The sequence below is a fragment of the Rothia sp. HMSC068E02 genome, assembly GCF_001813565.1.
Taxonomy (GTDB): Bacteria; Actinomycetota; Actinomycetes; order Actinomycetales; family Micrococcaceae; genus Rothia.
Map to the genome: position 1 here is coordinate 59,092 of NZ_KV812882.1, position 42,083 is coordinate 101,174.

Here is a 42,083-nt window from a genome sequence, read left to right on the forward strand (position 1 = left end):
TACGAAAACCCGCTCTACATGGCTGAACTTGCCGCCATGGCAGACCTCATTGCGGCGGGCCGACTGCAGCTCGGTGTCTCCCGCGGCTCGCCCGAATCCGTTATCCGCGGCTTTGAGAGCTTCGGCTACTACCCGGCAGAAGGCGAAAACGAGAGCGATATGGCGCGCCGCCACCTCGATATTTTCCTCAAGGCAATTGAGGGTGAGGGCATGGCGCCCAGCGCTCGCGTGGCGGGCAAGTACGCCCCGATTCAGCCGCAGTCGCCGGGTCTGCGCGACCGCATCTGGTGGGGCGCGGGCACCGATAGCACCGCCGTGTGGACCGCGCAGAAGGGTCTGAACCTCATGTCCTCAACCCTGATGCTGGAAGATAAGGGTATTCCCTTCGATCAGCAGCAGGCGCAGCAGATTCGCCTCTTCCGCTCCGAGTGGGTGAAGGCGGGTAATTCGGGTGTTCCGCGTGTTTCGGTGTCCCGCTCGGTGTTGCCCGTTATCGACGAAACCTCGGCGCGCTACTTCGGTCGCCGCGCTTCGGAGGACTCGCAGGATTACACCGGCATTATTGACAACAGCTTCTCCCGTTTTGGTCGCAGCTACATTGGTGATCCGGCGGATATCGCCGAAGAGCTCGCTCGTGATGAGGCGGTTCAGGCGGCAGACACCGTGCTGCTGACGATCCCGAACCAGCTGGGTGTGGACTTCAATCTGAAGATGCTCGACGCAATCGTGAAGGAGATCAAGCCCGCGCTGACCACTAAGTAAAGCCCCTGAGGTGAAGATTCCGCAGAACCTTCTGCGCTAGCAGAGTTTCGCGCCAGCGTGCCGCCGTCGCTTCCGTGATGGGCGGTGGTCGCTGATGAGCGCGAACTCTGCCGCCTCCCGAGGGCAAGGGCGCGGAGCACGTGCGGCAGTCCGCGCAAGTGGACAATTGGTCAGTTATCACTGTATAGTCATCGTATGCTGACTATTGCTTCACACCTCGACGTTATGAACCGGCTCGGCCGCGCCATGGCCGACCCGACACGTTCCCGGATTCTGATGACCCTCCTCAGCGGCCCGAGCTATCCAGCCGTGCTCTCGCGCGAGCTGGAACTGACCCGCTCGAACGTGTCCAACCACCTGACCTGCCTGCGCGATTGCGGAATCGTCGTCGCCGAGCCCGAGGGCCGCCAGACGCGCTACGAGATCGCCGACCCGCACCTCGCCGCGGCACTGACGTCCCTGATTGACGTCACGCTCGCGGTGGACGAGGCCGCGCCGTGCATCGACTCGGAATGCTCGGTGTCGGGCTGCTGTGGAACGGCGGCGGGAGCATGAGCGAGACCCTGACCACCGCGCGCCGCGCGATGCTGCACCGGCGCGTCCGCTTCATCGTTGGCTTCACGATCACGTACAACGTAATCGAGGCAATCGTCGCAGTCTGGGCAGGCGTCCTCGCCTCGTCCGCGGCTCTCATTGGCTTCGGGCTCGACTCGGTTGTTGAGGTACTCTCGGCCGCGGCCGTCACCTGGCAGTTCACCCGCAAGGACCCTGAGCGGTGGGAAACGGTCACCGTCAAGGCCATCGGCATCGCGTTCTTCGCGCTGGCGGCCTACGTCTCAATCGACGCGGTGCTGGCCCTGGTCGGCCAGGAGGGCCCCGACCGCAGCCCGCTGGGTCTCGGTATCACCGCGCTGAGCCTGGTCGTCATGCCTCTGCTGGCGTGGATTGAGGTCCGCACCGGGCGGGAGCTGGGCTCCAAGAGCGTGATGGCCGACGCCAAGCAGCTCATCCTGTGCATCTATCTCTCCGGTGCGGTGTTCATCGGCCTCGTCCTCGACAGCCTGTTCGGCTGGTGGTGGGCTGACTCGGTCGCGGCGCTGGTCGTGGCGGTGCTCGCGGTGCGCGAAGGCCTGGAGGCCTGGCGCGGCGACGTCGAGTCGCCGTTCGAAGTGCTAGAGGACCTCGAAGACGAGGACGACTGACCCGTCACCCGACGATGAAGAGCCAGTGCTGCAACCCAGACATGCGCTACGAAAACCCGCTCTACATGGCTGAACTTGCCGACATGGCCGATCTCATTGCGGCGGGTCGACTGCAGTTGGGTGTGGACTTCAACCTGAAGATGCTTGAGGCAATCGTGAAGGAAATTAAGCCCGCGCTGACCACCAAGTAAAGCCCCTGAGGTAAAGACCCCGTGCCAAGCTGTTTCCAGCGCTCTGTAATGCGCTGAGATGAGCTTGAGCCATACATACAGCGATGCCCCGGCAGGCACCCGCAAGGGTTCCGCCGGGGCATTACTATGCTCACGTTCTTAGAAATCCTTCTGTCTAAAAGTCTTTCGTCTTTTCCCAAGGCTCAATAGCCCCCGGAACCACCTCAAACAGCGGATGCGCACACGCCGCCAGCTCGCCGCGCGCCGCCAGGCGCTCGCTCAACTGGTGCTCCCACTCGGGGTCGCGCCCAGCCACCTTGTGCTGTAGGAAAGCAAGCTCGTACTCCAACTGACCCAAAGAAACGGGAATACGCGCGACCGAAGCGTACGGGTTTTCTGCCTTGTCAGCGCAGTTTTTATCGGTACCGTTTTTGCCTGCGCTATTTTCGTTTGTGCTATCTTTGCCCGCATCGTCTTCGCCCGCGCCAATCAGTGCGCGGTTGAACGAGTAGCCGCGGGCATCCGCCTCATCCGCCAGCCCGGACAGGTAAGCGGCAACCGCCTCCAGCGGCTGCGGGTGCGCGCGAAAACGAATCAGCTGCGGATGGTTCGTGTACCCGCGAGTCAGGCCCCGCAGAACCTTCTGCGCCAGCAGAGTTTCACGCCAGCAGGCGACCAGGGCGCGCCGATCGAGCAGACAGGGGTGAAGAGACCAAATACGCACGCCTAGCCCTGCGCTTCTGCAGTGCTCTCGTCAGCCGATGCTGCGCCCGCGTGCTCGTCGCTAAAGTGCAGGAAGCTCTTGAGCACCAGCTCGCGCACCGCGTGCAGCAGGGTGTCGCGCGGATGCTGCTCCTGCGTACCGCGTGCCGCGGCGGCAGCCTCGTCGTATTCGGGCCAGGACAGCAGCATGGCAAGAGCCGCCACAATCTGCCCCACGGCAAGCTCACCATCGCTTGCCGAGGCAAAACCAGCCGTCTCGGTGGAGAGCAACTGGGTGCGGCACAGACCCGAACCGGCACGCAACAAAATGACGCTGGGATGCTCGGCGCCGGGGCGGCCGTGGCGTTCCTCGGTGACGTCCTCGGCGACCTCCAGGTGCGAGGTAAGGAGCGCCTCATCGTCCATGGCGGCGAGGCGGTCGTAGCGGCGCACGGACTCGGTGAGGGCGCGGGCGATGGGTTGCTGAATCGGGTAGGTGATTTCCTCGAAACGCTGCAGGGGCTCGGTCACACCTGCCGCGGTCGCCTCGGTCGGGCGGCGCAGCCATATCATGCCGAAACCAATAGAATGAACGTTCCGGGAAGCGAAGTCGTTCAGGTACGCCACGTAGGTCTGCTCGTAGTGGCTGCGGTCGCGGTTCTCGCTCGCATCCTTCAACCAGGTCTCCGCGTAGGAGGCGGGGGTCAGCGCCTCACGCTGAATAAACCACGCCTCCGCGCCGCCGTCGGCAACCCAGGTGCGCGGGCGCTCATCCCACGGGCGCGGTGCATCCGGATTCTCAGAATCGCGAATAATTTCCCAGTTGCCCAGCATCTGCGCGCGGCCACCGGGCACCAGCACCGACGGCAGCTGACGCACCATCGTGCTCACAATTTCGTCACCGGGCAGGCCGCCGTCGCGGTAGGTGAACTGTTCCTCGGCGCTCTCACCGGCAACGCGCGGGGTAATCACGAACGGCGGGTTCGAAACCACCAGGTCGAAAAGCTCACCGGCGACCGGCTCCAGCAGGGAACCTTCACGCAGGCTCACGCGCGCCTGCGGGTTCTGCGGGTCAATATTGAGTGCCTGCGCGTTCAGCAGCAGGTTAAAACGGGTGAACGCCAGGGCACGCTCCGAAATATCAGTGGCGGTCACGTGCTCGGCGTGAGCGAGCAGGTGGAAGGTCTGAATACCGCAGCCGGTGCCCACATCCAGGGCACGCTTGACGGGGGTGCGCTCGGTAATCTGCGCCAGAGTCAGGGAGGCGTGACCAATGCCGAGCACGTGATCCTTGCGCAGCACGCCGGGGCGCTGATGCGCACCCAGGTCGGCGGCAACAAAGATTTCGGTGCCGTCATCGGCGGCGTGCGGGCGCAGGTCAACGCTCGCGGACCAGCGGGTAGAATCCGCAGCGTCGCGCTCAATCAGCGCGGCATTCTCGAAGTCAACCAGGGTATCGCCGAAAACCTCGGCTGCCTCAGCCTCGGTGAGCGGGCGAGCCAGCAGGAAAAACGCCAGCAGATGCGCCAGGTTCTTCTCACTCGCGCTGTAATCGCCGCGCAGAATGTGCTCCACACGCCACAGGCCCGGAACTACTTGGTCGCGAGCCATCGCCTCAGCCGCCTCAACACCGAGCAGCTCCTGCACAGCGTCATAGCTGTAGTTCAACGCCAGCAGGCGTTCACGGATGCGGGTCAGGCGGGCGTAATCATCGCTGCGGGGAGCATCCGCAACGGCGGCGTACTCGGGAGCGAAAGAGGCGGCAGAAATAGTCATGCACACCATTCTACGCACCCGCCGCATCTGCCCGGGCGCGCCCACAGCGTATAGGCGGCAGCGCAATGACACAGCCCCGACCCACCCACTGACCAAAACCGTCATCTGCGCAAGAGCACCCACCCCATCGCATACACTGAAACCATGAGTAACCTGTACCCCGATGAAAGTATCAGCGTCGACAAGTGCTGGGAGCGTCTGCACGCGAACACTCTCGGCCGCCTCATCCTCACTGACGGACAGCACGTCGATGTGCTGCCCGTGCTCTACGCCGTCGCCAGCCAAGACGACAAGCAGGAAATCTACATCCGCACCACCCGCGGTAACAAGTTCTCCTCCGTGGTGGTTAGCCGCCGCGTCGCCTTCGAAATCGACGAAACCCTCGAAGACGGCATCCGCTCCGTCATCGTGGTCGGTATCGCCCACTGGCTGCCGCCGGAAATGACCCCGCAGATCGTGCGCACCTTCGACCTGCCCGACTCCGAAACCCACGAAATGCAGTGGGTGCGCATCGCGCCGCAGACCGTGTACGGCCGCGAATACCCGCTATTGCCCGCATACCTGGACGGCACCCACCCCGACTCGGACACCCTCACCAGCTAGAAAACGCAGGTGCGCGGGTGCGGTGCGCCCCAGTGCTATACCCTGCATGAGTTCCGTACACCCGCCCTGCGCACACACCACCACTCCGGTACCGTATGATGTACCGAGTACCCTGCGCACTCGTGCAAGCTCAACACGCCCGGTTCACATCAACTAGAACCGTGCCAGCTCGCCTCGCGCCGGGCCGCCGCGCGCTCGCCGCATGAAACGCACCGAGCGCACCACATCAACCCAACATAAACTACACCCCTACCGATCACCTCACCCCGCGTACACCACACCCCGCCGGCGCCCACAAGCGCCAGCGTAGGTTATGGTTGAATACGTAGCTTTTCAACACACAGATAGAGGAGTGCCGTGCCCGCTCAGGCAAAGACCGGAAAAGCCCTGCTGATTGTGGAGTCTCCCTCCAAGGTCAAAACCATTAGCAGCTACCTCGGCGAGGACTACCTCGTCGACTCGTCCATGGGCCATATCCGCGACCTTCCGCAGCCCTCCGAACTGCCCGAAAACCTCAAAAAGAGCCCCGTCGGCAAGTTCGCTGTCAACGTTGAAGAGAACTTCGAACCCTACTACGTGGTCAACCCCGACAAAAAGAAAAAGGTCGCCGAACTCAAGCGCAAGCTCAAAGAAGTAGACGCGCTCTACCTGGCAACCGATGGTGACCGCGAAGGTGAAGCCATCGCATGGCACCTGAAGGAAGTCCTCAAGCCCAAGGTACCCGTCTACCGCATGACCTTCCCCGAAATCACCCGGGAAGCCATTCAGCGCGCCTTCGGCGAACTGCGCGACATCGACCTGCACCTGGTCGACGCGCAGGAAACCCGCCGCATCCTCGACCGCATCTACGGTTACGAAATTTCCCCCGTACTCTGGCGCAAGGTAGGCCGCGGCCTCTCCGCAGGTCGTGTGCAGTCCGTCGCAACCCGCCTCGTGGTTGAGCGCGAACGCGAACGCATGGCATTCGTCGCCGCCAACTACTGGGACCTGACCGGACGCTTCCTGACCGCAGCCTCCGAAGGCTTTGACGCCAAGCTGGTCGCCGTAGACGGCAACCGCATCGCCACCGGCAAGGACTTCGCCGACAACGGCACCCTCAACACCTCCAAGGTCACCCACCTGACCGAGGAAGCCGCCCGCGCGCTCGCCGCAGCCCTGCAGTCCGCCGCGTTCTCGGTACGCTCCGTTGAGACCAAGCCGTACAAGCGCCGCCCGGCAGCGCCGTTCACTACCTCCACCCTGCAGCAGGAAGCCGCACGTAAGCTGCGTTTCTCCTCCCGCGTGACCATGCAGGTGGCGCAGCGCCTCTACGAAAACGGTTACATCACCTACATGCGTACCGACTCGGTGGCACTGAGCGAGCAGGCAATCTCCGCTGCACGCCGCCAGGCATCCGAGCTGTACGGCGCAGAATTCGTGCCCTCCGCACCGCGCGTGTACACCTCCAAGAGCAAGAACGCGCAGGAAGCCCACGAAGCAATCCGCCCCGCCGGTGACACTTTCCGCACCCCGGACGCCGTGCGCGGCTCCCTGTCCAACGACGAGTTCCGCCTCTACGAGCTGATCTGGAAGCGTACCGTCGCCTCCCAGATGGCTGACGCGACCGGTTCCACTGCCTCCGTGCGCCTGGGCGCCGTGGCATCTAATGGCCAGGACGCCGAGTTCGCAGCATCCGGTACCGTCATCACCTTCCGTGGCTTCCTCGCCGCCTACGAGGAGGGCGTTGATGCATCCCGCGTGGCTGAGCGTGAGGCGAAGGACGCTGAGAAGCGCCTGCCGAACCTGACCACCGGCGAGGCACTGACCGCCGAGGCGATTGAACCCGCCGGCCACGAGACCCTGCCGCCTCCGCGCTACACCGAAGCGTCCCTCGTGAAGACCCTGGACGAGCTGGGCATTGGCCGCCCGTCCACCTACGCGGCGGTTATTTCGACCATCATGGACCGCGGATACGTGAACGTTCGTTCTGGTTCGCTGATCCCGTCCTGGATCGCGTTCTCCGTGGTGCGCCTGCTCGAATCCAGCTTCGGCCCCTACGTGAACTACGAGTTCACCGCACAGATGGAAGAAGACCTCGACCGCATCGCACGCGGCGAAGAATCCCGCGTCGAATGGCTGGGCGAGTTCTACTTCGGCGGCGGCTCCAAGCGCGGCCTGAAGCCCATCGTCGACAACCTCGGCGAGATTGACGCCCGCAGCATCAACTCCATCCCGATCGCGGACGGCATTGTGCTGCGCGTGGGCAAGTTCGGCCCCTACCTGGAAGCCGAAGGCACCCTCGACACCGAGACCGGCGAACTGACCGAACCGATCCGAGCGAACGTACCCGCAGACCTGGCACCGGACGAACTGACCGAAGCGAAGGCACGCGAACTGCTCGAACAGGGCAAGTCCGACGGCCGCGTGCTCGGCGTTGATCCGGTCTCCGGCAACCAGATTGTGGCACGCGACGGCCGCTACGGCCCCTACGTCACCGAAGTTATCGAAGAGATGACCGAGGAGCAGATCCAGGCGTACCTGGACGCGCAGCCGACCGAATACTACAAGAACGGCAAGCCCAAGCCGAAGAAGAAGCCGAAGCCCGCCAAGCCGCGCACCGCGTCCCTGTTCAAGTCCATGGACTTGGCGACCGTGACCCTGGAGCAGGCGCTGCAGCTGATGAGCCTGCCGCGCGTGCTCGGTACCGACGCTGAGGGGGTGGAAATCACCGTGCAGAATGGCCGCTTTGGCCCGTACCTGAAGAAGGGCACGGACTCCCGCTCGATTGGCAGCGAGGACGAAATCTTCACGATTACGCTGGAGCAGGCGCTGGAGATTTACTCCCAGCCGAAGCAGCGCGGTCGTGCGGCGGCTAAGCCTCCGCTGGCTGAGCTGGGCGTGGACCCGGTCAGTGAGAAGAAGATCGTGGTGAAGGACGGCCGCTTTGGCCCGTACATCACCGACGGCATTACGAACATTACGGTTCCGCGTGCGGAGTCGGTCGAGTCGCTGACCCACGAGCGTGCGGTGCAGCTGCTTGCGGACAAGCGCGCGAAGGGCCCGGTCAAGCGTAAGACCGCCGCGAAGAAGACCACCACGGCTAAGAAGACGACTGCTAAGAAGACGACCGCAAAGTCTACTACCGCGAAGAAGACGACCACTCGTAAGACCGCGGCGAAGAAGACCGCCGAGTAGCTCTTCTACCTGAAGGCGCAGGATGCGTCCCGAAACCCCCGCGTGGGGGAGGGGCGCCTCCTGCGCCTTTCGCATGCCCGAGGAAGGTTTTTATACCCGTGCCGTGCTGATGTTGGGCATCCGCCCGGATTGTTTGCGGAGCGAGCCGCGCCTCTGACAGACTGGAAGAGGCGCCGCACCTGCGGTACTGCACACAGACAATATCCCGCCGCGGGGCGGGGGAGGGGAGCGCATCGTGCGCCTGGGAGTTCTGGATGTCGGGTCGAATACGGTCCACCTGCTACTGATTGACGGCAGCCCTGGAGCGCGCCCCGAACCGTACGCGTCGCACAAGATTCCGCTGCAGCTCGTGCAGTACCTCGACGCTGAGGGCAATATTTCGCAGGAGGGCGCGGACGCGCTGACCCGCTTCGTGACTAGCGCCCGCGACTTCGCGATCGAGAATGAGGCGGAGGACCTGCTGGCGTTCTCCACGAGCGCTATCCGTGAGGCGGGTAATGGTGCGGCGGTGCTGCATCAGGTGCGTGAGCAGACCGGCGTGAGCCTGAACGGTATTTCGGGTGATCAGGAGGCGGCGATTACGTACTTTGCGGTGCGCCGCTGGCAGGGCTGGGGTGCGGGCCGCATCCTTGATTTTGATATTGGTGGCGGCTCGTTTGAGTTTTCGACGGGTACGAATGCGTTGCCGGATGCGGCTATGAGCGTGCCGTTGGGTGCGGGCCGTCTGACGCGTGAGTTTTTTGATGAGCAGCCGCCGAAGCCGAAGCAGGTGAAGCGTCTGCGTAAGTATGTGCGTGAGCAGATCGCCCCGGTGGCGGAGAATTTGCTGCGTTATGGCGCGCCGGATATGACGGTGGGTACGTCGAAGACGTTCCGTTCGTTGGCGCGTATTTGTGGTGCGGCGCCGTATTCGGCGGGCCCGCATGTGAAGCGTGAGATGCATTTGCAGGATTTGCGCCTGTGGACTCGTCGCATGGAGGCGATGACGGTGTCTGAGCGTAGCGATTTGCCGGGTGTTTCGAAGGCGCGTGCGGAGCAGATGCTGGCGGGCGCTATCGCTGCGGAGGCGGCGATGGAGGCGTTTGGGATTGAGACGATGCGCGTGTGCCCGTGGGCGCTGCGTGAGGGCCTGATCTTGAAGCGTATTGAGCATCTGGCGGAGGGTACGGGTACTCCGGTCAACCCGAAGACCCTCCTGGGTGCTTAGTCGATGCGTGACGTGGCCGAATAGCCGCAACGAACCCCGCAGGCTGGTGCGTAATGGGCACAGCCTGCGGGGTCACAGCTTTTCTTATACATAACCCGCCGATAAAGATGTAGGAAAGGAACATTCACCGATGAAAATTCAAGAAGTTATTGACGAAGTCAACAACACATGGGGCGAAGAGCACGAAGAAAAAAGTAGAAAAATATTTTGGGATAATGTTGTCCGGAATCCATTTTTTATATTTATTGGAACAACTTTAATGTATTTATCGACTTTGATATTTGCTTTTTTGTTTTTGTTGTTTGGAAAAGTTAATGAGTTTTGGATTAGCGTGTCTAATGTTTTCTTTAATTTACCCTATTATTTGCTTGATTTAAGGGTCGGGATTATTCCATCATTTGCAGCCCTTTTGTTGAGTCTTTATTTGGGTATTGGAAAATCTGCAGATGTTCATGATGGGATTTCCGGTGATGCGCGCCGAGTGGCATATCAAAAATTTGCTCGAATGTTTGGGCGTATTATATTTGTTATATTTATAGTGAATTTTTGGTATGGATTGCTCGCTGGATATATTCAAGGCACCGCATATTCTTTTAGTTTTTTAGATAATCTGAAATTAAACCCTGGTTGGGGATCCGCGATTGTATCCGGCGATATTGATCTTTCGCGCTATAGGGATATTCCTTTATGGACGCTACTTTTGTTTGCGTGGTTTACACTGTCCGCGGCTTTATTGTTGACCCATAACGAGAAAGATGTCTTAATTCAAAATATAGTTTATACGCGCAGAATTAATTGTATGCGTCAGATATACGAAAATACTACACCTAATATCTACAAAATCGCTCGAAAAATCTTTGATGATCAATGGCGCGATCGTGTACTGCATGCTAAGGGTTGTAAAAATGAAGCTGAAGATTATGCGTATGGAGATAGGTTTACTCTAGATAGTGGCTACCCAGGGTTTAAATTTGGCATTCCTTCCTGGCTGTATTTATTAAATAAAAATATTTTATTCGTGGCGTTTTCTTGGCTCTTGATTTTAGTGGTGTCGATAACTGTTCTATATTGGAACTTTGGAATATCTGAACTATGTGTTTGTGGGATTGTACTTCTGGTTTTTGTTTCGCTTTTTGAGGTGCTCTTTCGGGTGTCGAACCATCATTATTTGTATAGGGATGTGTATAAAGAGAATCTTCGGCTTGTCAGTGGGGTGGGTAAACTCTTTGAGGCTGTTAAATTCTCCTACACTGAGATTCTTGGATTCTATATGAGGGTTCTCGTATTTATTATATTTCTTTTGCCTGAGTTATATTATCTGGTAACTTATATGAGTGACCTTGATGGGAAAATTAGCGCGGTAGATTTCTTCGTTGTTTTGGGACTCCTTATGGTTCCAGTAGTTTTTGTATATATTCTTTCTTTTGCTCTGAAGATTGCAATATTTAAGATTTTTAGAACTGAACTTAGGGTGCACTCTAGTAGGTGTTTTATTTTGCGTTTTGATGGAGAGTTGGTTTCGCCTGAAGGTTTGAATGATAGGGATTATATTCTAATTGCTTATGTCTACTGCTTAATGCTTAGGATTAATAAATTCTATTTGAGCTATAAAAATGAGGGTAGGAAAGTAGAAATATTATCTAGTCCTTTAAAGTATTCTCCTATCCGTTATAAGTATTCTAGAGTAGTTAATTATAGGAGTCCAAAAGCTCTCCGTCGTAAGTAGTCTCCAGTTTTCGCAAGGGTAAAGGTCGAGAAACCACCTGCGACATCAAGTTTTCTAAGGTTTTTGGAGGGTGAGAATTTATATAGTTTAGAAAATGTTTCTACGGGGAGAAGCTCAGTAAATTTAATATGGGAGCTATGGGAAGTTTAAAATTTTTGTCATAGTAATTAACTGACAATACTAGGAAAGGAGTAATCATCGATGATGAAGCAAATGCTATTAGCGCAGATGATAACCGAAGGAGCTGAAGCTACACAGAGTTCTAGCGCGTTGCCGTGGGGAACATGGATACCTTCTGTAATTGGTCTTCTTGGGTCACTTATCGTTGCATGGTGGAGTGGTCGAAAGATTGATAAGCAGATGGAGCTGTCAAAACAAGCTACTCCCCCTGAACTGACTCGTTATAAGACTTGGCTTGAAGTATCAGAGGTATTTAAAAAACTAGAAGGTGTCAAGGACACGGGTACACTAGCCGATTCGAAAGAGTATCAGGAAATTGAAGCTTCTCGGAAAGTTGCTCTTGAGCGTGCTGTGTGGGAGCGGAAGGTGATTTCTGAATGTTCTAATATTCAGGCTCAAAAGCTTGTAATGGAAATCCCGGAATCAAAAATATATGAAATTCATAACCCGGATATTTATCGAGGAATTGAACTTTCTGTAGATTCTTATATAAAGCCAAAAGCTTCTGGTATCCTGTGGCTTATTCCCCTATCGATGCTTTCTTTATTCCCAATCTTGACGGTGATAATTTCGGGTGGTAGTTCAGGAGATAGGAAATTTGCTGTTATCTTTTTGTTAGTTATGCCCATCCTTCTTTTTCCTATGTTTCGTCATCTTGCCCCAAATCAATATAGTGGAATCTTTGAAGCTAACTATTTCCTTAGGAAAACGAGGGTTGAGGTTTTATTGGATAGGCGTAAATCTAATGATGTCAATAATTGTGAACCTATCTTTCATAAGGTTGATAAGTATTGGGAAAAATGGTATCGAAGGGAGGGGCTTCGGTATGCATCGTTTTATGATACCTGGGCTGAAAATATCCACTGCCCGTGGGAAGGGAAGTGCTGGGCAGGAAGGGTGTGGCATAAGGTCTGGTGCTACTTTTTCCCCGGAATTTATGTAAGAACGATTTTTAAACCTAATATTCTTAAAGCTTGGGGTTCTTATAAAGAGGAAAGTCTGAACGTTGATTTGGGGCAGAAGAATAAAGATTCCTCCTCTGAGCTTCATGGAAATAAAGACGCTCAATCACTGAAGTCTGATGCCCTAGAAGAATCCGATCCTACGCCTCCTCAAGGGTAAGCACTGAGAAACCACATGTGTTTCGAGCAGCCACATCATAAGTGGCTTCTGGAAACACATGTAGCTTCTCGCTATGGGGCTGTAACTTGTGCAGAATTTGTGCCATGGTTTTTAACTACCACTAAAGACACTAACCTATGGCACAAATCCGGAACTCATGACCGAATCTCCGGCTGCGCCAGGTAGGTGAGAGTCGGTTATAGGCTATGACTTAGCCTTTTTGTCGATAGGTTAGTGACTTTAATGCGGGTTAAAGACCCACGGCAAAGACACTAACCTATCGAAAACCTCGGTCTAAAAAGCAGGCGGCCCCGGATGCATGCACGCATCCGGGGCTGTCTCTTTTGCTTTTTTGACGAATTCTCTATTGCTATTTTGATATAATCATAGGAGATGTAATTAATAGTCAGAAGGGCTGGGTTATATTGATATATTGCAGAATTTTTTCATATTAAAATTTAGTGAAGTAATAAGAGAAGTGACTCTACGAGATGCTATTGGAGGTATCGATGACTTTTCTAAACTATAACAAAGATGAAAAGCTAGAATTTAACTATAAGAGGGCATGCGGTCTGTGGTTAATTGTGGTGGCGGCGGTTATAGCAATAGCCACCATGGCCGGAGGAAAGCAAATAATAAATATGCAAGTATTCAGCATTGGCTATGTTATTAGCTTTTTCTCGATCAACATGAACAAAAAGGTGTTGAATAAACTATCCGATGGTCCTTCAAGTGAATTTCAAAAGAAAGTATCTTCACGTGCCGTTATTCTATTATTTGTCTTGATGATTTTGCTGGGCGGCCCATTCTTTGCGACTGAAAATTGGAGATTGATTTGGCTGGGGGCACTGATGGCAACCGCACTGCATTTCTTCCCTTATTATTTTGTGCATGGAAAGTCAATGATCTATCTGGGTCTAGCCTGTGCCATTAACGTGTTTGCAGGATATATTTTTACCAGCATCCCGTTAGAGGTAATTGCATATATCGATGCGGCGATTAAGCTCCTCTTCGGAATCTATCTGCTATTCCTTTCAAAGCCGTCAAAACAAAAGTAAGGCAAATCTTCGGCACAGCAAAACAGGGCGGCCCCGGACGCATACACGCATCCGGGGCCGCCCCTATTTCTGAAAGCTACTTCTTAGCGCCGAACGCCCGCGTCCACGCCCAGCGGGTCAGCACCGCCGTACCCACCGCAACCGCCATCGGCAGCCACGCACTCGCACCCTGACCCGTAAAACCAATCAACAACGTCAACGCAGACAACGGCGCATTCATCGACACACCCAAAAACGCCGCCGTACCCGTCAACGCCGCCGCATACAACACCATCGACGCGCCACCCGGCACCCCGCCCAAACCCGGGAACGCCCACAGCACCAGCGCCGCCACACAAAACGCAACCGCCGCACCCAACGCCAAACCCGGCGTCAACGTACCGCCATAAGAACCGAAACGCAGACTCAACACCACCACGGCAGCCTTCGCAACAGCCAACGCCAACACATACACTGCCGCCGATGCGGTCAAACCGCCCGCCGCCGCATCCAGCGACACATTAAACGTGTGCTGAGTCAGCAGACGACCATTACCCAGAATCTCCGGAAGCCACAGCGAAACCACCGCGACCAGCGCAAACGCTACAGGAATACGCCACAGAAGAGAACGATCCTTCGCCTTCAACTTCTCCGCACGCTGCGACAACGCCCTAAAACCCAACGCCAACGGAGTCAACACCACACCCGTCAGCGCCGCCACTGTCAGCGTCGTCGCATCCAACGGAAGCTGCGGCACCGGGTACGTCGGCTCATTGACGATCACCAGATTCGCCGTGACCGTCGCCGTCCACACCGTCACCGCACCCACATATAGCGACCGCAGGCTCAAACCAACAGCCATCGCCTCCACAAGGTACACCACGCCACCAATCGGCACCTGATACACCGCCGCCAAACCAGACGCCGCACCCGCCGCCACCAGCAGACTACGCTCACGAACACCCAACATCGCGGCACCATCAACACCCACAAAACCAAGACGCTCCAGCAGATTCGAGGTACGGCCAGCCGCCAAAGCACCCAGCTCACGAGGAGCGACCTCCTTACCCACAGGAGAGCCCGCACCCACCGCAACAATCTGAATCAGCGAATGCGAAATCTGCCGCCACAGCGACGGGGTACGGTCCTCCTCGGTAGCACCGGCAATCTGCGACTTCACGCCAACCACACGCCGCCCACCGGACTGCAGGTAGTACCACACCAGCGCCACAAACGGGCCCAGCGCCGCCAAAACCAGGGCACGACGCGCCGGATCGGCACCGTCAGTGACCATCGGGTGGTGGCCCTCAGAATGGCCGAAAGTTAGCTCCTGCATAAAGTCCAGAACATAATGCAGAGCAATCGCACCCAAGCCGCTGAACACGCCCGTGACCAGCGCGGCAAGGGTCAGCCCCAGCAGGAGGCGAAATGAAAAAGAACGGAAACCCGCAGAATTCTGCGGGCTATTCGGGAAAGAATTCGAGGAAGAACCAGTATGAGAAGACATAGAAAAAGGGGTTTGTGTGTTGCGTGCTGTGTGGTGTTGGAGGCTTCATGCCCGGCACAAACTGCCGCGGGTGAAGCTGTTTTCATTCTACGCCCGCAGAATTACGCTCTCCCCGGCATGCCAGAACGTGAGAAGCGGAACCCTGCGCATTGGGTCGCGGAGCCTGAGGTGAAGCTGCCGCCCCAGAAAACGCGGAAGAAACAGAGCCAGGTCACATGCCCGTAGCCGCACCCGCTATGCTGGAAGGGTACGCCTCCACGCGCCCGCCGCGCACCGAACAGTAGCCCCCGGAATACACCGGCGGCACGCCTGCCGGCACCCGGCGCAGGCACCCCATTAGGAAGGATCAACGATGACCGCAACTATCGCTTTTCTCGGCACCGGCTCCATGAACGGCTCCATCGCCGCAGGTCTGCTCGCTGCAGGCCACGACCCCGCCCACATCCGCGCTACCGTGCGTAGCGAAGAATCTCGCGCCGCCCTCGCCCAGCGCCTCGGCGACAAGGTAGAAATCATCACCACCGGCGGCGAAGCTGACGGCAACCACAAGGCAACCGCCCACGCAGACGTCGTTCTGCTCGGCGTGAAGCCCTACGGCATCGTTGAGCTTGCCCGCGATATCGCACCCGCACTCGCACCGAACGCTGTTGTGGTGTCCGTTGCTGCTGGCGTGACCCTCGAAACCCTCGCCGAGTGCCTTCCCGCAGGTCAGCCCATTGTTCGCTGCATGCCGAACACCCCCTCCTCCGTGGGCAAGGGCGTGCTCGCCATCTCCACCACCGACACCGTGAAGGACGAGCAGAAGAAGCTCGTCGAAGAGGTCCTGGGCACCGTCGGCTTGGTTGTTGAGATCCGCGAAGACCAGATGGATGCGGTCACCGCCGTCTCCGGTTCCGGCCCGGCATACGCGTTCCTGCTTGCGGAGGCGATGGCAACCGCCGGTGAGAAGCTCGGCCTGGACGCAGACACCGCCCTCAAGCTTGCCAGCGCAACCGTTGCCGGTGCGGGCTTCCTGCTCGACACCAACCCGGATGCGCCCGCCCTGCGCCGCGCCGTGACCAGCCCGAACGGCACCACCGAGCGTGCACTGAACACCTTCGTGGACGGTGGCCTCTTCCAGCTGACCGAGGACGCGATGCGCGCCTGTGCGGCACGTTCGGCGGAAATGAGCCAGCTGTACACCGCTGACGAGGACTAATCAGCGGGAATTACTAGCGGGGACTAACACCGTCCGGTACCATTCCTCTGACTGGGTAAAACTACAGAAAAACAGCCTCCTCCCGGCAGAACGGGAAGAGGCTGTTTTTCTATGTCTCATCGCGGGTTGCTCAAACGCGGGCTCCTCAAAACCAGCAGAGCTGGGGAAGATAACCGCCGCAGCGAGGAAAAACGCGCTTAGGGTCGCGCCGCAAAACGCTCGATCAAATCCACCTGACCGGACACAATCAGAATGTCGCGCGAATGAATGCGGGTGGTCGCGTCCGCGTAGGTGAAGTCCTCACCGGGGGACTTAATACCGACCACGGACACGCCGTACTTGGAGCGGATATCCGACTCGGCGAGGGTGAATCCGTGGGTTTCCTTCGGCGGGCGCATCTTCGCAATCGCGAAGTCGTCATCAAATTCAATGTAGTCCAGCAATCGACCCGAGACGAGGTGCGCGGCGCGGCGGCCGGCGTCCGCCTCCGGGTAGACCACGTGGTGCGCGCCAATACGCTCCAGAATCTTGCCGTGCGCGGGGGTGATGGCCTTCGCCCAGATACGCTCCACTCCAATGTCTACGAGGTTCGCGGTAATCAGCACGGACGCCTCCACGGAGGTGCCCACGCCCACCACGGCGGAACCGAAATCGTCCGCACCCAACTGATGCAGGGTGTCGATATCGGTCGCATCGGCGGAGACCACGTGGGTCAGCACGCCGGACCATTTCTGCACCAGCTCGGGGTCCTTCTCGATGGCGAGAACCTCTTTATTCTGCAGGCGCAACTGGGCAGCCACAGCCGAACCGAAGCGTCCCAGGCCGATGACGAGGACGGGGGCGTTATGTGCACTAGCCAATGGTGGGCCTTTCTTCGGGGAACTTGTAGAGGCGGCGGTGTGAACGCATCGCCAGGCCGGTTGCGGCGGTTGTTGTACCCACACGACCAATGAGCATGAGCACACTGAGCACGTACACGCCTGCCGGAGGTAGGCTCGCGGAGAGGCCGTTTGAGAGGCCGCAGGTCGCGAAGGCAGAGATGACCTCGAAGATGACTTCTTTGAGATCTGCGCCGCTAATGATGAGAATCGATGCGGTGCCAACACCTACCACGGTAGCACCCATAACGATCACAGAGATGGCAATGCGCAGAGAGGATTCGGGGATGGTGCGATTGAACGCTACGACCTTCTGGTCACCTCGCGCCTCGGCAAGAATCGATAGGGCAATCACGGCGATGGTGGTGACCTTCACGCCGCCTGCGGTCGAGCCGGAGCCGCCACCAATGAACATGAGCGTATCCGTCAGCAGCGTGGAGACGGGGGTGATGGCGTCCATGTCAACCAGGTTGAACCCGCCCGAACGCATCATGACGGAGGCAAAGATGGCGTTGAGGATTTTATCGCCGGGAGAGTAGGAACCGATGGTTGCGGGGTTATTCCACTCGAAAGCACCCCAGAAGAAGGCACCGAAACCGAAGAAGAAGAGGGTGGTGACTATGGTCAGTTTTGCGGTGAGCTGCCAGTGCGATGGGCGGAAAGGGTTGCGCTGAATCGCAATGAACACGGGGAAGCCGAGCGAGCCGAGGAACACCGCGATGCAGATGGGTACGAGCAGGAAGAGATCGTGGCCGTAGGGTACGATGCCGTCCGAGTGCGGGGTGAATCCGGCGTTGTTGAATGCCGAAACCGAGTAGAAAATGCCGTGCCACAGAGCCTCGTGTGGTGCTTCGCCGAGCGCGAGGAAGCGCGGGGTGAGGAGCATTGCAATGAATGCTTCGATGGAGAAAGACGCGTACGCCACCGCTTTGACGATGCCGCCGACCTCGCCGAGTCGGCTAATATTCAGGTCTTCCTGGGCGATGAGTTTGGTGCGCAGACCCATTTTGCGGCCGATAGCCAGCGCCAGCAGGGAGGTGATGGTCAGCGTGCCCAGGCCACCCACCTGGCAGGCGAGAAGAATCATTGCCTGACCGAAGGTTGACCACTGATCTGCTGTGGAGACGGTGGTCAGACCGGTCACGGTGACCGCGCTGGTTGAGGTGAAGACCGCGTGGTGTAGCGCGACGCGCTGCCCGTCTGCCGAAGAAATCGGCAGGGACAGCATGATGGTGAAGAAGATGATGACTAGAAAGAAGGCACCGATTGCGGTGCGTGAGGGAGACGCCAGAACTGAGGAATCAATGAAGTCGCGGAAGCGTTCGAGAGTCTTCTGGTTGAACTCTAGTGGGGTTCGTTTGCGCTGAGTCTTGGGGTCTTCGTGGTCACGTAGGGTAGGCAGACGGTCAAGATCGATGCCGGGCACGCTGGTGAGGATGCTGAGCTTTTCAGCTTCGAGGCGGTCGCGGCGGCTTCGGCGAACCTGCTGCTTTTGCGGTTCGGAGGTGGCACCGCTGAGGGTGTCCCAGCGGCGGTTGAGCTGGCCCTGGGGGTGGTGGTGTCGGCGCCGGGTGCGGCGGAGTATGCGTCCCATGCGCCTCCTTCAGCGGTGTCTGGGTGTTCTTCAGCGGGTGTTTGGGTGTTGGTATGTTGGGCGGCGGTTTGAGCCTGTGTTTAACGCCTTCTAGTGTATCGCGCCGGGTGCCCGCTGAGGGGGTTGAGGCTCTGGTGGTTCGGGGGTAAATATGTGAGTTCGGAGAAGGCGTACGGCTGGTTTTGTGGGGTGGAGCCACGAAAACTATATATTCTGTATTGGTTATATAAGTATTGAGGGGTTTGCTGGGTCGCATATGCCTAGGATGAGATACAGGAAATCAACATTAGATGTGATAGGCACTTCATGCTTTTCCCCCTTTCAAGGCTCCACGTTAGGTTAGTATTCAGGGGTCTTTCAGAATTTTTGAAGGTAATTTCTGTATCAGCCTCATTCTAAGCTTGAGGCGCCACTTTATATGTCATAATCGCTATATGCATTCTGATGTTTTTTCTGTCATCGCGGATCCGACTCGCCGCCGAATTGTGCGTATTCTCGCTGAGCAAACCCACACTGTGGGTGCAGTGGTTGAAAAGCTGGGCATGAGCCAGCCGACCATTTCGAAGCACCTGAAAGTACTTCGCGATGCAGACGTGGTCTCCGTGACCGTGGAGGGGCAACGTCGCCTCTACTCCCTGAACCCGGATGTATTCGCCACCGTGACCGAGTGGATTAACGAGACCGTTCAGATTGCACGTCAGTCCAGCGAAGCACACGTGCCCGTGGCACTGCCCGGTGGCGTGACTGCATCTGCCTCGGATAAGGCGACGGCTGAGCACGCAGCCGAGAAGCCGGCCGAGAAGACCTCTGAAAAGAGCGCTCCGAAGCCCGAAGTTGAAGAACCCGCTCAGAAGCTTGCGCCCGCCGCAACCGCGGAGAAGGCTGATGAGACCGGCTCTGAGACTTTCGTCGTTGAGGCGCCCACCCCCGAGGAAATCGAGCAGGCACGCATTCAGCGCGCCCGCGCCCAGTACCTGACCCCGAGCGCACGTATTTACTCGCGCCCGGCGGAGCAGGCTGCTGAAAGTGCCGCCTCCGAATCGACTGTTGAGAAGACCGCTGCTGAGCCCACCTCGCAGGAAGAGGCAGTGGATAGGACCCCGATGCGCCCCTTCACTCCCGCATCCTACGGTTACGATGCTGGGGTGACCCCCGCGGCGTCGGCAACCCCCGCTCAGCCCACTACCCCTGCGGCACCTGCTGAGGCTAAGCCTGTTGTAGCGCAGAAGCCGGTGGTATTCCCTCAGCCTGCGGCGGCGGTGTCTTATGGTGTCGACCCCGCTGCGGTTGTGGGTGGTTCGATTCAGCCTATCGCAGTGACCCCCGAAGCTCCTGCTGCCGAGGAGCCCGCGGTGGCTGAGAAGACTGTCAACGAACAGCTTGCAGAAAAGGCTGAGGAGAAGCCCCCGGTTGAAGAAACCGTAGTTGCTGAGAAGCCTGCAGTTGAAGAATCTGCCACCGAGAAGGCCGCTGTAGAAGAGTCTGACAAGGCTGAAGGCGCGTCTGAGGCTTCCTCTGAGGAGCCCGAGTATCAGACCATGCCCGCCTACGATTCGGTGTACCGCCCCAGCGCTGAGACGACCAGCGCCGAGGCGAAGGATAACCACCGCGGTGGTCTCTTCGGCTTCCTGCGTGGTCGCCGCCGCTAAAGCGCGCCCTGACGCCGTTCGACCTCCGGCATAACTCTGTATAAAGCACACACACTCTCACTCACCTTATTGACCGAAAGACGCATTCACGTGGCTATTCATCGTAAAATTCTGCGCTGGCTCGAGAACGAATTGTTCGAGGGCAACATTCAGCTGGGTCAGGACCTGCCCAACGATAGCGAAATTGCGCGCGCTATTGGTGTGAGTCGTTCCCGTACCCGCGAGGCTCTGCGCACCCTGGAAGATATGGACCTGGTGCAACTGTACAACGGTCGCGGCAAGGAGATTCTGGTGCACCTGAGCGATGAGCCTGCCGCTGCTGCGAGTGCCGCTCTGCGCCTGCACATGTCCAGCTCGCGTTACCCGACTCGTGACCTGGTGCAGACCCGTATTCTGCTGGAGAGCTGGGCGATTGCGCGTATTGACCCGAAGACGGCATCTTTCGCGGAGATGGACGAGGTCCTGGCGCAGATGGAAGACTTCGACCTGTCGATTCGTGATTTCCTGGAGCTTCTGCTGACGTTCCACCACCAGGTGATGCGTTGCGGTGGTAATGAGTTGCTGGTGGGTCTGCTCGCGTCGGTGCGTCAGCCGAGCTTTGAGTCGATGCTGTCTCTGGTGGGTCGTATGCCGCTGTGGAGTAGCGCTGTTGAGCGTCTGCGTGCTGAGAGCCGCGCTATTGCGGAGGCGCTGAAGGCCGGCGACGCTGCGACTGCGCGTGCCATGGTGATTGGTCAGCTGCGCGGCATGTATTCCGATGCCGGTATTGATTTGGAGCAGGAGGCGACCTCTGCGAACGGTCTGCCGGGTGAGCCGATTGCTTCTGAATTTGCGCCGGTTGATGTGGATGAGTTTGCCGCTGATGACTTTGATGATTTGATGCAGGATGACCCGTCCTTCGCCGATGTGGGGGCACTTCCTGCCGCGGATGCTCCTGTTGCGGCGCCGGATGAGCCGACTCAGGTTCCTGCTCCGGTTTCTGCTGCGGTGTCTGCGCAGTCTGAACCCGAGGTTGCCCACGGTGATGAGGCGGGGTCTGAGATTTCCTTCGGGCCGACTGATACCTCTGCTGATACTACAACTGGTGCGGATATTTCTGCTTCTGACAAGGCAGAACGTACGATTCCCGCTGCGTCTCAGCCCGCACCTGCTGCGGCTTCCGTAGCCACCGCACAGCCTGCCGCTCATTCGGTGAGCCCGGATGTGCCGCTGAGCTTCGGCACCCCGCGCCGTAGCACCGTCCCGGCCGCTTCTGCGGCTCCGGTATCTGGTGTCCAGGCGCCCGCCTCCCAGGCGCCCGCCTCGCAGACTCCCAGCGGTCAGCTGCCGAGCCTCCCTGCCGCGTACGCGCAGGAAGAGGCTGAGGGTCCCGCGAAGGTTCTGCGTGCTTCTACGGCGGCTCCGCGTCGTCGTAGCGGTCAGATTATTTCTCCGGTGCGTGCGACCATTATTAAGCCGGTGGATCGTAGCAAGGTGCTGACTGCGCCTGCCCGTACCGTGCGTCCTGCGGCTGTTGTGACTGCTGCGGCTCCTGCGGAGACTGAGTCGGCTGAGAATGTTCTGCGTGCCCCTGCCCCTGCGCGCCAGGAGGCGCCCGCCGTTCAGCCTGCTGAGCCTACCCGCCTTGAGGCGGCTGCGACCATCCACGACACCTATGAGAAGCTTCCTCATGAGGAGCCGGTGCAGGAGCGCCGCGGCATCTTCTCGAAGATGAAGCGTTTCTTCGGCGTGGACGTGTACGAGCCTGAGCACGATGAAGCTCAGGAGAGCGCTGAGAAGGATCAGGCAGTGAAGGAGCAGACTCTGAAGGCTGAAACGAAGCCCGAGCCCCAGCCTGAGCCCCAGCCCGTCATTGATGAGGAGGCGCTGGCTCGTGCCGAGGCCGAGCGTGCTGAGCGTTTGAAGGCGTTGCATGCGGCGGCTGAAGAAGAGGCAGCTGAGGAAAGCGCCGCTGAAGAGGTTTCCGTCGAAGAGTCGGTTGAAGAACCTGCTGAGGCTTCTGACTCCGCGCAGGAATCGGCTGAGGAGCCGGTAGAGGCCGACTCCCAGACTGAGGAGAGCACTTCTGAGGGTGCTGTAGCTTCTTCCGGTTCGGTATTGTCTCATGGCCGCGCTAAGGGCTCGAAGAAGTCGAAGAAGAAGCGCCGTTAGGGCTGCCGAATCCCTGTTTTCGCCCCGAGATATCCTCGATATACCCGCGGGAAAAGCGGAAATTCAGGGGAAAACTCCTGAAAAGCCGCTCTCGAATGGTGAAAATGGGGGTAAACCTAGTACTCTAGGTAGGTAGCGCTCTAAAACGCAAGGGTATTTCTGTGCCTAAAATGCGTTTTGGATCGGTTATACCGGTATAAATATCCCCGGGTAGCTACCGAGCCGAATGGCTCGGCCGGGTACGAGTAAAGTGAGGAAATCCTATGGGTTCCGTTATCAAGAAGCGCCGCAAGCGTATGTCCAAGAAGAAGCACCGCAAGCTGCTTCGTAAGACCCGCCACCAGCGCCGCAACAAGAAGTAAATAGACTTCTTTTGCCCCGCCTTCCGTATGGAGAGGCGGGGTTTTTGCGTTTCTGCAGTTTTGCGGGCTGGGTTTTATGCCGTGTTTTGTATTTGTAGAGGGTATATGCGGGTCACCTGTTTGGGGTGCGGCGCGCTATCTGAGAGACTGAGATTATGACTGAAACTTCCACCATTAAAGTTCACCTCATGCGTCACGGCGAGGTGCACAACCCCGAGCGTATCGTGTACGGCCGTCTGCCCGGCTACCGTCTGTCCGATAAGGGCCAGCAGATGGTGCGTCTGAGCGCCGAGGAGTTCGCGGCTCGTGCTGAGCGCGGTGCCCGTTTCGTGCATCTGGTCTGCTCGCCGTTGCAGCGTACCCGTGAGTCTGCCGCCCCGGTTGAGGAACTGCTGGGCCTGACCGCGCAGCCGGATGAGCGCGTCATTGAGGCGGATAACTACTTTGAGGGTCTGCACGTGAACGCGCAGGAGCTGCTGAGGAACCCGCGTCACTGGATGAAGCTGTACAACCCGGCGCGCCCCTCCTGGGGTGAGTCGTACCTGGACCAGATTCGCCGTATGGCGGCGGCTGTTCAGGATGCGGCGCGTACCGCCTACGAGCGCGGCGGCGAGGGCGCGGAGGCGATTATTGTGTCGCACCAGCTGCCGATTTGGACTACTCGCCTGGGAGTTGAGGGCCGCATGCTGCAGCATGACCCGCGTGCCCGTGAGTGCAACCTGGCGTCGATTACGACTCTGGCGTTTAGCACCACTGATTTTGAGCATGAGATGCCGCATTTTGTGGGGTATTCGGAGCCTGCGGCGCCGCTGTACGGTGGCGTGATTCAGCTGCCCGGTAGCTGAAACATCCGGTAGCTAGTTCCTGAAGCTGTTTTTGAGCATAGTAAGAGGCTGTGAGCCCATCCGTTACGGATGCGCTCACAGCCTCTTACTGTAAATCTTGAGGGGCGCACGAGCTGCAAACCTAGCTGTCCTGACTAGTTCTGCCCGTTACCCTGATTCGGCGTGCCGTCCTCGGGATCCTTACGCTCAGAATCCTGTTTGTCGTTCGATTCTGCCTCGCGGCTGCGGCGTTCGCGTTCTGCTTTTGCTTTGAGCCAGCGCAGGTACTCTTCGTCGTCGTCGGGGGAAGAGACCGAGGGCGCCGGGGTGCCGCGTCGCTGACCGAATCCGGGGCGAGGAGCACCTGCTGCGGGCTGTGCCTTGGGGCGGCCCAGGATAAGCCACATGAGCGGGCCCACCACGGGGAAGAGCAGGGTGACGAGAACCCACAGCCACTTGGGCAGGGTTCGCGCCTCGTGTGCGGGGGTGCGGACGGCGTCCAAGAGGGTGTAGAGGGTCAGCCCCACGATGAGGGCGGCGCCGCCAATAATCAGCATGGCTCGAATCATAAGCACTACTATGACATACCGCCGCGTTATTGCGGAACTATGAACCGGGTGCCCGCTAGCGGCTTAACGGCGCGGTAACCCGGCGCAGATTCGTACGTCGGCTTAGTATCCGGTGAACACCTGAACCTCGTGGCTAATAATATCCAGCGAACCGAGCCATACGGCGAGGGCAAGAATCATGGAGTACACGAGCGCCACAATACCCGCCTGCTTGAGCACGGGAATCAGCTCGCGGCCGCCGCGCGTCCACACGGTCACGCAGGAGTGGATGGTCGGGCCGACCAGCAGGAAAATCAGCAGGAACCAAGGGTTCTCATCGAGCAGGAGCACGCCCAGGCCCAGCGCCAGCGCCATCTCCACAATGTAGGTGATGCGCGACCAGCGTTCGCCCAGGCGGACCGCCATGGTTAGCTTGCCCGCCTCAATGTCGGTGGGGATATCACGCACGTTATTCGCCATGAGCAACGCGCAGGAAATCAGGCCAATGCCGATAGCGCCGACCCAGCCGAGCAGGGTCAGGGTGTGTGCCTGCGTGTAGAGGGTGCCCAGGGTCGCGACCAGACCAAAGTAGACGAAGACGAACACATCGCCCAGGCCCATGTAGCCGTAGGGGTGCTTGCCGCCGGTGTAACCCCACGCCGCGAAAACGCTGGAGGCGCCAATCGCCAGGAACCACCACTGGTTCGCCAGAGCCACCAGGGCAAGACCGGCGAGCATCGCTAGACCGAAGCAGGCGAAGGCGGCGTACTTGACGGAGCGGGGGCTTGCCACGCCGGAACCAACGAGGCGTAGCGGACCCACGCGGTCTTCGTCGGTGCCTTTGATGCCGTCGGAGTAGTCGTTGGCGTAGTTCACGCCGACCTGCAGGAAGAACGCGACGAGGAACGCCAAGAACGCGTAGAGCGGCTTGAATTCGTTGATCTCGTAGGCGGCAGCTGAGCCGGCAATAATGGGGGCGACGGCGAGCGGCAGGGTGCGCAGGCGAGCGCCTTCAATCCATTGGGCGGCAGTTGCCACGGGGGTTCCTTCCGGGTCTAAGTGCGTATGATGCGTGGGTGTTGTGATGCGAGGGCCAGGGCGTGTGGGCGGCTGCGTGTGCGGGGTGAAAACCCGTGGATGAGCCTGCTTTAGCCCTGACGGTAGTCTTTGTCCAGGATACTGTATATTTCTGCGCGGTCCGGTTTGCCGGTGCTGGTGAGCGGGAAATCCGGCAGGATGCTCAGCTGCTTGGGCGCGGCGGGTGCGCCGAGCTTTTCGGCGCAGTGGGCACGCAGCAGGGTGCAGAGTTCTTCGTTCAGGGCGAGGCGATTCTCGGTAGGCGCAGCCGCGGCATCGGCAGAAGGTACGAGGGTGACCGCGGCGGCTATGGCGGTGCCCCAGCGGGCATCGGGTAGGCCGACTACGCAGGCTTCGCGTACGGCGGGGTGCTCTTCGAGGACGGCCGCCACGGCGCGGGCGGAGATTTTTACGCCTCCGCTGATGAGCACGTCGTCGCTACGACCGAGCACCTGCAGGCGCTGCTCGTTACAGTTCTCGTTGCTGTCGGGAGCCGTTACAGGGCTCAGCAGCCCGTAGTCGTCGGTGCGGTACCAGCGGGTGCCGTCGGCGGCGGTGAAGAAGTGCTCGGCGGTGCGGGCGGCGTCGCCAATGTAGCCGCTGGCGAGGTGCGCACCGCTGATCCAAATACGGCCCACCTGCACAGACTCTTCATTCGCCGGCTTCCCCTCAATATCCGGTACGGCGGGCATGCCTTCTTCCGGTACGAGCTCCACCCGCACGCCGGGCAGTACGGAGCCGGAGTAGACGCATCCGCCGGCGGTTTCGGCACTACCGTAGGTGGTCACCGTATTTAGCCCCAGCGCGGTGGAGGCGGCGAGCAGGTCGGCGCTGGCGGGGGCGCCTCCGAGCAGGATTCCGGTGAAGGAGCCGAGCGCCTCGTGAATTTCAGCGCCCAGGTGCGGGTTGGCGTCCGCGCTTTCAAGGAGCTTATGTAGCTGGGTGGGCACCAGGGAGATAAACCGGCGTGCCGAGCTCATTCGCTCAACCGCCTGCAGGAATACCTCCGGGGTAAAGTGCACCGGCTCGGTTACGGAACGCGCAATGACCGGGGAGGTCCCGGCGAGCACGGAGCGGGCGAGCACCTGCGCACCGGCAATATAGTGCGCGGGAAGAGCCAGCAACCACTGCGAGGCGGCGTCAGCGTTCGCCTCAAAAAAGTTCTCGGTGGCTACCGCGCTGGCGGCAAGGGCGCCTACGGTCAGTGCGGTGCGTTTGGGGGTTCCGGTGGATCCGGAGGTGCCCACCACCAGGGCAATAGGCTCCGCAGCCGCGCCCGCACCAGCATCCGCCGCGTACCCGCCCAGTAGCTGCTCAAAGGCGCCCAGCATGGTGTGCGGGTCGGCGGGCTGGTCGGCGCGCACCTGTACCGCCTGCGGGTGCAGGGCTGCCTCCTGCGGAGCGGGGGAGGGGACGAGCCCGGGTACGGGGGTATTCATCATGGCTAAATCCTTAGCGGCTGCGTGCTGTCATGCGCCGGTGTCATATGCCGGTGCGGCATCAAATGCGCCGGAGCCGGATTCTTAGCTGAGGTTCTCAGGGTTGAATCCGGCTCCGAGCCTATGCATCTGAATCTACTTCTGCAGAAAAGGGGCTGTCTCTTAGAAGTAGTAGGGGTAGTTGGACCAGTCCGGGTCACGCTTCTGCAAGAATGCGTCACGACCCTCCACAGCCTCGTCGGTCATGTACGCCATGCGGGTTGCCTCACCGGCGAAGACCTGCTGGCCGAGCATGCCGTCATCAGGCAGGTTGAAGGCGTACTTGAGCATGCGGATTGCCTGCGGGGACTGGCGGGCAATGTGCGCCGCGTATTCCAGTCCCTTGTTCTCGAGCTCTGCGTGGGGGACTACGTCGTTGACTGCGCCCATTTCGTACATGCGCTGTGCGTCGTATTCCTTGGCGAGGAAGAAGATTTCGCGGGCGAACTTCTGACCCACCTGGCGTGCGAGCAACGCCGAACCGTAGCCTGCGTCGAAGGAGCCGACGGTTGCGTCGGTCTGCTTGAACTTGCCGTACTCTTCGGAAGCGATGGTCAGGTCGGCTACCACGTGCAGGGAGTGGCCGCCGCCTGCAGCCCAGCCGGAGACGAGTGCGATAACAACCTTGGGCATGGTGCGGATGAGGCGCTGCACTTCCAGGATGTGCAGTCGGCCTGCGCGTGCCGGGTCGATGCTTTCTGCGGTGTCGCCGCTGGCGTAGTGGTAGCCGTCGCGGCCGCGGATGCGCTGGTCGCCGCCGGAGCAGAATGCCCAGCCGCCGTCCTTGGCGGAGGGGCCGTTGCCGGTGAGCAGTACGGTACCTACGTTGGAGGTCATGCGGGCGTGGTCGAGGGCGCGGTAGAGTTCGTCCACGGTGTGCGGGCGGAATGCATTGCGGACCTCGGGGCGGTCGAATGCGATGCGCACGGTGGGCAGATCGCGTAGGATTTCACCGTTTTCGTCGCGCTGAACCTGGCGGTGGTAGGTGATGTCGGTGAAGTCTTCGAAGCCTTCGACGACGCGCCAGTCGGCGGGGTTGAAGATGTCCGAGACCTTTTCGGGAAGTTGTGCAGTCATAGACCCTATTCTACGTTGCCCGGGCGTTGTCTGAGGTTGTGGCATGGGTTGCCCAAGCATATAAGAAGGCCCGGACCGCGTGTGTGCGGTCCGGGCCGTAGAGGTTGGGTAAGGAACCTTACCCGGTCTCGATTATTTGTGGGCTACTTGACCTTTGCGAGCTCTACCGCGCGGTCGAACTCTTCGTCAATGGCGTCGTTCTTCTTGTAGGTCATGAGCGAAACCACGATGGCGACAAGCAGCGCCGAAGCGAAGCCGGGAACCATTTCGTAGAGCACGGACTTCATCGGGCTCTGGCCCCACGCGAATGCCACAACGGCACCGGTAATCATGGAGGCGAGTGCACCCTGGGTGGTCAGCTTACGCCAGTAGAGGGAGAGCAGAACGGTCGGGCCGAATGCCGAACCGAAGCCCGCCCACGCGAATGCGACCAGCTGCAGGATGGAGCTGTTCGGGTTCCACGCCAGGGCACCAGCGACCAGCGCCACGATTGCCACGCCTGCACGACCGAGCCACAGGGACTTGCCTGCGCTGAGCTTCTTCGAGGAGAAGATGCCGTAGAGGTCCTCCACCAGAGCGGAGGAGCACACAATCAGCTGCGAGGAGAGGGTGGACATAATTGCCGCCAGAACCGCAGCCAGAATTAGGCCCGCAATGAGGGGGTGGAACAGAATCTGGGCGAGGTCCAGGAAGACCGACTCAGCGGTTTCCGGGTTGGTGAGGGACGCCTCGGGGTGGCGTGCAAAGTATGCGATACCCATGAACGCGCCGCTCAGTGCGCCGAACACGGTCAGAACCATCCAGCTAATGCCGATGCGGCGGCCGGACTTAGCGTCCGCGGGGGTGCGCATTGCCATGAATCGCACAATAATGTGCGGCTGACCGAAGTAGCCCAGACCCCATGCGAGGGACGAAACGATACCGGCGAAGGTGGTGCCCGCGAAGATGCTGAGGGCGTCGGGGCGAACCTGGCTGATGGACTCAACCACGGGGCCCACGCCGCCGAGGTCAATGATGGTGACAACCGGAACGGCAATCAGTGCTGCGAGCATGAGCAGACCCTGAACCATGTCGGTGTAGGATGCGCCCATGAAGCCGCCGAAGAAGGTGTAGAACACGGTGATGCCTGCCAGCAGGAGCATACCGGTGTGGTATTCCTGACCGAAGGAAGACTTGAAGAACAGGCCGCCGGACACCATACCGGAGGAGACGTAGAAGGTGAAGAATACCAGAATCACGACACCGGAGACGATGCGCAGCACGCGCTTGGTGTCATGGAGGCGGTTGCTCAGGAAGACTGGGACGGTCACTGCGTCGCCTGCTACTTCGGTGTAGCTACGCAGTCGCGGTGCCACGAACGTCCAGTTGCACCATGCGCCGATGGTCAGGCCGACGGCGAGCCATGCCTGGGAGAGGCCGCTGAGGTAGACGGCGCCGGGCAGACCCATGAGGAGCCAACCGGACATGTCGGAGGCGCCCGCTGAGAGTGCGGCGACGGTGGGGGAGAGCTGACGCCCGCCCAGCACATAGTCGTCGAGGCTGTTGTTCTTGCTATTTGCCCATAGGCCGATTGCGATCATGGCAACAAAATAAATCGCCAGCGCGATGACCTGGTATGTACTCGCGGCCATAATGTTCCTTCTCTCCTAGTGGTAGTGTGCGCCTGTGTGTATTTATGCGCTACCCCATAACTTTATGAGTGGCATAGGATACAGTCTAGGCTTTGAAGGACTGAAAATAAAGTCTATTTGACGCTTAGGGGTGAGGATCTATGGAATAAATATGTATTTTCTGTGTAAAATCCATGGTCGTACACGTGGGTCATTGTGGGAGCGTGTGCGAAAAAGTGCCCGAAAAATCCTTGAATTTCAGGGTTTCGGGCACTTGAGTGAAAGATATGTAGTTGAAAAGCAACGCAAACGCTCAATGGCATATGCATCTAAAACGAATTAAACGAAAAATTTAAAAGCCGTTCGGAGTGTTGAACTGTTACACGACAATGTCACAGAGGCTTAGAGATCCCTCACAACCCATGGTTCAGTAGCCATACGAGCCGGATCAAAACGCTCCAAAATCGCTGCCGCATTGGGCACCGGAACATCCGCCGAATGGGTGGAGCCATCGGCGTTATACACCGGAATAGATGCGGCAATCCACCCCAAAATCGTAGGGATTTCAACGCCCGCCTCACGCAACTGCGGCAGAGTCACCGCACCGTCACGCTTCGCCAGGCGCTTGCCCTCCTCGTTCAGCGCCAGCGGCACATGCGCGTAACGCGGCTGTGCCAAACCCAAAAGCTGCGCCAAATACGACTGGCGAGGCGCCGAAGGGAGTAGATCATCACCGCGCACAATCTGCTCAACCCCCACAAAGGCATCATCCACCACGGAGGTCAGGTTATAGGCATAGGTGCCGTCATTGCGTACCAGCACAAAATCATCCACCAGCCCCGTGTAGGCACCGTAAAAATCATCCTGCACCGTGTAGCTCGTGCACTCGGCGCGCAGACGCAGAGCCGGCGGACGCTGGGTACGGCGCTCCTGTCGCTGTGCTTCCGTCAGCTCACGGCAGGTACCCGGGTAGGCGCCCGGTGCACCGTGCGGGGCACTCGACGCCTCCTGAATTTCGCGGCGGGTGCAGTAACACTCGTACACGAGGCCCGCCTCTCGTAGGTGCTGAACCGCCTGCTCATAGGCGGCAAGGCGCGTGCTCTGATACAGCACCCCTGCCTCCTTGCCCTCGGTGCTTTCGCTACCCTCAATACGCTCCGTCGAGGTGCCGGGGCTCGCATCCCAATCCAGGCCCAGAGTCGCCAAGTCAGCAATCTGGCGTTCCGCCGCGCCCGGGCGCACGCGATCCAAATCCTCCACGCGCAGGTAGAAGGGCTTGCCGCCGCGGCGCGCCATAGCCCATGCCAAAATGGCGGTACGCAAATTACCCAGGTGCAAATCACCCGAGGGGGAGGGGGCGTAGCGTCCGGTGCCGCTGGGGAACGGCTGAGTTACAGGCTGAGCAGAGGAAGGGCTAGAGGAAGAAGTCATACTCCTATCCTATAGGGCGCGAATTTCTGGTTCCTGCTCAGATTCCCACGGGCTCCTCACTGACTGCTCACTGGCTCCTAACCGGCGCTGGACTAGCAGGAGGAACGCGCTACCCTCCTAATCAATCTGTGGAGGTTGTCAAGCATCACGTATCAGCTGTCCGTAGAGGCTGAATTATGCAGAATGATGCACTTTCATCCCCTTAGAAGCGTGCAATAGTGCAAAAATATGTTCTCCAGAAGCCCGAATAGCCCCTCAGTCGCCAAAAATTACAGTAGGGTTGTATCTATGGCTCGTACTATTGAACTCGCAGACGGCGTGTACCGTATTGCGACCGACAACTACCGACTGAACACCGGACTGGTCCTCGGACTGGAACGGGCACTTGTCGTGGATACCGGCGCAGGTCCCCGTCAGGCAACCGAAATCTATGATGAGGTTCGCCGTCTCACGCGCCTTCCTATCACCGTCGTAAACACTCACGGTCACTATGAGCGTTTCTTCGGCAACGATGTTTTCGCGGCAATGGGTACCGAAGAATTCTGGGCGCATCCTCGCGCCGCGCGTGCAATCCGTAAATACGGTGAGGCGCAGCGTCCCTATGTCGAGACGCTGGAACCGGAAATGGCGCACCACCAGGGTGCAGCCACCGATATTATTGTCCCCAACCGCCTGGTCGCCAATAGCGGTGACGGTATTACCTTTACCCCCATTGACCTGGGTGAGCGTAGCGCAACCCTCATGTACATGGGTCCCGGCCACACCGACGGTGACATTCTGGTCGGCATTGAAGATGTGCTCTTCATGGGCGGTCTGATTGAAGAGGGTACCGACCCCTACTTCGAGGATTCCTTCCCGGATCGCTGGATTGATACTCTCGGTGCCGTGCTCGAATTTGATCGCTACCGCGTGTATGTGCCCGGTAACGGTGAGCCGGTGGACCGCACCTTCGTGGAGCGTGAGCGTAACACCATGGTGACCGCTATTGAGTCGATTCGTTCCTCCACTCTGGACCGTGAGGATGAAGCAACTACCGCGGCAATGTATAAGCTGCCGTATGCGCCGGGTGCGACTCGCTTCCTGCTGGATCGATTGGCTCAGCTGGAGAATGCACCGGTGGCGGCGTACCTCGAAGCGGATCACCCGGATACCAGTGGTTTCACGGGTCCGATTACTCTGGGTCAGGCTTCGTACTAAAACCCCGTATGCAATATGCCTCATGGGGCATAAATACAGGTGAGGGCTGGTTTCTATGATAGAAACCAGCCCTCACCTTTTATATACCCATAACCTTAGGGCACGTATTTAGCGCTGAACGTACTGGGCGCGCATTGCCTCGCAATCAGCCTGCAAAGAAGCCGGGACTTCACCCATTGCCTCGCAAAGCTGCACGAAACGGTGACGCCAATCCAGGTGCTGCAGCGCCTGACGAATCTGCTGCTCACCCTGCGCGGGGGTCCAACGGGAGACCGCATCGGCAACCTGCGCGAGGCCCGCGCGTGCATCCGCATGATCAATGTCGATGGTCGCGCCATCCCAAAGGATTTCACGTACGGTGGTGGTGTTCGGAACCTTGCCGACCACGGTCACGCCCGAAGCCAGGGCATCGGTCCAACGACCGGTGATGTACTCCTTGGTCGGGTGAGTGTACGGCGCCGGGCTGACCGAAGTGGAGAACGCCAGCAGGAACTTCGCGCGGTTCAGCGAATCCTGCAGATGCTGAGCCGACTCGCGGTCATTTGCACCGAAGGGCGGGCGGCCCTCAAAGCTCAGACCCAGCTCAGCGGCGAGGGCGGCGGTCGCCTCGTCATCTTCGTAGGCGGCGGGCTGACGGCCCACGCGCAGCAGGTCGGTGCTCTTTGAGCCCAGAGTAGCCAGACGGTCGCTGAACTTGCTCCAAACATCCGCACCCCAGGGCAGAACGCCGGGGTTCTTCACGCCCGCGGCAGTCCAGGGCTGAACGTCGTCAACATCCGCAACGAAAATACGGTCGTAGGTGGAGGACTTAGCCACCGCAGGAATACGGTCATCCCAGAAGCTATCAATCACCCAGCCGTAGACCGCGCCGTAGCGGCGGAACGCGAAGGAACGCTGCGAAATGGCGTACAGCTGACCGGGATCAGAAGCAATCACCAGGCAACGATTGGAACCGCCCTTGAGGCGGGGCAGGCGCGCCAGAAGCTTCGTTTCCTTGCTGAGGGATGCGCCCACATCCACGGTGTGCACGGTGCCGCCGGTGTAGCGGGCGAGAAGCTCCGCCATGGCGTGTACGGGAACCCAACCGGCTCCGGAGGGGACAGCAACAATAATATCGAGTGAGCTCATGAGAATCCTTGGGAGCGACGTCCGCCGCATGCACCGGACTCACCGGGGTAAAACCCCTGGTCGAGCGCGGTATGCGTTAGCGGTGAGAGCGTGAATGTTGATCAATGATAGATAGGGTGCCTTGAGTCAGCAGGTGCGCAGGAAAACGCGAAGGTAACGGCGAGTGAAACCGCTACGACCGGCTAACTTTTAGCCACGGAAGGCTACGGCACAGGTAGTTTTTAGTATATCGGTCAACCCTGCGCACGGGGCTTAGCCTGCCGCCTTTACGCGCGGCTTTAGGGTGTGTGAATGCGCACCTCAATGCCGGATTCGGTGCCGAAACCGGCGGCCATGCGTGCCAGGTCAGTGTTCGGTGCGGCAGCCACCGTGAAGAAGCGGTCTACCGCGGCGGTGAACTGCGCCTGACGAGCCATATCACCGTGTTCAAGGGTCGTGAAAATACCGCCGCCGGCATCGTCAAAGACCTCAACGCGCAGTTCGGGCAGAAGCTCAGTATTCGGCAGGTTCAGTGAGGAAACATCGTGCTGGAAGGTCAGGTCGCCGCACAGCAGGGTCACCGGCAGGGCGGCACCACCAACGACCGGGCGGGAGTTCTCATCCACGCCGGCGGGGTAGTAGCCCGACAGGGACACACCAATAGCGGTCGCAATCGTGCCGTCAATACCGGCAAGACCGCGGTTGGCGAACACGCGTGCGGGGGCGGGCTCACCCAGGGCGGGGGCTGCCGCATCCAAATCACGCACCAGGTTAGAGGAGCCCAACACCATGAGGCGACGCTGAGCCACCGCATCCTTCCAGACGCGGCGGGCGTAGGAGCGGCCGGCGGTGCGGTTGCGGTAATCGGTGTAGTCAACCGAGCTCTCAGCGCTGCCTACTGAACTCTCAGCACCGGGGTGTTCGTAGGCGGCAATGGCGCGCAGGCGCTCATCCTGCAGCTCGCGGGCGGGCTCAACCCACTGCTCTAGCCAGCTCAGCTCGTCCACCAGCTCATCAGCGGTAGCAGAGGATGCGCACGCAAACTCGGCGAGCTCGCGCGGGGTCGGCAGCTCCACGAAGGAGCGAGCGCCCGGCTCGTACCAGCTGGCGCGGCGCGGGGCGTAGAACGCGCACTGAATATCTTCGCGTTCCAGCAATGCGGTAATCGGGCGCGAAAGCGTCGGGTGGCCGAAGAGCACCACACGCTCAATCTGCGCGGCGGGGGCGAACGAACCATCAGCGAGCAGCTGCGGGTAGTGAGGAATGGAGGTTGCGCCGTGGCGCGCCTCGGAGGAAGGCTCCGCAAACAGCGGCAGGTTCAGCACGCGCGCGAACTCAGCCGCAAACTCGCCGGCACCGTCAGCGGCAACCACCACGGTGCGGTGCGCCGGAGTGAACTCCGCCAGGTCCGCCTGCGCCTCCAAGGAGTCCAGGAGCCAACGCTGCTCAGCGCTGGAGAGCCCCGAACCCTCGGCGCGGGCGGCGCGGGCACGGCCCTCAGCCTGCGGGTCGTAATCCTCCAGCAGGCTCTGCGCCCACTGCGGAAGCATCTGCGCAAAACGGCCAGAGGGGGTCAGCGGCGTATCGAAACAAATGTTCAGGTGCACCGGGCCAATCGGCTCCGCCGACTGCTTGCGCCAGTGCTCGGCGCTACGACCGGTCAGCGCATTCAAGCAGGCGGCAAAAGCCTGAGTCTGCTCGCCCTCCACCTGCTCGGGGTAGGAGGTCAGATCGGCTTCAGCACGCACAAAAGGATGGAAGAAACTCGCCTGACGGGTCGTCTGATTCACGCCGCTACCGCGCAGACGCTCCGGGCGGTCCGCGCTCAGCACCGCCAGGGGCACGCCGGTGTGGTACGCCTCCATGACAGCGGGCACGTACTCGCCCAGTGCCGTACCGGAGGTGCACACCAGGCCCACGGGCTGACCGGACGCCTTGGCAATACCCAGGGCGGTAAAGGCTGCACTTCGCTCGTCCACGCGCACGTGCGCAATGAGGGCGCCGGCTTCAGCGGCGGCGGCAATAGCGTACGCAAGAGGTGCGCTACGGGATCCCGGAGACACGACAACATGCCGCATACCGGCACGAATCAGCGAATCGAGCACGGATACTGCGGTGAGCATGGCGGGGGTTGAGCGGTTTTCAGTCACCGTACCATTCTAATGCCGAGGGCATTTTCCTTCAGTTATGGTTACCCTTCACGACCTCATCGTTACAGTGCTAACCGTTACACCGCTAACCGTTACAGATCAGCGGTGCGTTCCAGAACGCGGTAGCAGGCGGTGACGCGCTCCACCCACCACTGGTGGGTCTGCTCATCGGTGGCAAGACGCTCCAGGCGCTGCGGGCTGGGGGTGATGGCGCGCAGGTCCATGAACCCGTCACGGGCGATGAGCGGCTCATCGGTGACGTCCTCAGCCATGAGGGAGACCGTGCCCAGACCGCACCCGTACTTCAAAGTCGGAAGGGAAGCCGCCAGGGACGCACCGACACCAATGCCCACCGAAGACTCCAACGCAGAAGAAACCACCGCCGGAAGCTGCGCCTGCTCAACCAGCGCGAGCGCACGGCGTACACCGCCCAGCGGTGCCGCCTTAATAACCATGAGGTCCGCGGCGTTCGCGCGCGCCACCTTCAGCGGGTCTTCCGCCTTGCGGATCGACTCGTCTGCGGCAATGCGGGCGGGCAGCCCCTCCTTGGCAATGGCAAAGCGGAGCGCCGCCATATCTTCAATGGATGCCACGGGCTGCTCGGCGTAGATAATGCCGTACTCGCAGAGCTTGCGCAGCGCATCAAGGGCACCGGCGAAAGTGTAGCCCATGTTTGCGTCCACCTTCAGGCGTGCATTCGGGAGTGCTTCTCGTGCCGCCGCTACACGGGCAATATCGTCGGCGAGGCTCTGGCCCTTCTCAGCCACCTTGATTTTGAGTTCCTGAATATCACCGGCGTACTTGGCGAGCACCTCCGGCACACGCTCCGCAGGTACTGCGGGCAGAGTGGCGTTCAGCGGGATGCGCGTACGCACCGGCTCCGGGGTGGGCAGCCACGCCGCCTCCAGCGCGCAGGCAAGCCACGCCGCAGACTCCTGCGGACCGTACTCGAGGAAGGGCGCGAACTCGCCCCAGCCGTACGGGCCGCAAATCAGCGCGCTCTGGCGGCTATTGACCCCACGGAAGGTGACCGTCATCGGAATTTCGACCGTGAACAGGTTCTCCAGAACCTCCTGTAGCGGCGGCAGGGGAGTGTTCGTGAGGTGAAAACCGTAGCCGAGAGGCGGCACGCTCATACTGGTGTTCAAGGTATCTGCCCTTCTGTGATGCGCTATGAGCTCACCATAACATTCCGGGGGCGGGTGGGTGCGCTCGCACCCTGTCACGCATTCTCTGGAAACTCTCAGGTTGTGGTCGAAAAAACTTTAGTTTTTCATAGCTTAACCTGGGATAGTAGGTAGTTATTCGCCCGAGAACTCGGACGGTGCTTCGCATAAAACGGCAGCTTGGGGGCTACTGTTTTGAGGGGCTGGCATCGGCGGGCTCGGGTATGGCTAACAGACATGAGGGCGAGAAGGTACGAAGGGTTATGAAGAAGACACCGCAAGCGAATACATCAGGTTCGGGAAACTCCGGTTGGGAGAGCTCCGAAAACCTCGACGCTACCAGTGTGCTTCACCCCGATGACGTGCGTGCAGCCGCTGCCGATAACGCGCCCACTACGGTGTTTTCCTCTGATGAGACTGCGGTTCTCTCCGATTATCAGGACCCGACTGCGGTGCTTTCTGATTATCAGGACGCTACCCAGGTGCTCGCCTCCCACGAGACGGCTACCCCTGCTACTGCGCACAGTGATGACCGCACGAAAGTTTTGACGGATTACGGTTCCTCGCCGGCTAACAAAACTGCGCCTGCAGGTTCCATGAATACCGGTTCCGCGAACGCTGAATCGGCGAATACCGAAGTTATTTCTTCGCACCCCGACACCTCAGAGGTTATTGGTGCGACCCGTCCTTTGCCGCGCGTTTACCGTGCCCCCATTAAGATTCCTGAGACGATTCCCTCGCCGCAGGAACGCGCCTCTCAGGGGAACTACAGCGCGGATGAGCTGATGCAGGCTACGCGCCGCCTCGATCCGCCGAAGCCTCCGGTGAGCGGTTTCCCGCTGAACAATCAGATGGGTGCCTCCCCAATGGGTGCGCCTCAGATGGGCGCGCAGCAGCCTCTTCCCACGCGTGCGATGCCTCCGCAGGCACCTCCGCAGCCGGTGGCTTATCCTCCCGAGGCGTATCCTGCCGCCGCCTACCCGAACGGTGCGTATGTGCAGACCGGTCAGGTTCCCGTGGATGCTTCGGGCCGCCCTGTGAATCGTCCCGGCGAAGAGCAGGGGCACCATCTTCCGAGTACCGGTATTTTGATGCGTCACGTGATGGCGTTGCTGTTCTTGGGTCTGTCTCTCTACGGTGCGTTTGTGTTCTTCATTTACACGGCGACCGGCCAGCAGGTTGATGAGCAGGCGTACACCGAGTATGCGCATCAGTTCAAGAGTTACCGCGGTCCGACCCTGACTGCGCTGGATTCTTTGCCCACGATTGTTGGTGTGATTGCGGTGCTGGGTCTGATTGCGGTGCTGATTTGGAAGCACCGGTTCCTGCCCTCGCTGATTGGCGTGCTAGTTGGGGCTGCGGCGGTGACGAGTACATATCTGCTCAAGCACTACCTGATTGTGAAGCCCGACCTGGGTGTTCAGGAGGCGCTGAGCAACTCGGCGCCCAGCGGCCACACGACCTTCGCGGCGGCGGCTGGCGCGGCGCTCTTCCTAGCGGCGCCTCGTTTCTTGCGGCCCACGGTGGCTCTCTGCGCGGCGTTGGCGACCTGCCTGACGGGTGCCTCCACGATTATTAACGGTTGGCATCGCCCGGCGGATGTGGTGACCGCTATTCTGGTCACCGCCATCTGGACGGTCGTGGGTATGGGCGTGTTGCGTTATGTGCGTCCGGCAGATTTTGCGGTGCCGGCGCGCGGTGGTTTGGTGCTGGTGCCGTTGATGACGATTGCGACGCTGTTCCTGTCGTTCTGCGCGGTCATCCTGTATCTGATTGCGATTTTTGCGCCGATTCCCGGTGGTGCGTTTACCGCGGCGACCTGCATGATTATTGCGGTGAGCTTTGGTACGACGGCGTTGATGGTGAACCTGTTGCGTCCGCGTAATAGTAATCGCTCCGCCTATTCGAAGGTGTGGAGCTACCAGTAAGTATTGTTCCCCTCTCTGCGCGGGATGTTTCAGCTTGATGTGAGCTGAGATATTGTCCGGGTGCGGGGAGGGGAATACAATATAAGAAATTTAGTATTTTTAATACCAATATTAGAGAGGGGGTGTGTGCCCCCTTTCACTCACCCCTGAAGAGAAAGGTGCGTACCATGGCAGGTGCCCATGAAGGCCGCGTCCTCGTATTCCCCCAGCTCACCGAAGCGCTGACCCCCTTTGAAGATAAGCCCCAGGCCCGCAAGATCGTTGATGCCGACGGCGGCAACCTGACCCTCATGGAACTGGCTGCAGGCCAGTCCTGGCACGAGCACCACAGCGTCCACCCCGTCTTCGTGCAGGTGCTCAAGGGTGAAGTTATCTTCCACGTGAAGGACCGCGATATTACCCTGGTACCCGGCAAGCCGATTCACGTGACCGCCAAGCTGCTGCACTCCCTGCGCGCCGTGAAGGACTCCACCCTGCTAGTGACCATGCTGACCGGCGAATCGCACCCCGAACCCAAGGTTAACATCGACGTCGAAGAGGTCTAATCCCCGGCCTCTAAACCCCGGCCTCTAAACCCCTGACCCCAAAACCTTAGCTCGCCGCCGCATCTGCACAGGATGCCGCGGCGAGCTTTTTCTCTGTCTTCCTGCCCTCACATATGCCGGTGAGAATACCCTCACGCTACGCCCTGAGCTTTCTGCACGCCGGTTCACCCCGCGTGAGCGTACCCTGAAAGTACCCGCCCGCTAATATGCCCGCTACCACTGCAGGGAACAACCCGAAAGGGGAGCAACCCGAAAGGATACGCAATGCCCAAGTCACTGCAACGCCCCGTTGTTCTTCTCACCGGCGCCAGCTCCGGTATCGGCTACGACGTGGCGCCGCTACTGGTGCGCTACGGCTACACCGTCTACGGTGCTGCCCGCCGCGTTGAGAAGATTGAAGAGCTCGCCTCCGAGGGCGTGAAAGCGCTCAGTCTGGACGTTACCGATGAGGCGTCCATGGAAGCCGCCGTACAGCAGATTATTGATGCAGAAGGTCGCATTGACGTGCTCATCAACAACGCCGGCTACGGATCCTACGGCGCCATTGAAGACGTCCCCATCGACGAGGCACGCCACCAGTTCGAGGTGAACCTCTTTGGCCTCGCGCGCCTCACCCAGCTGGTGCTGCCGCATATGCGCGCACAGGGTCGCGGGCGCATCCTGAACATCTCCTCGATGGCGGGGCGCATTACCATGCCCCTGGGAGCCTGGTACCACGCCACCAAGTACGCCCTCGAGGCGTTCAGCGATGCACTGCGCATGGAAGTTGAAGAGTTCGGTATTGACGTGGTCATTATCGAGCCCGGCGGCATTAAGACCCCCTGGGGACTCATCGCGGCAGACCACCTGGAGGAATCCTCCCGAAACGGTGTCTACGCGGCTCAGGCGCAGCGGGTTGCGGCAAATATGCGTAAGCTCTACTCGCCGTCCTCCAACCTCTCAGAGCCCAAGGTTATCTCTAACGCTATTCTGCGAGCCCTGGAGGCGCGCCGCCCCAAGACCCGCTACCTCGTGGGATTCGGCGCTAAGCCCTCCGTGTTCCTGCATACCGTGCTGCCCGACCGTCTCTTTGACAAGGTTGCGCGCCGTATCTTCTAGAACCGAAATAGCCGCGAACTAGAACATTAAAAAGCGGGCGGTGCTGCGCGAAACAGAATGTTTCGTACAGCACCGCCCGCTACGTTTTTCAAGAGCTAGTACTAGTCTACTACGGCGTGGGTCGGATCGAGCACGCGCGCCAAGAAAGCCTGAGTACGTTCGTGCTGGGGGTTGCCAATCACCTGATCGGCGGGACCCTCCTCCACGACCACGCCATCGGCCATGAAGACGACCTTATCGGCGACCTCGCGGGCGAACGCCATCTCGTGAGTCACCACGATCATGGTCATGCCCTCGTCAGCAAGGTTGCGCATAATGCTCAGAACCTCGCCGACCATCTCCGGGTCGAGTGCACTGGTCGGCTCATCGAAGAGCATCAGGTCCGGGTTCATGGACAGCGCACGCGCAATAGCCACACGCTGCTGCTGACCACCGGACAGCTGAGCCGGGAAGCGGTCTTCCTTGCCTTCCAGACCAACCTTGGCGAGCTGCTCGAGGGCAACCGCCTCCGCCTCCGCCTTGGAACGGCCCAGAACCTTAATCTGAGCGATTGTGCAGTTATCCAGAATGTTCAGGTGGCCGAACAGATTGAACTGCTGGAACACCATACCCATGTGGGTACGCACGCGGTTAATGTCTACGTCCGGGTCGGTGACCTCGGTATCGCCCACCATGATGGTGCCGTCGTTCGGCTCCTCCAGCAGGTTCACGCAACGCAGCAGGGTGGACTTACCGGAACCCGAAGGGCCGATAAGGCACACGACCTCGCCCGGCTTGACCTGCATGTCAATGCCCTTGAGAACCTGAACCTTGCCGTAGGACTTGTGCAGGTTAGAAATGCGCACCGAGGAGGCGGCCATGGATGAAGTTGAAGCAGTCATAGTATCTTCCGTAATCCGTATCTGTCGTTGCGCTTACTTGCGGCCCGCAAGCTGGGTGCGGCGCTCAAAGTATGCGGAGAGCTGGCCCAGCGGAACAGTGATAATCAGGTAGCACAGACCCGCAACCACCAGGGGAGTCAGGCCCGCGTTAGCGGCGGTCAGGCCCTCACGACCGAACTTCGCCAGCTCGTACTGAGAAACCGTCACGCCCAGCAGGTACACGAGGGAGGAGTCCTTGGTCAGCAAGATAACCTCGTTGGTCAGCGGGGGCAGAACCACGCGGAACGCCTGGGGAATAATGATCGAAATCATCGCGCGAGTGTGGGACATACCCAGGGAGCGTGCCGCCTCCATCTGGCCCTTCGGAATCGCCTGCAGGCCCGCACGCAGAACCTCACTAATGTAAGCTGCCGAAACCATACCCAGGGACAGGGTCACCGGAATCAGATTATCCACGAAGCGAATCTTGAACGCCAGGGGAATACCGTAACCGAACGCGAAGAAAACCAGCAGCGCCGGGATACCGCGGAAAAGCTCCACGTACAGGGTCGCAATCCAACGGTAGGGGGCGATAGAGGAAATACGCATCAGTGCCAGCAGCAGACCGCCGGAGAGGCCCACGATGAAGCCCAAGGTGGTGTACAGCAGGGTGTTCTTCAACGCCACGGTGATGACGTCGGGGAACTGCTGAGCCGCAACGTCCAGGTTGAATACCTGCTGGCTGAGGGTCTTCCAGTCAGCCAAAAGAATGGCTGCCAGGGCGATAACTGCCAGAAGGGCGTACTGTGCGTAGCGGAAGAGCTTCTGCTTCTGACGGGGTGAGAGTTTAGAGGACATGCGCTTTCTTATCCAGGTGCTGTTCGGTCAAGAGCGTTCTACACGCTCACAAGGGTGAAGGCCGGAGAATCCCCCAACCCAAAAGTAATAAGAGTACTCCTGAATTTTTTTGGGGGGGGGGGGGGGGGG

General features: G+C 59.5%; 34 protein-coding genes and 1 pseudogene. 19 read left to right on the plus strand and 16 right to left on the minus strand.

Annotation, left to right across the window (positions count from 1 at the left end; translation table 11 throughout):
- The 4 genes and pseudogenes from HMPREF2919_RS01955 to HMPREF2919_RS09260 all read left to right on the plus strand — a co-directional run.
- The coding region (locus tag HMPREF2919_RS01955) for an LLM class flavin-dependent oxidoreductase (protein WP_070665994.1) at nt 1–762 on the plus strand (762 nt) is incomplete at its 5' end.
- A 195-nt stretch (nt 763–957) separates the two neighbouring features.
- Complete coding sequence (locus tag HMPREF2919_RS01960; protein ID WP_005504697.1) at nt 958–1,317, plus strand: Cd(II)/Pb(II)-sensing metalloregulatory transcriptional regulator CmtR; 360 nt, start codon at nt 958–960, stop codon at nt 1,315–1,317.
- Nucleotides 1,314–1,964, plus strand: a complete 651-nt coding sequence (locus tag HMPREF2919_RS01965; protein ID WP_005508275.1) for a cation diffusion facilitator family transporter — start codon at nt 1,314–1,316, stop codon at nt 1,962–1,964. Before HMPREF2919_RS01960 ends, HMPREF2919_RS01965 begins: the two co-directional genes overlap by 4 nt.
- Before the next feature lie 38 nt (nt 1,965–2,002).
- Nucleotides 2,003–2,089 (plus strand): annotated as a pseudogene (locus HMPREF2919_RS09260) (luciferase); the annotation flags it as partial.
- Between the two features lie 220 nt (nt 2,090–2,309).
- On the opposite strand, the gene HMPREF2919_RS01975 reads toward HMPREF2919_RS09260, so the two are convergent.
- On the minus strand, nt 2,310–2,858 hold the full coding sequence (locus HMPREF2919_RS01975) for a pyrimidine dimer DNA glycosylase/endonuclease V (RefSeq protein WP_012902938.1): 549 nt from the start codon (nt 2,856–2,858) through the stop codon (nt 2,310–2,312).
- Between the two features lie 2 nt (nt 2,859–2,860).
- Complete coding sequence (locus HMPREF2919_RS01980; RefSeq protein ID WP_246824037.1) at nt 2,861–4,612, minus strand: DUF7059 domain-containing protein; 1,752 nt, start codon at nt 4,610–4,612, stop codon at nt 2,861–2,863.
- 144 nt (nt 4,613–4,756) lie between these two features.
- Here HMPREF2919_RS01980 and HMPREF2919_RS01985 point away from each other — a divergent pair, with 144 nt between their 5' ends.
- The 6 genes from HMPREF2919_RS01985 to HMPREF2919_RS09265 all read left to right on the plus strand — a co-directional run bounded on the left by HMPREF2919_RS01985 (nt 4,757) and on the right by HMPREF2919_RS09265 (nt 13,682).
- Entirely contained in the window at nt 4,757–5,215 is a 459-nt protein-coding gene (locus HMPREF2919_RS01985; RefSeq protein ID WP_044145909.1) for a pyridoxamine 5'-phosphate oxidase family protein, read from the plus strand.
- Nucleotides 5,216–5,572: 357 nt separating this feature from the next.
- A complete protein-coding gene (topA, locus tag HMPREF2919_RS01990) occupies nt 5,573–8,389 on the plus strand; it encodes a type I DNA topoisomerase (protein ID WP_070593785.1) in 2,817 nt (938 codons plus the stop codon).
- Between the two features lie 235 nt (nt 8,390–8,624).
- Nucleotides 8,625–9,596 (plus strand): Ppx/GppA family phosphatase, encoded by a 972-nt coding sequence (locus HMPREF2919_RS01995; protein WP_070593783.1) that lies wholly within the window; start codon nt 8,625–8,627, stop codon nt 9,594–9,596.
- Between the two features lie 130 nt (nt 9,597–9,726).
- Nucleotides 9,727–11,322, plus strand: a complete 1,596-nt coding sequence (locus HMPREF2919_RS02000; protein WP_049355340.1) for a hypothetical protein — start codon at nt 9,727–9,729, stop codon at nt 11,320–11,322.
- Nucleotides 11,323–11,523: 201 nt separating this feature from the next.
- A complete protein-coding gene (locus HMPREF2919_RS02005; protein WP_049347125.1) occupies nt 11,524–12,624 on the plus strand; it encodes a hypothetical protein in 1,101 nt (366 codons plus the stop codon).
- 509 nt (nt 12,625–13,133) lie between these two features.
- Entirely contained in the window at nt 13,134–13,682 is a 549-nt protein-coding gene (locus HMPREF2919_RS09265) for a DUF6609 family protein (RefSeq protein WP_070593828.1), read from the plus strand.
- Between the two features lie 76 nt (nt 13,683–13,758).
- Here the strand turns inward: HMPREF2919_RS09265 and HMPREF2919_RS02015 are convergent, their stop codons facing one another.
- A complete protein-coding gene (locus tag HMPREF2919_RS02015; protein ID WP_070666003.1) occupies nt 13,759–15,168 on the minus strand; it encodes a chloride channel protein in 1,410 nt (469 codons plus the stop codon).
- A gap of 352 nt (nt 15,169–15,520) precedes the next feature.
- Here HMPREF2919_RS02015 and proC point away from each other — a divergent pair, with 352 nt between their 5' ends.
- Nucleotides 15,521–16,366, plus strand: a complete 846-nt coding sequence (gene proC / locus HMPREF2919_RS02020) for a pyrroline-5-carboxylate reductase (protein ID WP_070666006.1) — start codon at nt 15,521–15,523, stop codon at nt 16,364–16,366.
- Nucleotides 16,367–16,563: 197 nt separating this feature from the next.
- Here the strand turns inward: proC and HMPREF2919_RS02025 are convergent, their stop codons facing one another.
- A complete protein-coding gene (locus tag HMPREF2919_RS02025) occupies nt 16,564–17,226 on the minus strand; it encodes a potassium channel family protein (protein WP_005504725.1) in 663 nt (220 codons plus the stop codon).
- Nucleotides 17,219–18,838 carry a TrkH family potassium uptake protein gene (locus HMPREF2919_RS02030; protein WP_049351891.1) on the minus strand — a complete coding sequence of 540 codons (1,620 nt, stop codon included), beginning with the start codon at nt 18,836–18,838 and terminating at the stop codon, nt 17,219–17,221. Before HMPREF2919_RS02030 ends, HMPREF2919_RS02025 begins: the two co-directional genes overlap by 8 nt.
- A 434-nt stretch (nt 18,839–19,272) precedes the next feature.
- On the opposite strand from HMPREF2919_RS02030, the gene HMPREF2919_RS02035 reads away from it, so the two are divergent.
- The 4 genes from HMPREF2919_RS02035 to HMPREF2919_RS02045 all read left to right on the plus strand — a co-directional run bounded on the left by HMPREF2919_RS02035 (nt 19,273) and on the right by HMPREF2919_RS02045 (nt 23,845).
- Nucleotides 19,273–20,487, plus strand: a complete 1,215-nt coding sequence (locus HMPREF2919_RS02035) for a metalloregulator ArsR/SmtB family transcription factor (protein WP_070593775.1) — start codon at nt 19,273–19,275, stop codon at nt 20,485–20,487.
- Between the two features lie 90 nt (nt 20,488–20,577).
- On the plus strand, nt 20,578–22,638 hold the full coding sequence (locus HMPREF2919_RS02040) for a FadR/GntR family transcriptional regulator (protein ID WP_049351884.1): 2,061 nt from the start codon (nt 20,578–20,580) through the stop codon (nt 22,636–22,638).
- Between the two features lie 263 nt (nt 22,639–22,901).
- Nucleotides 22,902–23,000, plus strand: coding sequence for a 30S ribosomal protein bS22 (locus tag HMPREF2919_RS09000; protein WP_005504750.1), 99 nt, complete (start codon nt 22,902–22,904; stop codon nt 22,998–23,000).
- 155 nt (nt 23,001–23,155) lie between these two features.
- Complete coding sequence (locus HMPREF2919_RS02045; protein ID WP_049351882.1) at nt 23,156–23,845, plus strand: histidine phosphatase family protein; 690 nt, start codon at nt 23,156–23,158, stop codon at nt 23,843–23,845.
- A 134-nt stretch (nt 23,846–23,979) separates the two neighbouring features.
- Here the strand turns inward: HMPREF2919_RS02045 and HMPREF2919_RS02050 are convergent, their stop codons facing one another.
- The 6 genes from HMPREF2919_RS02050 to gluQRS form a co-directional block, all read right to left on the minus strand.
- On the minus strand, nt 23,980–24,393 hold the full coding sequence (locus HMPREF2919_RS02050) for a PLD nuclease N-terminal domain-containing protein (RefSeq protein WP_049351880.1): 414 nt from the start codon (nt 24,391–24,393) through the stop codon (nt 23,980–23,982).
- A 102-nt stretch (nt 24,394–24,495) separates the two neighbouring features.
- Nucleotides 24,496–25,410, minus strand: coding sequence for a 1,4-dihydroxy-2-naphthoate polyprenyltransferase (locus HMPREF2919_RS02055; RefSeq protein ID WP_070542233.1), 915 nt, complete (start codon nt 25,408–25,410; stop codon nt 24,496–24,498).
- Between the two features lie 110 nt (nt 25,411–25,520).
- Complete coding sequence (locus HMPREF2919_RS02060) at nt 25,521–26,891, minus strand: AMP-binding protein (protein WP_070666008.1); 1,371 nt, start codon at nt 26,889–26,891, stop codon at nt 25,521–25,523.
- Nucleotides 26,892–27,050: 159 nt separating this feature from the next.
- Nucleotides 27,051–28,004: a 1,4-dihydroxy-2-naphthoyl-CoA synthase gene (locus HMPREF2919_RS02065; RefSeq protein ID WP_049356266.1), complete on the minus strand. Its 954-nt coding sequence runs from the start codon at nt 28,002–28,004 to the stop codon at nt 27,051–27,053.
- A gap of 143 nt (nt 28,005–28,147) precedes the next feature.
- Nucleotides 28,148–29,635: a sodium/proline symporter PutP gene (gene putP / locus HMPREF2919_RS02070; RefSeq protein ID WP_049341036.1), complete on the minus strand. Its 1,488-nt coding sequence runs from the start codon at nt 29,633–29,635 to the stop codon at nt 28,148–28,150.
- A 381-nt stretch (nt 29,636–30,016) separates the two neighbouring features.
- Complete coding sequence (gene gluQRS, locus HMPREF2919_RS02075) at nt 30,017–31,045, minus strand: tRNA glutamyl-Q(34) synthetase GluQRS (protein WP_070666012.1); 1,029 nt, start codon at nt 31,043–31,045, stop codon at nt 30,017–30,019.
- A gap of 288 nt (nt 31,046–31,333) precedes the next feature.
- On the opposite strand from gluQRS, the gene HMPREF2919_RS02080 reads away from it, so the two are divergent.
- A complete protein-coding gene (locus HMPREF2919_RS02080; RefSeq protein WP_070593770.1) occupies nt 31,334–32,242 on the plus strand; it encodes an MBL fold metallo-hydrolase in 909 nt (302 codons plus the stop codon).
- 108 nt (nt 32,243–32,350) lie between these two features.
- On the opposite strand, the gene HMPREF2919_RS02085 is transcribed toward HMPREF2919_RS02080, so the two are convergent.
- The 3 genes from HMPREF2919_RS02085 to HMPREF2919_RS02095 form a co-directional block, all read right to left on the minus strand.
- The gene (locus HMPREF2919_RS02085; RefSeq protein ID WP_070593769.1) at nt 32,351–33,370 is read right to left on the minus strand and encodes a glycosyltransferase; all 1,020 of its coding nucleotides are present in this window, start codon (nt 33,368–33,370) and stop codon (nt 32,351–32,353) included.
- 278 nt (nt 33,371–33,648) lie between these two features.
- The gene (gene menD, locus HMPREF2919_RS02090; protein WP_070593766.1) at nt 33,649–35,499 is read right to left on the minus strand and encodes a 2-succinyl-5-enolpyruvyl-6-hydroxy-3-cyclohexene-1-carboxylic-acid synthase; all 1,851 of its coding nucleotides are present in this window, start codon (nt 35,497–35,499) and stop codon (nt 33,649–33,651) included.
- A gap of 92 nt (nt 35,500–35,591) precedes the next feature.
- Nucleotides 35,592–36,635 carry an o-succinylbenzoate synthase gene (locus HMPREF2919_RS02095; protein ID WP_070593764.1) on the minus strand — a complete coding sequence of 348 codons (1,044 nt, stop codon included), beginning with the start codon at nt 36,633–36,635 and terminating at the stop codon, nt 35,592–35,594.
- A gap of 293 nt (nt 36,636–36,928) precedes the next feature.
- On the opposite strand from HMPREF2919_RS02095, the gene HMPREF2919_RS02100 reads away from it, so the two are divergent.
- The 3 genes from HMPREF2919_RS02100 (at nt 36,929) to HMPREF2919_RS02110 (ending at nt 40,236) form a co-directional block, all read left to right on the plus strand.
- Complete coding sequence (locus HMPREF2919_RS02100; RefSeq protein ID WP_070666015.1) at nt 36,929–38,593, plus strand: phosphatase PAP2 family protein; 1,665 nt, start codon at nt 36,929–36,931, stop codon at nt 38,591–38,593.
- A gap of 167 nt (nt 38,594–38,760) precedes the next feature.
- Nucleotides 38,761–39,138: a cupin domain-containing protein gene (locus HMPREF2919_RS02105; protein ID WP_049341046.1), complete on the plus strand. Its 378-nt coding sequence runs from the start codon at nt 38,761–38,763 to the stop codon at nt 39,136–39,138.
- Nucleotides 39,139–39,402: 264 nt separating this feature from the next.
- Nucleotides 39,403–40,236, plus strand: a complete 834-nt coding sequence (locus HMPREF2919_RS02110) for an oxidoreductase (RefSeq protein ID WP_070666018.1) — start codon at nt 39,403–39,405, stop codon at nt 40,234–40,236.
- Between the two features lie 101 nt (nt 40,237–40,337).
- Here the strand turns inward: HMPREF2919_RS02110 and HMPREF2919_RS02115 are convergent, their stop codons facing one another.
- Together HMPREF2919_RS02115 and HMPREF2919_RS02120 are read right to left on the minus strand one after the other, a co-directional pair.
- Nucleotides 40,338–41,117, minus strand: coding sequence for an amino acid ABC transporter ATP-binding protein (locus HMPREF2919_RS02115; protein WP_070666021.1), 780 nt, complete (start codon nt 41,115–41,117; stop codon nt 40,338–40,340).
- Nucleotides 41,118–41,150: 33 nt separating this feature from the next.
- Nucleotides 41,151–41,954, minus strand: coding sequence for an amino acid ABC transporter permease (locus tag HMPREF2919_RS02120; protein ID WP_005504788.1), 804 nt, complete (start codon nt 41,952–41,954; stop codon nt 41,151–41,153).
- Nucleotides 41,955–42,083 lie beyond the last annotated feature (129 nt).

Bases quoted from the DNA above. Each gene is read 5' to 3' on its own strand.
- HMPREF2919_RS01965 (WP_005508275.1), top strand. From the start codon at position 1,314: ATGAGCGAGACCCTGACCACCGCGCGCCGCGCGATGCTGCACCGGCGC.
- HMPREF2919_RS02115 (WP_070666021.1), bottom strand. From the start codon at position 41,117: ATGACTGCTTCAACTTCATCCATGGCCGCCTCCTCGGTGCGCATTTCT.
- HMPREF2919_RS02030 (WP_049351891.1), bottom strand. From the start codon at position 18,838: ATGGGACGCATACTCCGCCGCACCCGGCGCCGACACCACCACCCCCAG.
- HMPREF2919_RS02120 (WP_005504788.1), bottom strand. From the start codon at position 41,954: ATGTCCTCTAAACTCTCACCCCGTCAGAAGCAGAAGCTCTTCCGCTAC.
- HMPREF2919_RS02105 (WP_049341046.1), top strand. From the start codon at position 38,761: ATGGCAGGTGCCCATGAAGGCCGCGTCCTCGTATTCCCCCAGCTCACC.
- HMPREF2919_RS09000 (WP_005504750.1), top strand. From the start codon at position 22,902: ATGGGTTCCGTTATCAAGAAGCGCCGCAAGCGTATGTCCAAGAAGAAG.
- HMPREF2919_RS02065 (WP_049356266.1), bottom strand. From the start codon at position 28,004: ATGACTGCACAACTTCCCGAAAAGGTCTCGGACATCTTCAACCCCGCC.
- HMPREF2919_RS02045 (WP_049351882.1), top strand. From the start codon at position 23,156: ATGACTGAAACTTCCACCATTAAAGTTCACCTCATGCGTCACGGCGAG.
- HMPREF2919_RS02080 (WP_070593770.1), top strand. From the start codon at position 31,334: ATGGCTCGTACTATTGAACTCGCAGACGGCGTGTACCGTATTGCGACC.
- HMPREF2919_RS01985 (WP_044145909.1), top strand. From the start codon at position 4,757: ATGAGTAACCTGTACCCCGATGAAAGTATCAGCGTCGACAAGTGCTGG.
- gluQRS (WP_070666012.1), bottom strand. From the start codon at position 31,045: ATGACTTCTTCCTCTAGCCCTTCCTCTGCTCAGCCTGTAACTCAGCCG.
- HMPREF2919_RS02060 (WP_070666008.1), bottom strand. From the start codon at position 26,891: ATGATGAATACCCCCGTACCCGGGCTCGTCCCCTCCCCCGCTCCGCAG.
- proC (WP_070666006.1), top strand. From the start codon at position 15,521: ATGACCGCAACTATCGCTTTTCTCGGCACCGGCTCCATGAACGGCTCC.
- HMPREF2919_RS01960 (WP_005504697.1), top strand. From the start codon at position 958: ATGCTGACTATTGCTTCACACCTCGACGTTATGAACCGGCTCGGCCGC.
- HMPREF2919_RS02095 (WP_070593764.1), bottom strand. From the start codon at position 36,635: ATGAGCGTGCCGCCTCTCGGCTACGGTTTTCACCTCACGAACACTCCC.
- HMPREF2919_RS01980 (WP_246824037.1), bottom strand. From the start codon at position 4,612: ATGACTATTTCTGCCGCCTCTTTCGCTCCCGAGTACGCCGCCGTTGCG.
- HMPREF2919_RS02035 (WP_070593775.1), top strand. From the start codon at position 19,273: ATGCATTCTGATGTTTTTTCTGTCATCGCGGATCCGACTCGCCGCCGA.
- HMPREF2919_RS02100 (WP_070666015.1), top strand. From the start codon at position 36,929: ATGAAGAAGACACCGCAAGCGAATACATCAGGTTCGGGAAACTCCGGT.
- HMPREF2919_RS02000 (WP_049355340.1), top strand. From the start codon at position 9,727: ATGAAAATTCAAGAAGTTATTGACGAAGTCAACAACACATGGGGCGAA.
- HMPREF2919_RS02110 (WP_070666018.1), top strand. From the start codon at position 39,403: ATGCCCAAGTCACTGCAACGCCCCGTTGTTCTTCTCACCGGCGCCAGC.
- putP (WP_049341036.1), bottom strand. From the start codon at position 29,635: ATGGCCGCGAGTACATACCAGGTCATCGCGCTGGCGATTTATTTTGTT.
- HMPREF2919_RS02050 (WP_049351880.1), bottom strand. From the start codon at position 24,393: ATGATTCGAGCCATGCTGATTATTGGCGGCGCCGCCCTCATCGTGGGG.
- HMPREF2919_RS02015 (WP_070666003.1), bottom strand. From the start codon at position 15,168: ATGTCTTCTCATACTGGTTCTTCCTCGAATTCTTTCCCGAATAGCCCG.
- HMPREF2919_RS02085 (WP_070593769.1), bottom strand. From the start codon at position 33,370: ATGAGCTCACTCGATATTATTGTTGCTGTCCCCTCCGGAGCCGGTTGG.
- HMPREF2919_RS02005 (WP_049347125.1), top strand. From the start codon at position 11,524: ATGATGAAGCAAATGCTATTAGCGCAGATGATAACCGAAGGAGCTGAA.
- HMPREF2919_RS09265 (WP_070593828.1), top strand. From the start codon at position 13,134: ATGACTTTTCTAAACTATAACAAAGATGAAAAGCTAGAATTTAACTAT.